The organism is Maribacter sp. C-4077 (genome assembly GCF_055378385.1).
Map to the genome: position 1 here is coordinate 1,627,230 of NZ_AP038807.1, position 57,671 is coordinate 1,684,900.

The 57,671-nt window shown below is 42.8% G+C and carries 38 protein-coding genes and 1 tRNA gene (2 of these 39 cut by a window edge); 20 read left to right on the plus strand and 19 right to left on the minus strand.

The features are described 5' to 3' along the window. Both ACZ41C_RS07060 and ACZ41C_RS07065 read left to right on the plus strand, forming a co-directional pair. Nucleotides 1–387, plus strand: the 3' portion of a protein-coding gene (locus ACZ41C_RS07060; RefSeq protein WP_464565139.1) for an acyl-CoA synthetase. Its footprint begins 1,092 nt before the window's first position; the window shows 387 of its 1,479 coding nt (coding positions 1,093–1,479); its start codon lies beyond the left edge, outside the window; the stop codon is at nt 385–387. A gap of 135 nt (nt 388–522) precedes the next feature. Then, on the plus strand, nt 523–2,058 hold the full coding sequence (locus ACZ41C_RS07065; RefSeq protein ID WP_464565141.1) for a sodium:solute symporter family protein: 1,536 nt from the start codon (nt 523–525) through the stop codon (nt 2,056–2,058). Nucleotides 2,059–2,078: 20 nt separating this feature from the next. Here ACZ41C_RS07065 and ACZ41C_RS07070 read toward each other — a convergent pair whose 3' ends face one another. Together ACZ41C_RS07070 and ACZ41C_RS07075 are read right to left on the minus strand one after the other, a co-directional pair. Next, complete coding sequence (locus ACZ41C_RS07070; protein ID WP_464565143.1) at nt 2,079–3,617, minus strand: sulfatase family protein; 1,539 nt, start codon at nt 3,615–3,617, stop codon at nt 2,079–2,081. A gap of 156 nt (nt 3,618–3,773) precedes the next feature. Beyond that, the gene (locus ACZ41C_RS07075; RefSeq protein WP_464565145.1) at nt 3,774–4,925 is read right to left on the minus strand and encodes a C40 family peptidase; all 1,152 of its coding nucleotides are present in this window, start codon (nt 4,923–4,925) and stop codon (nt 3,774–3,776) included. Between the two features lie 176 nt (nt 4,926–5,101). Between ACZ41C_RS07075 and dcm the strand changes: the two genes are divergently transcribed. Genes dcm through ACZ41C_RS07090 form a run of 3 tightly spaced genes read left to right on the plus strand, consistent with a single transcriptional unit; the run spans nt 5,102 to nt 7,390 of the window. After that, a complete protein-coding gene (gene dcm / locus ACZ41C_RS07080) occupies nt 5,102–6,328 on the plus strand; it encodes a DNA (cytosine-5-)-methyltransferase (RefSeq protein WP_464565147.1) in 1,227 nt (408 codons plus the stop codon). A 9-nt stretch (nt 6,329–6,337) separates the two neighbouring features. After that, entirely contained in the window at nt 6,338–6,955 is a 618-nt protein-coding gene (locus tag ACZ41C_RS07085; protein WP_464565149.1) for a hypothetical protein, read from the plus strand. Between the two features lie 60 nt (nt 6,956–7,015). Continuing rightward, on the plus strand, nt 7,016–7,390 hold the full coding sequence (locus ACZ41C_RS07090) for a hypothetical protein (RefSeq protein ID WP_464565151.1): 375 nt from the start codon (nt 7,016–7,018) through the stop codon (nt 7,388–7,390). Between the two features lie 48 nt (nt 7,391–7,438). Here ACZ41C_RS07090 and ACZ41C_RS07095 read toward each other — a convergent pair whose 3' ends face one another. The 4 genes from ACZ41C_RS07095 to rpiB all read right to left on the minus strand — a co-directional run bounded on the left by ACZ41C_RS07095 (nt 7,439) and on the right by rpiB (nt 9,806). After that, nucleotides 7,439–7,879: a GNAT family N-acetyltransferase gene (locus ACZ41C_RS07095; protein WP_138256672.1), complete on the minus strand. Its 441-nt coding sequence runs from the start codon at nt 7,877–7,879 to the stop codon at nt 7,439–7,441. Next, nucleotides 7,876–8,301, minus strand: a complete 426-nt coding sequence (locus ACZ41C_RS07100; protein ID WP_464565154.1) for a PH domain-containing protein — start codon at nt 8,299–8,301, stop codon at nt 7,876–7,878. Before ACZ41C_RS07100 ends, ACZ41C_RS07095 begins: the two co-directional genes overlap by 4 nt. A gap of 140 nt (nt 8,302–8,441) precedes the next feature. Continuing rightward, nucleotides 8,442–9,362 carry a cation diffusion facilitator family transporter gene (locus tag ACZ41C_RS07105; protein WP_464565156.1) on the minus strand — a complete coding sequence of 307 codons (921 nt, stop codon included), beginning with the start codon at nt 9,360–9,362 and terminating at the stop codon, nt 8,442–8,444. Between the two features lie 12 nt (nt 9,363–9,374). Further along, complete coding sequence (gene rpiB, locus ACZ41C_RS07110; protein ID WP_154917744.1) at nt 9,375–9,806, minus strand: ribose 5-phosphate isomerase B; 432 nt, start codon at nt 9,804–9,806, stop codon at nt 9,375–9,377. Nucleotides 9,807–10,516: 710 nt separating this feature from the next. On the opposite strand from rpiB, the gene rnr reads away from it, so the two are divergent. The 3 genes from rnr to ACZ41C_RS07125 all read left to right on the plus strand — a co-directional run bounded on the left by rnr (nt 10,517) and on the right by ACZ41C_RS07125 (nt 14,133). Continuing rightward, nucleotides 10,517–12,706 carry a ribonuclease R gene (gene rnr, locus ACZ41C_RS07115; protein ID WP_464565158.1) on the plus strand — a complete coding sequence of 730 codons (2,190 nt, stop codon included), beginning with the start codon at nt 10,517–10,519 and terminating at the stop codon, nt 12,704–12,706. Between the two features lie 73 nt (nt 12,707–12,779). Continuing rightward, on the plus strand, nt 12,780–13,457 hold the full coding sequence (locus tag ACZ41C_RS07120; RefSeq protein ID WP_272635906.1) for a head GIN domain-containing protein: 678 nt from the start codon (nt 12,780–12,782) through the stop codon (nt 13,455–13,457). 7 nt (nt 13,458–13,464) lie between these two features. Then, nucleotides 13,465–14,133: a LysE family translocator gene (locus tag ACZ41C_RS07125; RefSeq protein ID WP_138256666.1), complete on the plus strand. Its 669-nt coding sequence runs from the start codon at nt 13,465–13,467 to the stop codon at nt 14,131–14,133. A 44-nt stretch (nt 14,134–14,177) separates the two neighbouring features. Here ACZ41C_RS07125 and ACZ41C_RS07130 read toward each other — a convergent pair whose 3' ends face one another. From ACZ41C_RS07130 to ACZ41C_RS07150, 5 genes are all read right to left on the minus strand, one after another. After that, nucleotides 14,178–14,684, minus strand: coding sequence for an OmpH/Skp family outer membrane protein (locus ACZ41C_RS07130; protein WP_138256665.1), 507 nt, complete (start codon nt 14,682–14,684; stop codon nt 14,178–14,180). A gap of 202 nt (nt 14,685–14,886) precedes the next feature. Continuing rightward, nucleotides 14,887–15,717 (minus strand): class I SAM-dependent methyltransferase, encoded by an 831-nt coding sequence (locus ACZ41C_RS07135; RefSeq protein ID WP_464565162.1) that lies wholly within the window; start codon nt 15,715–15,717, stop codon nt 14,887–14,889. Between the two features lie 48 nt (nt 15,718–15,765). Next, nucleotides 15,766–17,634: a tRNA uridine-5-carboxymethylaminomethyl(34) synthesis enzyme MnmG gene (mnmG, locus tag ACZ41C_RS07140; protein WP_464565164.1), complete on the minus strand. Its 1,869-nt coding sequence runs from the start codon at nt 17,632–17,634 to the stop codon at nt 15,766–15,768. Between the two features lie 5 nt (nt 17,635–17,639). Next, nucleotides 17,640–18,059 carry an rRNA maturation RNase YbeY gene (ybeY, locus tag ACZ41C_RS07145; RefSeq protein WP_464565166.1) on the minus strand — a complete coding sequence of 140 codons (420 nt, stop codon included), beginning with the start codon at nt 18,057–18,059 and terminating at the stop codon, nt 17,640–17,642. Further along, nucleotides 18,052–21,546, minus strand: coding sequence for a hypothetical protein (locus tag ACZ41C_RS07150; RefSeq protein WP_464565168.1), 3,495 nt, complete (start codon nt 21,544–21,546; stop codon nt 18,052–18,054). Before ACZ41C_RS07150 ends, ybeY begins: the two co-directional genes overlap by 8 nt. Before the next feature lie 182 nt (nt 21,547–21,728). On the opposite strand from ACZ41C_RS07150, the gene gltX reads away from it, so the two are divergent. Next, nucleotides 21,729–23,252 (plus strand): glutamate--tRNA ligase, encoded by a 1,524-nt coding sequence (gltX, locus tag ACZ41C_RS07155; RefSeq protein WP_464565170.1) that lies wholly within the window; start codon nt 21,729–21,731, stop codon nt 23,250–23,252. A gap of 12 nt (nt 23,253–23,264) precedes the next feature. On the opposite strand, the gene ACZ41C_RS07160 is transcribed toward gltX, so the two are convergent. The 4 genes from ACZ41C_RS07160 to ACZ41C_RS07175 all read right to left on the minus strand — a co-directional run bounded on the left by ACZ41C_RS07160 (nt 23,265) and on the right by ACZ41C_RS07175 (nt 26,674). Then, the gene (locus tag ACZ41C_RS07160; RefSeq protein WP_464565172.1) at nt 23,265–24,542 is read right to left on the minus strand and encodes an alkaline phosphatase family protein; all 1,278 of its coding nucleotides are present in this window, start codon (nt 24,540–24,542) and stop codon (nt 23,265–23,267) included. Between the two features lie 84 nt (nt 24,543–24,626). Next, entirely contained in the window at nt 24,627–25,340 is a 714-nt protein-coding gene (locus ACZ41C_RS07165; RefSeq protein ID WP_464565174.1) for a sulfite exporter TauE/SafE family protein, read from the minus strand. 106 nt (nt 25,341–25,446) lie between these two features. Next, nucleotides 25,447–26,082, minus strand: a complete 636-nt coding sequence (locus ACZ41C_RS07170) for a YdeI/OmpD-associated family protein (protein WP_464565176.1) — start codon at nt 26,080–26,082, stop codon at nt 25,447–25,449. Nucleotides 26,083–26,158: 76 nt separating this feature from the next. Beyond that, nucleotides 26,159–26,674, minus strand: coding sequence for a Cif family virulence factor (locus tag ACZ41C_RS07175; RefSeq protein WP_138256656.1), 516 nt, complete (start codon nt 26,672–26,674; stop codon nt 26,159–26,161). A 262-nt stretch (nt 26,675–26,936) separates the two neighbouring features. Between ACZ41C_RS07175 and ACZ41C_RS07180 the strand changes: the two genes are divergently transcribed. Next, on the plus strand, nt 26,937–27,509 hold the full coding sequence (locus ACZ41C_RS07180) for an REP-associated tyrosine transposase (protein WP_464565179.1): 573 nt from the start codon (nt 26,937–26,939) through the stop codon (nt 27,507–27,509). A gap of 197 nt (nt 27,510–27,706) precedes the next feature. Further along, entirely contained in the window at nt 27,707–28,654 is a 948-nt protein-coding gene (locus ACZ41C_RS07185) for an SPFH domain-containing protein (protein WP_138256655.1), read from the plus strand. 153 nt (nt 28,655–28,807) lie between these two features. On the opposite strand, the gene ACZ41C_RS07190 is transcribed toward ACZ41C_RS07185, so the two are convergent. Beyond that, nucleotides 28,808–30,496: a glutamine--tRNA ligase/YqeY domain fusion protein gene (locus ACZ41C_RS07190; RefSeq protein WP_464565181.1), complete on the minus strand. Its 1,689-nt coding sequence runs from the start codon at nt 30,494–30,496 to the stop codon at nt 28,808–28,810. Between the two features lie 222 nt (nt 30,497–30,718). On the opposite strand from ACZ41C_RS07190, the gene ACZ41C_RS07195 reads away from it, so the two are divergent. From ACZ41C_RS07195 to ACZ41C_RS07220, 6 genes are all read left to right on the plus strand, one after another. Next, nucleotides 30,719–32,965, plus strand: coding sequence for a T9SS type B sorting domain-containing protein (locus ACZ41C_RS07195; RefSeq protein WP_464565183.1), 2,247 nt, complete (start codon nt 30,719–30,721; stop codon nt 32,963–32,965). An 8-nt stretch (nt 32,966–32,973) separates the two neighbouring features. Continuing rightward, entirely contained in the window at nt 32,974–35,196 is a 2,223-nt protein-coding gene (locus tag ACZ41C_RS07200) for a PorP/SprF family type IX secretion system membrane protein (protein ID WP_464565185.1), read from the plus strand. A 402-nt stretch (nt 35,197–35,598) separates the two neighbouring features. Then, entirely contained in the window at nt 35,599–50,151 is a 14,553-nt protein-coding gene (locus tag ACZ41C_RS07205) for a T9SS type B sorting domain-containing protein (protein WP_464565187.1), read from the plus strand. Nucleotides 50,152–50,168: 17 nt separating this feature from the next. Further along, nucleotides 50,169–51,125 (plus strand): PorP/SprF family type IX secretion system membrane protein, encoded by a 957-nt coding sequence (locus ACZ41C_RS07210; protein ID WP_464565189.1) that lies wholly within the window; start codon nt 50,169–50,171, stop codon nt 51,123–51,125. Between the two features lie 47 nt (nt 51,126–51,172). Beyond that, the gene (gene folB, locus ACZ41C_RS07215; protein ID WP_464565191.1) at nt 51,173–51,535 is read left to right on the plus strand and encodes a dihydroneopterin aldolase; all 363 of its coding nucleotides are present in this window, start codon (nt 51,173–51,175) and stop codon (nt 51,533–51,535) included. Nucleotides 51,536–51,737: 202 nt separating this feature from the next. Next, a tRNA-Cys gene (locus ACZ41C_RS07220) sits at nt 51,738–51,811 on the plus strand. 26 nt (nt 51,812–51,837) lie between these two features. Here ACZ41C_RS07220 and ACZ41C_RS07225 read toward each other — a convergent pair. Then, nucleotides 51,838–52,236, minus strand: a complete 399-nt coding sequence (locus ACZ41C_RS07225; RefSeq protein WP_138256648.1) for a DoxX family protein — start codon at nt 52,234–52,236, stop codon at nt 51,838–51,840. Continuing rightward, nucleotides 52,236–53,399 carry a DNA polymerase III subunit gene (locus tag ACZ41C_RS07230; protein WP_138256647.1) on the minus strand — a complete coding sequence of 388 codons (1,164 nt, stop codon included), beginning with the start codon at nt 53,397–53,399 and terminating at the stop codon, nt 52,236–52,238. The genes ACZ41C_RS07225 and ACZ41C_RS07230 overlap by 1 nt, the downstream gene beginning before the upstream one ends. Nucleotides 53,400–53,513: 114 nt before the next feature. Here ACZ41C_RS07230 and ACZ41C_RS07235 point away from each other — a divergent pair, with 114 nt between their 5' ends. From ACZ41C_RS07235 to ACZ41C_RS07245, 3 genes are all read left to right on the plus strand, one after another. Beyond that, on the plus strand, nt 53,514–54,704 hold the full coding sequence (locus ACZ41C_RS07235; RefSeq protein ID WP_464565194.1) for a phosphoglycerate kinase: 1,191 nt from the start codon (nt 53,514–53,516) through the stop codon (nt 54,702–54,704). A gap of 118 nt (nt 54,705–54,822) precedes the next feature. Next, complete coding sequence (locus tag ACZ41C_RS07240; RefSeq protein ID WP_464565196.1) at nt 54,823–56,454, plus strand: LysM peptidoglycan-binding domain-containing protein; 1,632 nt, start codon at nt 54,823–54,825, stop codon at nt 56,452–56,454. 14 nt (nt 56,455–56,468) lie between these two features. Then, nucleotides 56,469–57,455: a DUF4837 family protein gene (locus ACZ41C_RS07245; protein ID WP_138256645.1), complete on the plus strand. Its 987-nt coding sequence runs from the start codon at nt 56,469–56,471 to the stop codon at nt 57,453–57,455. 71 nt (nt 57,456–57,526) lie between these two features. On the opposite strand, the gene ACZ41C_RS07250 is transcribed toward ACZ41C_RS07245, so the two are convergent. After that, nucleotides 57,527–57,671: the 3' portion of a DUF6747 family protein gene (locus ACZ41C_RS07250; protein WP_464565199.1), read on the minus strand. Its footprint extends 38 nt past the window's final position; 145 of the gene's 183 nt are visible here — the last part of the coding sequence; its start codon lies beyond the right edge, outside the window — the gene reads right to left on this strand; the stop codon is at nt 57,527–57,529.

Sequence of the window (57,671 nt, forward strand, 5' to 3'; positions counted from 1 at the left end):
AAAGCCTTTACTAAAGACGGTTGGTTCATTACGGGCGATATCGGTATGCTGAACGACGGACTTTACAAAATCCTTGGCAGGGACAGTGTGGATATAATCAAGTCTGGCGGATATAAGATATCTGCCTTGGAAATTGAGGATATACTAAGAAAGCATGAGGAAATTGCCGATTGTGCCGTAGTTGGCCTGCCCGATGAAGAGTGGGGCGAGGTCATTGCAGCGTGCCTGGTTCCGTCCGGCGAAGCCATAAAAACGGACGTGTTGAATACTTGGCTAAAGACCCAAATGCCCGGATATAAAATTCCGAGGAAATACATAATGCAACGGGAGCTGCCCAGAAACGTCCTGGGCAAGGTCACCAAAAATGAGGTAAAAAAACTGTTTTAAACCAAATAACCAAACCATGGATTTTTTAACCTGGATTCCATATATCGGCATCTTAATTCTAGTCATCATCAACGCAGCGTTGGTCCTTAATAGGGATATTCACGTAGAGGAAAACGACCATAATCCGGAGCACTGATGGACTACTTCTACGAGCACTACGTAACCCTTATTTTAACGGCCCTTTATGTGGGCGGTTGTCTTTACATCGGGTGGTTTTTTAAAAAGAAAGCATCGGAAGGCGTTGAAGGTTTTTATGTTGCCAAAAGGGAAATCCCGGGATGGGTGATTTCCTTGGCCTTCTTTTCCACATCGGCCAGTACGAACACCTATATCGGTCAGGCAGGGAAGTCTTTTGAGCTGGGTCTTTCCTGGGCTTGGATGGGTTTTATTTGGACCTTTTTTTGTGTCGTCTCCTGGCAATTACTGGGGCCCAAAATGCGGTTTCAGACTGCACGGTTAAAGTCGTTCACCATCCCAGATTATTTTCATCTGCGGTATAAGAGTTCCTTGGCACAGACGATCAGGGTGCTTTCCGCCGTTATCATCCTCTTTGCAACACTTTGGTATATGGTAGGCATCGCCAAAGGATGCGCCCACGTGCTTACGTCCGTGTTGGATATTCCCTATAAATATGGATCTTTTGCCATTATTGCCGTAACCTGCGCCTATACCATTTGGGGCGGTATGTACAGCGTGCTTTGGACCGATGCCATACAGGGTATCATCATGTTCGGGGTGGCCATTTTGATGTTGGCCATTCCTTTTATGTACGTGGGTGGCGTGGACAATCTTTTCGAGGTGGTATCAAACACGGACCACTTGTCCAAAGCGGGCGCCCCAATAAATTCTGGATTGGTGACTTTTGGGGAGTTGGTTTCGTTTCTGTATATCTTGGGTATCGGGCTCTCCGTGGGTATGAAACAGATTTCGGAACCCAAAAACCTCATCCGTTTTTACTCGGTCAACAACACTAAAAGCATGCGGTTCGCCATGATATGGACACCTGTTTTCCTAGGAATTTCCTTGGTGTGTGTCATGGGTCTGGGCGCTTTGGTACACGGTATGGCAACCCCGGAAGAGGCCAATTATCTCATAAATCATACGGATGAAGTTATAGGATTTATGTTGGATAAGTTTGATAATAAACTGGTAAGCGGTATTTGTGTGGCAGGTCTGTTTGCCGCGGGAATGTCCTCCTTGGCTTCTGTTATCATCATCATAGGAACGGCCTTCGTCAAGGATATTTGGCATGTGGCCAAGCCGATGCAAGAATCCAAGATAATTCCCAGGACCAAATGGTTCATGGCGATTTACTGTATGTTCGTTTTCTTGTTGACGCTCTACCCAATTGCAGGAATTGTGGAGCTAACCGCCTTTGCAGGTGCCGTATTTGCGGCAAGCTTTTTTCCGGCCATTTTTGGGGGACTCTATTTAAAATGGGGGACGGATATGGGCGCTTTAAGCTCTATGGTCGTGGGAATGTTAACGAATATTGTTTGGCGCTTTGTATTCCGATTTAATTACGAGGACTTAATAGACGTTCACGAAATCATTCCGGCCTTCTTGTTGTCCATGCTGACCTATGTGGTTGTAAGTCTTATGACCAAAAATCGCAAACCGGATGAGGCCCATTTAGACCTTGTTTTTAATAAATCAAGCCGAAATGTTTAACGGCTCAAAAAATCAAGCAATTATTCTAAGCAGCCTACTTCCTTAAAAACGCCACCGTCTCGTACAAGTTGCCTGTACGCTTGGATTTCTGTGGATATTTCCCTGTTTTCCATTTGATAGTTTGGGGTATATAAAACCTCGTCCCAATAATTGGTCCGGGGTTCCCTGGCGCGCAGGTCACCCGTGTTTTCCATCCAGCATGTCAAATGTTTTCGCAGGAGGTTCAGTGCCGAGGCATACTTTGGATTATTGGCTTCGTTCCTTAGATTGTAGGGGTCGTTTTCAAGAATGTAGAGCTCTTCTTCTGGTCGTTTCCCAAAAGCCAATTCAAAATAAGCTTCCTTTTCTGGGTTCCCTTTGCCTTGCATGATCAGATATTTGGTGATGGAATTGTCAACGTCGCCATACTGCCCTACGGATTGATGCACCGTTGGGTCCCCGGCCGGCCATCGGTCCGGTTCAAAATTACGGATATATAGATATTCATGGGTACGCACGGCTCTCGACGGATAACTTAGGTTCCCCTTGCGCACATTGGCGTGGCGCTCCCGTTCCAAGAAAACCATGTCTTGGCCAGCCTTCGTAGCTTCCGTATCAAATAGCGGCAACAGTGAATTCCCGCTAAATTCGGTTTGCCGGGGCAACCCGGCGGCTTCTACAAAGGTGGGCGCAAAATCTACGAAGTTGACAAACTCCTTAATGCGCAACCCGCCCTCTATGTGCCCTTTCCAGTACATGGCCAAAGGCATACGGGTGCCATAATCGTACAGGTTGGCCTTGGCCCTGGGAAACGGCATGCCGTTATCGCTGGTCATGAAAATAAGGGTGTTTTCCAGTAGCCCCTCTCGTTGAAGTTTGGCAAGTATATTGCCACACTCCCTATCAAAACGCTCCACTTCGTAGTAATAGTCCAATAAATCGTTCCGGACACAGGAAACATCCGGTAAAAATTCGGGGACGGACACCCTATTTACGTCCATCCCTGTTTTTGCCCCTGCATTGGTTTCATAGTCCCGGTGCGGGTCTTGGCTCCCAAACCAATAGGCAAAGGGCCGATCCTTACCTCTAGCTTCCAAAAACACATCAAAATCTTCATAATCCTTTCCCGCCGGGTTATTGCTGTAACCCCCTGCCTCAAAGTCTCCGGGGCCCCACCCTTTTCTGCTTTTCCCAGTATGATACCCATAATCTTCCAACAAACGCATCCAGTTGGTGAACTTGGACGGTATCACCGACCAGAGATTTCCGGCACTTTCCAGTTGGTGCGGATATTTTCCCAACAAAATGCTTGCCCGCGATGGGGAGCAGGAAGGTGCGGCGCAATAGGCATTTTCAAAAACGGCCCCGTTTTTTGCCAAACCATCAAAGGTGGGGGTGCGCACCACGGCATCCCCATAAGCCCCAGCATGGGGATAGGACCAATCATCGGCAATCATAAAGACAATATTGGGCGGTTTGGCCTCTTGGGGTTTTTGGGAATATCCCAAAAAAAGCGTAAAAAACAAGATTGGGGTCAGAAAGGGAAAATACCTTTTGGGTGTTGTATGTAAATGGTTCATCGGCGGAAGGTTTTCAATGGTTATCGGTTTACCAAACAACCTGGAATAAGATCCAAAAATTATGCTCTTTGGCGGTTCCAATAAATATACAAAAACCAAGGGCCTATTTGAAAATCATGTCTTTTTGGGAAAAAATCAAAACGATGCTTTGAAATTTCAATCCTTGAACACGGGCGTTTGGGCCAAATCTATCAATAGGGCGTCCTGTTCCTTAAAAACACGTTTCGTTCGTAGATACCTGTTTAGGTTGTATTCATCATAGTTTTCTGCGTCCTTGTCCATACTGCTGATGCGTACTCGGTCCGATGCATGGATAAATTCATTATTGCCAATCCACATACCTACATGTACCACTTTTTCAGCGGTGGAATCCGTTGCTTTCCGTCCAAAAAACAACAAATCACCTTTTTGAAGCTGGTCAAAGCTTTTTGTAGAATCAATAGGAATCCCCGCATTTACTTGCTGAGAGGCATCCCTTGGGATAATCATCCCGTTTAAAAAATAGATGGTTTTGGTAAAGCCGCTGCAATCCATGCCCTTGGTAGATGTGCCTCCCCAAAGATAGGGTACGCCCATGAGGGTTTTGGAAGTCGCCACAAGGGATTCCTGGCTCCGGTCCAGAGTGCCCAACCAAGTGTCATATAGTGATGCCTCTTCCTTTTTTACGAATCCTTCCCGGCCATCAGCGAAACGAACCGAATAAAAATCCATACCTTCCCCGGTTGTTTCTAAAATACTGCCAGCCACCAAATCGGATACCCGTGTTTGAGCATCGATGCCCGAAAAAACATGCCCATAGGTATTCGTATAAATAATCTTTTTCAGGTTTGTCCAAGCCTCCAATTCGGCATCGGTCATTACCGAGATTTCGCCGGAATTTACCCAAGCCAAGTATTTATCAGGAGTTTGAATATAGTACCATCCTCCTTCCTTTTTCCAAACTTTTACCGGGGTTCCCAAAGTGGCCTGTGTGGAAAGCTCGGCCGAGTGTTTGGGCTCGCTTCGTAAATTGGCGACGGAATTCGTCACCAAGGCAACGTGTTTGCCTTCCAAACTTGGGTCCGGTAGGATTCTAATGCTATCGGTATATGCCACACTCGCTTCGTTCAATTTCTCTTTGAGGGCACTAACAGCATCGGGAAGGTTGGTTTCACCAACAAGGGTCCAACCATCTGCAGAATGCTTGCTTTCTATGTTGAACAACGCAACCCTTTTATCGGGTGCGTGTTCCTTTTGTATTGCTTCAATATAAGCCTCTAAATTTTCGTTTACGCCCTCTTCGGTGTTGCACCCTAGGACTAATAGCAAAAGAATAATTAAGATCTTGGTGAAATAATGCATGTGGTTTTTTTGTAAAAGTAAAGAATCCCGTCCTTTTTAGTTGAAATAGTACTTGGATCTCATTGTATAATTTGGTTACATTAGCCCCAAAGAAGCCCTGAAAGAAGATTTTTAAATATAATTGTTGGGCTAAATTTAAAGGTGTGAACAAATTACGTGTAATAGAACTTTTTGCCGGAGTAGGCGGCTTTCGTCTGGGATTGGAGCACACCGGGAATTTTGAAGTGGTTTGGAGCAATCAGTGGGAACCCAGCACCAAGACCCAGCATGCATCCTTGGTGTACGAAGCCCGGTTTGGAACTGAAAACCACGTGAATTCCGATATTTCCGAAGTGGCAACGGGTACAATTCCAGATGCCGATGTATTGGTGGGCGGATTCCCATGTCAGGATTATTCCGTAGCGACCACTCTGCAAAACTCCAAGGGATTGATCGGAAAAAAAGGGGTGTTGTGGTGGAGCATCCATCGGATTTTATCCGAAAAAAAACGCCCGCCCAAATACCTGTTTTTGGAAAATGTGGACCGCTTGCTAAAATCTCCCTCCAACCAACGAGGGCGGGATTTTGCCATCATGCTCAAGAGTTTGGAGGAACTTGGCTATGCCGTGGAATGGCGCGTTATCAATGCGGCGGATTATGGGATGCCCCAGCGGCGAAGGCGCATTTTTTTTCTGGGCTATCATAAAAGCACGGAAATGTATAAAAAACTGAAAAAGTCGGGTGCCGAAACATGGATGCTACAGGAGGGTGTTTTGGCCGATGCCTTTCCCGCCCACGTGGACTCGGCCAAGTCCCAAGAGTTTTTGATTGAAGGTGATTTGGTCTCGCTGTCCGAAAACTTTAACAAGGGCCAAAAACTGTCGCCTTTTGAAAATACAGGGGTCTTTGTGGAAGGAAAAGTCACCACCTTAAAGACCAAGGCCGATTATGATGATGTAAAAATGGTCCTTGGGGATGTGCTTCAAAAAGACGCTGTTCCAAGGGAATATTTCATTGATGAACAAGATGTGGCAAAATGGGAGTATTTAAAAGGGGCTAAAAAGGAGGTGCGCACCGCTAAAAACGGATTCAATTACAATTATAGTGAGGGTGCCATGGTGTTCCCCGATGCCTTGGACAATGCCTCGAGAACGATCATTACCGGGGAGGGCGGAAAAAGTCCGTCGCGATTTAAGCATGTGGTTCAAACCTCCAAAGGCCTGCGCCGTTTGACGCCCATGGAATTGGAACGCTTGAACATGTTCCCGGACAATCATACCCAATTGAAGGGCATTAGCGATACCAAAAGGGCCTTCTTTATGGGGAACGCCTTGGTAGTTGGTATCATCTCAAAAATAGGAGAAGTCCTTTTCAAAAAAATCAATCCGTAATTCCCTGTTTTGAAGAGTACTTTTACATCGGACCTTGGAAAGGAAAAAAGACTCTCGGAATTGTTGGACGCCTATTATTCAAAATGGTTGAGGCATTACGATTTTGAACGGGTCCAAAGTCTACAGGAACAATTGCGGGGCGTTGATGTGATCTATAAACATAGAACAACGAAAGAAACCTTTCTGGTAGATGAAAAGGCCCAATTGGATTATATCAACGAGGACCTGCCCACCTTTGCCTTTGAACTCCATTATCTGAAAAACGGTGTGCTTAAGGAGGGGTGGCTTTTTGATTCGGCCAAAAAAACCGATTTCTATGCTTTGGTAACCGCCATCTACGAAGACGAACCCGCCAAGTATACCTCATGCAAGGTCACTTTTGTGAACCGAAGCAAATTGGTGGCCTTTTTGGAGGCAATGGGTGTGACAAGAAATTCATTGTTCGATTATTATCAAAAGGGTATGGTCCCTCATGGAAAGATGGAGATACAGGAATTAAACCCAAAAACGGCCGGTTATTTGTACCATTCCAAAAACAATAAATCTGAGCAACCCTTCAACCTGGTTCTAAAATTGGATTACCTACTTTCCAACGGAATTGCCAAAAGTTTAGCTCCATTAGGTTAAAAACCTGTTAATCAGTACTTAATTCTTGGATTTCTCCTATTTTTTGTTATCTTAACGAGTATGGTAAAATTAGATAAGTCAGAAAACACGGAATTTTTAGAGAAGTCCATACATCATTTGGAAGCCACGGGCTTTGAAAATATCAAGGCAGATTTGGAAGGCTACGAAAAGCCCAAATCCTATAGTAGGAAAGGTGCCGACGAAAAAATTACGCCGGACATCGTTGCCGTTAAAAACGGGCGAAAGTACTTTTTTGATATCAGCCTAAAATCCGAAAAGCCCCGTCTGTTAAAAACCAAATGGTTGTTCCTGGATACCTTGAGCAGGATGAAGTCCAACCGATTTAGAATCATTACTACCCGTGGACATTATAAGTTTACGGACACCATGTTGGAAGATATCAACCTAAGTAATAAGGAACCGATCAAGATTTAATTATCAAAATACGGTACTTAGAAAATATCGGCACGTGTTTGCGTGCCTTTAATTTTTAACCATAGAAACATGCGGAATGCCATCTTCCAAATACTCGGGTCCTTCCGCTTTAAAGCCCAATGAATTGTAAAATTTCAACAAGTAGGTCTGTGCAGAAATTCGAATGGTTTTTGTGCCCAATTCTTCCTCTACAGCCTTTATGGACGCTTCCATGATAAGCTTGCCATACCCATATTTTCGTTGATCCTGTTTGACCACTACCCTACCAATGCTTGCCTCGGCAAAGTAATCGCCCGGTGCGAATACACGGGTATAGGCAACGATTTCACCATCCTTTTTTCCTATCACGTGAATGGCCTTTGCATCCTTCCCATCCAAATCTTGGTACACGCAGTCCTGTTCCACGACAAACACCTCACTACGCAGCTGTAATATTGCATAGAGTTCAGACGTATCCAATTCGTTGAATCTTTTTATGGATGTGTTCATGGGTTTACGTAGTCTTTTATAGTTGGATTTATTACCACCAAATCTTTTACGAAATTTTCCTTTTCCTTGGGAGATAGCACTAAAACTCCAAATTTATCATAGGTAAGTTGTATTCTATCCAAGGATGCCGCAGGGGCGGAAAAAATGTTTTTTGTCTTTTTTACAGATGTTATTCTTGAAATATCTAGGTGCTTTCTATACACGAAACCGCTTTTTACATACAATATATCGGCATCAATGGCATATTCCGTATGCAGCAGCAGATACGAAATAAACAGGTATACAGCGAGAAAGATACCGGAAGTCGTCAGTATGCCGGACGTATCTTCGCCCTTCACGATCATGGATACTATAATACCTAGAAAAAGGAGCATCGGAACAGCTAAAAGCCCCCAGCTAATTTTGGATTTATAGATTTTCATTAAAAAGAAAGTTTATAGTAAACCATTGTACAAACCTATAAAAATCAGAAAATTACTCTTTAAATTCTTAAAAATAGCTGATTTAAGTAAGTCAAGGATAATTAAACACATTGACAATGCCAATATCCCAAATTATCGAGTCAATCCTGAACGATTACATGTTTGGAATCGCATTTACCAAATTCTGGTTGGATGTTAATATGGTTGATGCCGTGGGTATGGTAGAGTTCTTCCTCTATCTCCTCAAGAATCGTGTCGAACTCCGATAATTTTATATCCTCCAAAAAATCGATATGGGCTTCCAAATGCACTTCATCTTCGTTCAACTGCCAAATATGCACGTGGTGCACATTTTTTACAGGTTTAATTTTCAATATGGTATCAACAATATGCTGTACCTGTATGGTGTTGGGCGTGAACAGCATCAATACCCGGGTAGAATCCTTTAAAAGGTCAAAGCCCATAAATATGAGATACACAGCGATGATAAATGTCAACAATGGGTCCACCCAATAGATTTCGTAGAACTTCATCAACAGACCACCGATTAGCACCGCTACGGAAGCCAACATATCCGTAAGCAAATGCAAATAGGCGGATTTCATGTTCATATTTTTATCCGAATCCTTTTTTATGAGCAGCACACTGAAACCATTGGCGGCGATACCCAACAAAGACAGCCAAATGACCAGACTGGATTCCACTTCTTCCGGATTTATAAATCGCTCGATAGCTTCCTTTATCAACAGAACCGCAACAACGATCAATGTGGCGGAATTTACAAAAGCGGCAATGATTTCGGCCCTTTTATAGCCAAATGTCTTCGTGGTCGATGCTTTTTTTTTGGAAAGAACGTTCGCTATATAACTAACGATGAGCGATAATACATCACTAAAGTTGTGTAGCGCATCGGATAATAGAGCAAGACTTCCCGATACGATTCCCCCTACCACTTGTGAAGCGGTAATGAGAATATTCAGTAAAATTGAAATTATAAGGTTCCTGCCTTCCACCTTTGGATGGGAATGTCCGTGTGCGTGATGATGGTGACCGTGGCCCATAAAAGTAAGCTACTAAATACAAGGAATCTTTTCGATCCTTCGTTCGTGACGACCACCAGCGAAGGGCGTTTTTAGAAAAACTTCCACCATTTCCAACGCTTGTTGCAAGGCTATATACCGTGCCGGTAGGCTTAGGATGTTCGCATTATTGTGTTCCCTTGCCAATTCCACAATTTCCTTGTTCCAGCACAACGCGGCCCGGACCTTTTGATGTTTGTTCGCGGTCATGGAAGCCCCGTTGCCACTACCGCAGATAATAATTCCATAATCCACGTTGCCATCTTCCACCTCTTGGGCGACCGGATGTACGAAATCTGGATAATCTACGCTATCGGAACCATCTGTTCCAAAATTGACGACTTCAATATCCATCGAACGCAGTAGACCTATGACGGCAAGTTTATAATCGGTACCTGCATGGTCGTTTCCTATAGCTATTTTCATGTGTTTATAATTAGGTTAATAGCTTGATTTTTAAAAATTTACCTTGGAAGAGGTATTTAACTTACCATAAAAAATCCCTAGATAAGGGTTTCGCGTGTAAGTCTTATATGTTTTTAAGCGTTGGGGGAACGTTAAAACGCTTCTAAAGGTACAACTTCCACATGGTGACCACAAAAAATGATCCGTTTACAACATAGATTTTCAAAAATTGTCAGAAGGGTGTTCATTCGTATGTATATTTCACAATTTAGACACTCATAAGTTGTTGAAAAAAAAGCAAATTAAAATTTGTATGGAATTTTAATAATGCACAATACAATCATTCCTAAGAAAACGCGAAAAAAACTATTAGAAAGTATTCCCCGTTTTTCAAAACTATCCGTCTTGTAATTAACATTAAATTTACATTAACTTATCAAAAAATGAATGTTGAAATGGGTTATAAACTCATTTTAATAACTTTTTTAATAGCCTGATTTTTAGATTTCTTGAGTACTCATTATATGTCAATAACTATTCGTATCTAATAAAGCCAAGTATTTTTAAAAATAGTTTTACCCCTTATTAACACCCTATCATAATCATCATTTTATTTTTAAAAGATTAAAGAAAAAGATAATTATATACTTAATGTTGATAACAACTATGATTGTGATATAACACGTGCTAGTGGATTATAATTCGTAATTTTCCAACAAACAGAAACTTTAATGTCGAAAAAAAATAAGAAGAGTAGAAATCACAGGAAGAACGAAATTACCAAAGGGATTTTTACTGTTTTGGAGAAGGAACCAAGCAAAAGTTTCAACTACAAACAAATTGCCGCAAAAATAGGAATTACCGATGCCCATGATAGGAATACATTGATTCAGAGATTAGCCCAATTAAAGGAAAAAAAACGCATTCGGGAAGTTGCTAGGGGTGGTTATCAAGTATTGGAAGATGTTAAGACCTATCATACAGGTACCGTGGATGTAACCGGACGAAGGAACGCGTATATCATAGTGGAAGGAATGGACGATGATGTTTTTGTTCCTTTTAACAAATTGAACAAGGCCTTTCATAAAGATGTCGTGGAAGTATATATCTATCCAAGGAAAAAGAGCAAAAAACTTGAAGGTGAGATCGTTCGTGTTTTGGAGCGTCATAAAAGTACCTTTGTTGGTGTAGTTGATATGCAAAAAACCTTTGCTTTTGTGCGTCCCTCTGATTTTAGGATGTATACCGATATCTTCATTACCAAAGAAAATCTAAATGGAGCCAAGGATGGGGAGAAGGTAATTGTGGAACTTTTGGATTGGCCTGATGGTGTGGATTCTCCCTATGGAAAGATTACCGAAGTTTTAGGGATCCCCGGTGAACACAATACGGAGATACATTCGATTTTGGCCGAATATGGGCTACCCTATGAATTTCCTGTCGAGGTACAACGTTTTGCCGATGGTCTTGATACAACAATCAAAAAAGAGGAGATAGCCAAACGACGGGATATGCGAGACGTATTGACCTTTACGATAGACCCTAGGGATGCCAAAGATTTTGATGACGCACTTTCTTTTACCGTTTTGGAGAATGGGAACTATGAAATTGGGATTCATATAGCCGATGTTTCTCATTACCTAGAAGTGGATACCATTCTTGATGATGAGGCATACGATAGGGCGACTTCGGTCTACTTGGTGGATCGCGTGGTGCCTATGTTGCCTGAGGTGCTTTCCAATAATGCCTGTTCGTTGCGTCCCAATGAGGAAAAATATACATTTTCTGCAATTTTTGAATTGGATAATAATGCAGTGATCAAAAATCAATGGTTTGGCCGTACCGTAATCAATTCGAACGAACGTTTTGCGTACGAGGAAGCCCAACATATTATTGAAAGCGGTTCAGGACACATTCCAGAACATGTGTCAATTCGTGGTAAGGCCTATCAGGTTGGTGAGGATGTGGTTGAGGCTACGTTGACCATGGACAAACTGGCAAAGATCATGCGAAAGAAGCGCATGAAACAAGGGGCCATTTCTTTTGATAAGGTAGAGGTTCGCTTTAATTTGAATGAAAATAATGAACCTATTGGGGTATATTTTAAGGAAGCCAAGGATGCCAATAAACTCATTGAGGAATTTATGTTATTGGCAAATAGAAAGGTAGCGGAGTTCATTGGAAAACAGAAACCCAAGAAAACATTTGTGTATCGGGTACATGATGACCCGGATGAGGACAAGCTGATCGCTTTGAACGGTATTATCTCCAGGTTTGGTCATAAGCTTAATTTTAAGGATAAGAAATCCATTAGTGCTTCGTTGAACCAATTATTGGAAGATGTAAAAGGTCAAAAGGAGCAGAATTTAGTCGATACACTTGCTATTCGTAGCATGAGTAAAGCGGTTTATACGGTTGATAATATAGGACATTACGGATTGGCCTTTGATTATTATACCCATTTTACCTCACCTATCAGAAGATATCCGGATGTTATGGTGCACCGCTTATTGCAGCATTATTTGGATGGAGGGAATACGGTTAAGGCTGATATATATGAGCAGAAGTGTAGACATTCTTCCGATATGGAGGCACTGGCGGCCAATGCAGAAAGGGATTCCATAAAGTACATGCAGATCAAGTTCATGGAAGACCATAATGACCAAGAATTTTTAGGTGTCATCAGTGGTGTGACGGAGTGGGGAATTTATGTGGAGATTATCGAGAACAAATGTGAAGGTATGGTGCGCATCAGGGACATAAAAGGAGATTATTATATCTTTGATGAGAAGCAATATGCCATAATTGGAGAACGGACCAAGAAAATGTATCAATTGGGAGACGAGGTCGTGGTTATGGTAAAGAGTACCGATTTGATTAAGAGACACTTGGATTTTTCTTTATTAGTGAAGAATGGATAGCTTTTTGGAATGAATTTTGTTTCATGGAATTGCTTAAAATCAATTTCCGTTTATCGGGTATGAAACCTTAAAAATGAAGCAGTTAGTTTTAATCTTAAGTATTTTTCTGGGTAACGCCTTAGGGGCACAGGATAGCAAGGTATCTGTTGGCCTGGGTAAGTTCGCCGAGGTGAAGGGTTTTGACGGGATTTCTATTAAGCTTATTCGGTCTTCTGAAAACAAGGCCGTTATTTCAGGTGAGAATACGGATAAAGTAGCTATTGTAAATAATGATGGTATTCTTAAAATCCGCATGCAGATTACCAAGTTCTTTAGTGGTTATAAGACTTTTGTCGATTTATACTACACAGAAGATATTATGGTCATCGATGTCAACGAGGATGCTAGGATTATTTCAGAGGGTACGATTGTTCAGGATGTTTTGGAATTGAAGTCCCAAGAAGGAGGAGAGGTGAATGTTTCAACAGAGGTGGAGCAACTTTTGATAAAATCGGTTTCAGGAGGTATTGTCAAAGCAACAGGTGTTGCAAATTTGCAGGATGTTCAAATTAACACAGGAGGCGTTTACGAAGGTAAAGCTCTTAAGACCAAATTCTCTACTGTCAATGTGAATGCAGGTTCCAGAGCAGAAATTTATGCGAGCGATTATGTTAAGGCTGCTGTGAAGGCTGGCGGCGAAGTACTCGTATATGGGAATCCACCTAAATTAGAAGAGAAAACTGTTTTTGGTGGAAGTATAAAAAGGATGTAATATTTATATGTGGGAAGATATACAGGCAGCTATTCCATTGGGCTTTATTTTAAGCTTTATGATTGGACCTGTATTCTTTGTACTGCTTGAGACAAGTGCCATCAAGGGCTTTCGTGCTGCTCTGGTATTCGATTTGGGAGTAATAGTAGCGGACATTCTTTTCATCACCATAGCCTATTTCAGTAGTTACCAATTGCTTGAGAATCTAAGCAATCAACCAGGTCTTTACGTTTTTGGCGGTGTTATCCTTTTGGTATATGGGATAACTATTTTTTTTAAACACGGTTCAAGGAATAGTTCGAAAATTCCGATTAAATCTAAGCGAAGTGACTATCTAGGTCTCATTGTGAAAGGCTTTCTTTTAAATTTTATAAATATTGGTGTACTTGTATTTTGGTTGGGAGTTATAATAATTGTGGGACCAAGCTTGGATAATGAACCTTCCCGAATTAGAGTCTTTTTTACCACAATGATACTTTCCTATTTTATTACGGATTTATTTAAAATTTTGTTGGCCAAGCAGTTAAAAAGGAAATTAACGGGTACTCGTATTCGCTTGATCAAGAAAGGTATTGGAATTATACTTATTGTTTGCGGAATCGTATTGATAATAAAGGGTTTCCTTCCAAACGATAGATTTAATATAGAATCAAGGATAGAAAACATAAGTTATTAAAAAAGGCCACAATTTGTGGCCTTTTAGATTGATTCTTTAATATGTTATTTTTTATACTTGTTATTTAGGATGGTTATGATTTCAGTCGTGATGTCATGGGTTTCTTTTCCATAGAGAACACTACCCCCTTCTCCACCTCCTAGTATATAGCTGTAACCATTTGCTTTACCATAAGCCTGTATTTCCTTTTTTACTTTGGAAACAATGCTATCCATTTCTGTTTGTCCCTGTATTTGTAATTGTTGGTCTTCCATTTGGAGTTGTTGTCCCATTTGTTGACCTCTTTGTTGAAATTGGGCATATTCTTGTTGTGCAGCGTTTTGTGTCATGCTTTGGGCTCTTGTTTGAAATTCCGTAGCTTCTGCTTGAAATTTTTGGGATATACTATCACGCTTTTTACCAAGAGCTTCTGCTTTTTCTTTGTATTTTGTTTCTATATCAATTTTTTCTTGATATTCATTCATAAGTTTTACGTTGTCTACAAACGCAATTTTTTCTTGTGTACAGGAAAGGATGGTAAGGAGTGTTATTCCAAGGATTAATTTTTTCATTTTTGTTTTTATTAATTTGTGGCAAAAGTAAGAAAGCTTTGTTAATATATTGAGTATAGTTATTTCTTATGAAAATCTTACTTTTTATTGTTTTATATTATTGTATACACCACATTTTAAGCTATTTTAAGACCTTTTTTAATATAGGGTATGGTATAATCCTTATTTACTTTTATTTCTCCTTGTGCGAATCGCTAATTAGTTATTTAGCATTTTTAAGAATATATATATGGGAAGAATATTCTTTACTTAGTAAACCTTTGATGTTTGATACCAATCCTATTAAAAAAGCCATTAAATAATTATTATTACCGCTTTTGTACTTTTCGGAAAGTAGGGATACATAAAAGGAATCGAAAAGCATTGGTTTCGTTTGAACTAGTTCCAGTTTGTATGGTTTAAAAAGTCTTTTTATTGATTCCTTGGAGAAGTGCCATAAATGTCTTGGAGTGTCGTAAGCTGCCCAGAATTGTTTGTAGTGTTTGGCGTCATAGGATTTGTAGTTTGGTACCGCTATAACTAAGTATCCGTTCAGCTTTAGTTTTTTTTGAATATTTTTTATTTCGCTTTCGAAATCCGGAATGTGTTCAAGTACATGCCATAATGTGATAACATTAAATGTTTCCTCTGGTATATCCGCTAGTGATTCCCTTAGGGTTATCTCTTTTGTGAGTGCTTTTAGTCTTGCTTGCTGGTTTGGTTCTACCCCGTGGATTTTCCAACCATCTTTTTGGGCGAATTTTAAAAAATCACCTGTACCTGCTCCAATATCTAGGATTGTTTTTTCAGTAGTTCTTAGTTTTTTGATTAGTCGAACTTTCTTATTTAAACTATAAGTTTTTATTAGTTGATAGATTTTATCTATAAATGTTTTCTTTTGATCTGTATGTGAAATATAGTCTGGGTGATTGTAATATGTTTCTAGATTTTTGGGTACTGGATACGTTTTCAGCATATCTAGTTCGGTTATGTATTCTAGATGAAATTCCTCCTGGGTATTAAAGTAATCCTTTGTGGTGAGATATCTTGACATATATTTATTAAGGATTTGTTAGATCGTTCCACGTGGAACAATGTGACTTTACCTACCAAGGTATACTAGTAGAACACTAATATCACTCGGTGTAACACCACTGATTCTGGATGCTTGAGATATAGTGACTGGCTTTATTGCTGACAGTTTTTCGCGCGCTTCAAAGGATAAGGATTTCAATTTCTTATAATCAAAATTATCAGGAATTTTTACAGATTCAAGTCGGTTTAGTTTATTGGCATTTACTTTTTCCTTTTCAATATAACCCGAGTATTTAACTTGAATTTCTGCCTGTTCGAGTACTTCATTATCCAAGCTATTAGAACTAACAAATTCTGACACAGATTCCAGTGTAAGCATATGTTCCATGGTTACTTTTGGTCGTGAGAACAATTTGAACATTTTATCTGATTGTTTTATTGGGGCCGATTGCACCTCCTCAAGAATGGGATTCATTTGATCTGGTAGTACACTGGTATTTTTAAAAAAACTAACAAAGGCTTCCGATTTCTCTAGTTTTTCTTCCATTCTTTTTAACCTATCTTCTTTTGCCAACCCTAATTCATATCCTTTAGGGGTCAGTCTTAAATCGGCATTATCTTGTCTTAATAAGGTCCTGTATTCTGCTCGGGAAGTGAACATTCTATAAGGCTCTTCCGTTCCCTTGGTGATAAGATCGTCTATCAATACCCCTATGTACGCTTCATCGCGTTGTAGTGTAAAAGCTTCTTTTTCATTTATTTTTAAATGTGCGTTTATTCCGGCCATTAACCCTTGTGAAGCCGCTTCCTCATACCCTGTGGTGCCATTGATTTGACCTGCAAAATAAAGGTTCTCTATCAATTTTGTTTCCAAGGTGTGCTTTAATTGCGTGGGTGGAAAATAATCATATTCTATGGCATAACCTGGACGGAAAAATTTGACATTTTCAAATCCTTTTACGGATCGCAATGCTTTGAATTGTACATCTTCCGGCAATGAAGTTGAAAACCCATTTACATATATTTCAACGGTTTCCCATCCTTCAGGCTCTATGAACATTTGATGCGAATCCTTATCCGCGAATCGATTTATCTTATCTTCTATGGACGGACAGTATCTTGGGCCAATACTTTTTATCCTACCATTGAACATGGGAGATCTATCAAAACCTTCACGGAGTAGATCGTGAACTAGGGCACTGGTATGGGTCATGTGACAGTCCCTTTGTTTTTTTAATACAGGTGTGTTTAAATAGGAGAATTTTTCGGGTTTGGCGTCACCTGGTTGGGGAATCATTTTTGAATAGTCCAAGGACCTTCCATCCACTCTAGGAGGCGTACCGGTCTTCATGCGTCCGCTGTCAAAACCTAAATCGACCAATTGTTCGGTAATTCCTGTTGCAGCCTTTTCTCCGGCCCTTCCACCTCCAAACTGTTTTTCCCCAATATGGATTAATCCGTTTAAAAACGTTCCGTTCGTAAGTATGACGGATTTCCCCCTTATTTCAATACCTAGGGATGTTTTTACGCCCACCACTTTGTTTTTTTCCAAAAGAAGTCCTGTAACCATTTCTTGGTAAAAGTCTACATTTGATGTTCTCTCTAGTGCTAGGCGCCATTCCTCTGCAAACCGCATCCTGTCGCTTTGGGCCCGAGGACTCCACATGGCCGGACCTTTGGATTTGTTCAACATTTTAAATTGAATGGCAGATTTATCCGTTATAATTCCAGAATAACCTCCCAAAGCATCTATTTCTCGAACGATTTGGCCTTTGGCAATTCCGCCCATGGCAGGGTTGCAGGACATTTGTCCAATTGTTTGTAGGTTCATGGTAACTAGGAGTGTCTTTGAACCCATATTCGCCGCCGCGGCAGTTGCTTCTGCCCCTGCATGACCCCCTCCTACTACAATAACATCGTAAATTTCTCCAAACATAATTTCTACTGTTCCACGTGGAACATTTTTATTTTTTCCTCTTCTTTTAAGCGCATTTCTTTTTTGTGCTCCTCTTTCTTGTCCTTGTATCCGGCTAAATGAAGTATACCATGGGACATCACACGTAAAAGTTCGTTTTCAAAAGTTACTTGGTAGCTTACAGCATTTTCCTGTACACGTTCTGTGGATATGTATATATCTGCCGACATAGTTTTTCCCAGCGTATAATCAAATGTTATAATATCGGTAAGGGTGTCGTGCCGTAAATATTTTTGATTGATTTCCAACAAATAGCTGTCGTCGCAAAAAATGTAATTAAGGTCGCCTATCGAATACCCTTCAGTCGTAACAATCTTTGAAACCCAGTTCCTGTATTTTTCTGTATTGGAAATTTTAACCTCCGTCTCAAAATAAAATTCAATCATTGCCTTTGAAGTACTCTTTTACCTTGTTTTGAAAATTTTGGCGCAAAGGTAAGGCTTGTCTATTTAAAATTTCTATCTCGTTACGATAATTATCTAGTAATGAGGGTTTGGTGGTTATGGGATTGGTGAAGTCCTTTTTGTTGCTGTTACTTTCCCGCTCTGTTTTTTTTCCTTGTTTTAAAGAAGCGTTTTCTAGTTTCAACAATTCGTATTGTATGGTGTTGGCCTTGCTTAATGTCCGACGCGTAATACCATTTTCAAGGAGGTCGTTCTGAAAATCTTCCATTTGGCGAATAAGCTTTTCCCCCAATTTGCGATCACCTTCATTGATGAGGTTTTCCAACTGGCGTTCCAATTCTTGTTTGATGCGTTGTTGTTCCTGATAAATTTCATAGATTTCTTGCAGCTCGCTTTCGCTCAAACCATCGCTGCCTTGAGAATTTCCGGATCCTTGGTTTTGCCTATTGGTACCGTTTTCACCCTCCCCGGATTGACCACCTTCGCCTTGCCCACTTCCCTCGTTTCCATTATTCCCTTGTTCTCCTTGTTCTCCTTGTTCTCCATTTCGTCCCTGATTGCCCTGTTCTCCTCCTTGGTTTCCTTCCTTACCTTGATTACCCTGTTGGTTCCCTTCCTGTCCTGATTGACCCTGGCTACCAGACTCCCCCATTTTTTCCCCAAGGGACTGTTGTTGTTTAATGATGTCAGGAAGCTGAAACCCTCCTTGGCTTTGACCGCTTCCCTGGCCCATTTGCATGCTTTGCTGCATGTTTTCAAGCACATGTGCCAAAAAATCGGCGAGACTGTTAGATGCTGTAAGCACATATTTCTGATAGGATACTCCTTGGTACATTTGTCCTTCTGCGACGCTTTCCAAGGACTTGTCAATGTTGTAATAGACCTCTGTAATTTGCTCGTTCACAAATTCCGAAAGCTCTGCTTGGCGCAACGAAAGCGCAAACAAACTATCATCCACATGTTCAAAAAGACTGCGTAGCTCGTTTTGGCTACGAACAGTTTCGGAATAATGGGAAATATCTTCCCTGTCCTGTTCGCTCAGTTTATCATAGAGACTTTCCTGTTTGAACGAGAAAATGATGAGGTTGTCCAAAATCTGACGCAGCATTTCAGCATCCTCTGCCACGGAATCACTGCCGGAAGACCCACTCATGGATGACTGTCGGAGCTCTTTACTCATTTCCTTCATTTTTTGTGCGGCCGATTTTTGATTTTGCTTGGTTTTATTGGCACTTTGTTCCATGCCTTCGTTATCCGACTTTTCTTTCGACTCTTGGTGGTTTTGAATTTCCTCCAACGCGTTATCTTGGTTTTCTTGGATTCCCGCTTGCTTGGCCTTGTCGATACTTAGGTCCATAGGTTTTTTTAGATCCGCATTGTCTTTTTTCAGTTCATCCAATTCTTTTGCGATTCTATCATATTCCCCCTTCAATTTTTCCTGTTCTTGTTTTGAGGATTCCGCGGCAATTTCTTCTTCGGCAAGCGCTTGCTGTTTTTCTGAAAGTTTTACCAAATCGCTTGCCAACTGTGCGGCCTTTTCGGTCACGTAATACCGTTTGGTCAGCTCCACCAATTGTTCAAGGCTACGCTCGGAGTTTTGCTGTTTTTTGCCCAGTTCCTCCAAACGTTGTGTCAATTCCTCTTTGTTGATTTTATCAGCAATCTTATTGAGTTCTTCCAAAAGTTTTTGGTTCTTCTTGGCCTCCATTTCCTGCCGCTCCAAACGCTCTTGCAATAACTGGTTCAATTTGTCGTCCTTCGCCCCTTTTTCCAGATTTTCCTTTAGTTCCCGGCTGAATTTCTCCATCAATTGCTCCTGTCGCTCCTGTTTTTCCAAAAAATCGGATACCTGACGTTGATCATTAAAATCCAATCGGTTTTTTTCTTTCTGTAAAGTGTTGATTTCCTTAAGGTTATCACGTTGCTCGGCAGCCTTTTCCAAGGATTTGTCCAAGTTGTTAATCAGCAACTGTTGAGACTCCAACTCTTTGTTATTCAATTGGTTATCGTCTAAAATTTCTTGGGAGAACACGGTGCTTTTAACCGATTTTCCGCCATGGATGGCATCATTGTCCGTAACCTTAAAATAGAAGGCATATTTCTTGCCCTCCTCCAAATTCAGCCCAGAGGGGAACGTATAGTAGAATGGATGAAAATTGGATTGTGGTCCGCTCAGCTCAAGAATGTTCTCATCTTGCTCGCTTCCTTGTTCATAGTAGACCAATTCAATCTTTTTAAGTCCATAATCATCCGTGGCCTCCCCGGAATAATAGGAAATATTCGGTTCAAGGGAGTCCAAGACCTGCTCCACTTTCACCGTTGGATACGCATCCTTGATTACCTGAAACGAATAATTTAGGGTCTCGTATTCCTGTACGTTGGTATTTGAGGTGGCCAATTGATAGTCCCAATTCGCGTAGATTCTTTTGGAAAGGCTGAAATCGTCCCCATTATTGTTAAACAGTAAAGACGTATCCTTTGCAACCAATTTAATTTCCTCGGTGTCCTGGCCTTTTATCTCCCAGGTTATTTTGGTTCCTTCGGGTATTATGGCGTTTCCGGTACTTTTTATGACCTCTGGAAGTTTATTGATGTATGCAGGATACTCCAATCGCATGTTAAAATCCGATATGGCGGGCGCCTTCAAGGCCACCAGCTCGTATTCCCTGGACTGTATCCCACTACCTTTGAACATGAATCGCCCCGATGTGATGGGCGGTGACAAGGTATACTGAAATACTCCATTTTCCTCTTGTAGCAAGATTTCCTTATCCTGAAAAACAACGTACACATTATCCGGTTTTAGCGAACCTTCCGTTGCCACTTGGAAGGTGAAGGGCTTACTTTCTATTACCTGTAATTGTGTATTCAACAATTCGAACCTAAAAGGCGCGGGAGGTTCATAGGCCATATTGTAATTGACTACACGGGAATAACTTCCAAAAAAGGAACTCCAATTGCCGGAAGTCCACAACAGCCCAATAATCATCAAGGGCAACAAGGCAAACTTCACATATTTTAAAGGTTCCTTGGTGTTAATGGCCCTTTGAAAGGGAATCGTTTTCAGATGTTCAGAGCGCTGTTCGATACTTGCCAGCAACAGTTCGGATTTTTCCGTATTATCGGCCAAATCCAAAAGGTTGTACAATTTGTCGCCAACTTCCGGGAAATGTTTTCCGATCATGAGGGAGGCGTCCTTTGGCGCGATGCCCTTTTTTAGTTTGAAAAGATAGAACAGGGGAATTCCAATATATCGGTATAAAAGGAAAAGCTCTACGGCCAAAAAGATAAGAAACAAGGCGAGCCGCCAGGTCGAATTCAACCACAGGGCAAACTCAACACCTACTACCGCTAAAAAAAACAGCAGCCCAAAAGCAAAAAAGAGGATAACCCCCTTGATCAATTTTTGGGTATAATGGGCTTTAATGAAATCGTTTAATTTTCCTAATATGAGATCGTAAAACTGCAATGGCAAAGGATTTTTATACCAAGATATACCCTTTTGGTTTTTAAGGACAGAAAAAATTTGTTAAAAGGCACTTAATCCGAGACTTAACGATACTAAATCGAGAACGGGAAGCCTCCATAAAATTATTTCCACCATCAAAATGAGCCCTTTCCCTTCAGCATCCCTTTTTATACCTTTGTCAAATGACACAGAAAGTTAGAGTACGATTTGCGCCAAGTCCCACGGGACCTTTGCATATAGGCGGGGTTAGGACCGCTTTGTTCAATTACCTGTTTGCCAAAAAACACAAAGGCGATTTTATCCTCCGTATTGAGGACACGGACCAGAACAGGTTCGTAGAAGGTGCGGAGCAATATATTGTAGATTCGCTGAACTGGTGCGGCATTCCTTTTGACGAGGGACCGTCTTCCCCAACCGCCAAGGGCAATACCTTTGGGAAATATGGTCCATACAGGCAGAGCGAACGTAAACATTTATACAAAAAATTCGCCCAGGACCTCATTGAAAAGGGCATGGCCTATTATGCCTTTGATACGGCCGAGAAGTTGGATTTTCACCGAAAGGACCATGAGGAAAAAGGCAAGACCTTCATCTACAATTGGCATAACCGACTCAAATTGGACAATTCCCTCTCCATGATGCCCGAAGACGTACAAAGAAGAATAGATGCCGGGGAAGACTACGTCATACGCTTTTTGACCCCGCCCGATGAGAAACTACATTTGACGGACATCATCCGTGGTGATATAGAAATCGACACAAACACCCTTGACGATAAGGTGCTTTTTAAAAGCGATGGGATGCCTACCTACCATTTGGCCAATATTGTGGACGACCATCTCATGGAAATCAGCCATGTGATACGGGGCGAGGAATGGTTACCCTCTTTGGCGCTGCACCAACAATTGTACGATGCTTTTGGTTGGAAGGCACCTCAATTTGCGCATTTGCCTCTCATCATGAAACCTGTTGGAAAGGGCAAATTGAGCAAGCGGGATGGTGAGAAGGGAGGTTTTCCCGTTTTTCCGCTGTCTTGGAACGAATCTGTGGGATACAGGGAGGCAGGCTATTTTCCGGAAGCCGTGGTGAATTTTTTGGCCTTACTGGGCTGGAACCCAGGAACGGAACAGGAGTTGTTTACGTTGGAAGAATTGGTGGATTCCTTCTCCTTGGAAAGGGTGAACAAATCGGGAGCACGGTTCGACCCGGACAAAACCAAATGGTATAATCAGCAGTATATGCATCAAAAAGACGATGCAACAATGGCCGAAGCCTTTCTGTTACATTTAAAAGAAAAGGGAATCACATCAACATCCAATGATTATGTCCAGAAAGTAGTTTCCCTGATCAAGGATCGCGCCACGTTTGTTTCGGATTTCTGGGAATTGGGCGATTACTTTTTCGTTGCGCCTACCAACTACGATGAAAAGGCGGTTAAAAAGCAATGGAAGAACGACACCCAAGAAATCATGCAAAACTTGGCAAGTTTTATGAATGGCATAGCCGATTTTTCTTCAGAGAATGTGGAATTGGAGGTGAAAAAATGGATTTCTGAAAAGGAACTATCCTTTGGAAAGGTGATGCCTCCGTTACGCCTGGTTTTGGTTGGGGACATGAAAGGCCCGCATATTTTCGACATCATGGCGTTGATCGGCAAAGAAGAAAGCATGGAGCGGATAAACAAGGCGATTTCGGCACTCGCCTAGCCTATTTTTAAGCTATTTCAGAACCTCCTGAACTGCAGTTAGGTTTCCGTCTATATCTTTAGGAACGGGCAAACCAAGGATTTTGCATACCAAAGGGTATATGTGAATGTTCTTAAAAGAAGCGATTTCCAATCCGCTTTTAAAACTAGGGCCTTGCGCATAGAATATCCCGTGCATTTCCTTATGTGCTGGGTCGTAGCCATGTACTCCAAAGGACGTTTTGGATTTGGAAATGACGTTGTCTATTTTTTCCCGTTTCGCAAAATAATAGCCAAAATTGGGCACAACCTGAATTTCTCCCCAATCGGGATTTTTGGGAACATATTCAAACCCCGGGGTTTCCGTTGTTTTGTATACCTTAAAATGGTTTTCTTTCTGGCGCAGATCCGCTAGTATATTTTCAAGATTGTTGGGGTCTTTCAGATGAAGATTGACAATGGCCCCGTTATCCACCACCGTGTATAGGGAATCGTTTACAATTGGCTCTATTGGAATGTATCGCTCTTTGGTCACTTCCGCCATACCATGGTCGGACACAATGATCAGGTCCACGGGCAGACCCGTTGCTTGAATGCCTTCATAAAGCTTTCGTAGGTTTAAATCCAAGGCCATCAAGACAGGTTCCAGTTCATCATCGGCATTGGGTCCAAACGAATGGCCCACATCGTCCATATCGGAAAAATACATCGTGATCAAATGGGGCCGTTGGGCATCGGGCAAGGAGAGCCAATCAAGCACTTGGGATACCCGCTCCTCGTTTTTTATGGACGCATCGTGCTTTTTGTAGTAGGTAGGCCAGATACCTTGTATATTGGCTTCCGAACCCACAAAAAAATAGCTGGCGGAAACCATTCCTGATTTTGCCGCCAGTACCCAAAGTGGTGTGCCGTTATAAAACGACCCGTCTTCCACAAATTCTCGTTTACCAATTCGGTACGTTTTGTCCTTTTTATGACTGTAGAAGGAATTTCCAAGCAGTCCGTGCTTATCGGGGTACATCCCTGTGGCTATGGTATAATGGTTTGGAAAGGTCTTTGTAGGAAATGAGGGAATCAACGAAGAGGCCTTGACGCCATTTTCTATGAATTTATGTAAGAACGGAGGGTGAAATCGTTCCACATAGTCCCACCGAAAACCATCCAGGGAAACCAGGACCACATAGGGCCGTTCCACGGATGAACTGGAATTTTCCGTTGGTGCCGATATAGTTTTTGAACCGCTTTTACAATCGGACAGCAATAAAAGACCAAGGCAAAGAAGGATGCTTAGAATCCGTTTTATTTGGGACATACGCGCAAGATTAAAGATATGCTTGCCCTAAAGTAGTCCATCCGCAAAGCGGCACAAAAAGAAAAGTGTTTTTGTTTTTAAGGATTAGTTCGTTTTGACCAAAACGTTCACCAAGGTAACCACACCTATCAACAAGACAAGGAGCAAGGAAATCGTCTTGAACTTATCCTGTTCTATAAAATGAAGAATGCGTTTTCCCAAATACGTGCCCGATATCCCAATGACCAACAAGAAAGGCAGGTATATGAGATGTTCCTTTTGAATGTACCCATTGTTGAAGTAGACAAAGGTTCTTGTGAAATCGATAAAAAAATCAATAAATGCAGAGGTCGCTATAAAGACGCTTTTTTCCAGATTGAAAGCCGCCATGGTAAGCCCTCTGATGGCGCCCCCGGTTCCCAATAGCCCGGCCGAAAACCCGGACAGAACACCGCCGGTAATGGCATTTTTCCTGTTCGGATTGATTACCAAATCCTTTTTGACCAGAAACAAAAGGCTCAAACCAACCAAGAACAGGGCGAGTACAATTTCCAAGATGAAACTATCCACTATTTTGGTCATGTAGCCACCAATAATGACAAAGATTACAGATGGAACCCCTATGTTTATCAGAAGTTTTTTGTCCAGACCCTTTTTGAAGAGCACGATTTTACTAACGTTACTGAACAAATGGAACAAGGCCGTGAGACCCAGCACAAAATGAAAGTCGAAAAAGAAATTGCCAATAGGCACAAAAAAGACGGAAGACCCAAAGCCACCAATGGTGCCCACAATTTCAGCGACTAGGGCGAGGAGCAAAAAGAGATAGTTTAATTTATTCACGACTAAAACTGAGGGTTCCTACAAAAGCCTACAATTTAATGGATTATGTAGAATATCTAATAAGAAGTGAAACAACTTTTTCTCAAAGATACTTGTGTGACCCATCACAGGAAGGCATTTTTTTGGAATGGCCGCAAACACAATCGTGCAGGCCTTTTCCGTCAAAGATGCGCGAACGGTATTTTTCGATTCTGGAAGTTCTGGTGGCCGATTGCTTTGCGCCTGAAAAGAACAACATATATCCCTTTTGCCTACCGGGTGTGAGGCTTTGAAAGGCATTTTGGAATTCGGCATCCTGTTGAAAGGCGACTTCCAATTCGTCGGGAAGCTCCAGTTCGTCGGGGGTGTTGAATTCGACCTTCTGTCCCGACTTTTCAACTTCGATCGCCTCAAAAACATAGGCTTTTATAACGGGTTTTAACCGATGGATTTCGGCCGTATCTGTAAATGGGACTATTCTTCCGGATTGCGTGTTTTCGCCTTGTTGTTTCAAAATACCTTCGGAATCTTTGAGGAGCACACCCTTGAAAAAACTCAAACAACAAAAGTCCTTGAACGCACCCAGAATAACTACATTTTTGCCCTTAATGGTATAGCAGGGTGCACGCCACTTAAAGGTTTCTTCAAGACCACAGGAAAGCACGATTTCCCGTAATAATTGAAGTTCATGGGACCATTTTTCTTGTTTTGAAATAAATTCAGAAACGTTGTTATCCAAAATATTAATGGCTTAAAGGCATGTACAAATAGTTCTGGTTTCCGTTGCAAACCGTATTGAAAGTACAAAATTTAGATTACTCTACCTGCGAAGACGCCAATTCCCGGTACAATTTCCATTCTCCGTTAACCTTTTTCAGAAGTACCAGAAAGGTATCGCCCATTTCATGAACGGTACCGGTTTCATCCGTGTAAAAAGTTCGGCTAACCCCAAAATCATAGGCCATGGTATCGGATAGGATGACGGTTTCCTTTGGGCTCATGATGATACTGTCATAACGGAACTTGTTACCGTGTTGTTCCCTAAGTTTTCTATAGGCGTTCCAATCTTCACTCCCCGGCCCTATGGAAATAAGGTCCTTGGTCACGAAACTTCCTAGATCGCCATAGCGCTTTTCTCGTACGGTCTTTTGAAAGGAATCCCGCATATCCTCGATCTTATCAAGCTCGGCTTGTACATCGATTTTAGGAACGGCTTGATCCGTTTCCGCAATAGCTGAAGTACTGTCCTTACAAGACCCTAAGAGAATAAAAACGGTGGTTAACAGAAGAAGGAACGCAGCGAGTGGGGCTTGGAACGGGCAATTTTTCATTTTGTCGGTTTTTAGATACTTAATAAGATAAGAAAACAAGAAGGATATGAATAGAATACTTTACAAACCAGTAGGATTTCTGTGTAACCGGTCCAGAAACAAAACGCACCACAATTATGTAACGAAAGGTTTATTTTAAGGTTGGCCCCCGCTAGCGCGAGCGTCACGCTCGTGCCGTCAAGAATAAATGAAAAGGATATACATTGGAAATAAAGAAAGAACCACAATATGGATGTTGTGGTTTTTGTATTTTTAGAATTCAATGAGCAGAAAATATAAGTTTCAAAACCCTACGGCCGCCTACTTTGTAAGTTTTGCAACAGTCTATTGGTTGGATGTTTTTACAAGACAGGAATATTTTTCAACTTTAGAAGAGGCGGTAAACTACTGTAGAGCTGAAAAAGGGATGGAGGTCTTTGCATACTGTTTTATGCCTAGCCATGTGCATTTCGTTTTCAGGTCAGGCAAGGAAGACCCTTCCGGTCTATTAAGGGATTTTAAAGGTTTTACTGCTAAAAAATTGATAAAGGCAATTGAAGACAACCCACAAGAAAGCAGAAAAGAATGGTTGCTTTGGATGATGGAAAGGGCGGGGAAGCGTAAAAGTAACGTGGGTAAAAGACAATTCTGGCAACAACATAATAAACCAATAGAATTATGGAGTGGTAAAGTAATAAAACAAAAAATAGATTATATACATAACAATCCTGTTGAACAGGGCTTTGTTACCAATCCTATAGACTGGAAATATAGCAGTGCTAGAAACTATGCAGAAGATGAAACGGTATTGAAAATTGATAATGAAGGTATGCACCTGGGCATGATGGAACAATGAATGAAACTAAGCAATGTCTTGGGTTGGACACGAGCAAGATGCTCGCGCCAGCAGGTGAACTGGTCTATAAAGCGATTAAAGCAAGGCTGCGCAAAAAAGTACTGCCGAATGAAATTTGTAACAAAACGAACACTAAGGGTACTCATAAAAAGATACGATTTCGTACATTCATCCAAATTAACTTTAAACAGGTTATCATGGGAAACTTTATTTTAATACCGATTGTAATAATTATTGGGCTGGTACTATTTTCTCTAGCTTTTATCGTAAAACAACAAACGGCCGCAGTTATTGAAACCTTTGGAAGGTTTAGCAGCATCAGGCATTCTGGGTTACAATTTAAAATACCCTTCGTGCAGCGCATTGCCGGAAGATTGAGCTTAAAAATCCAGCAATTGGACGTTATCATAGAAACGAAAACCTTGGACGACGTTTTTGTACGGCTAAAGGTTTCCGTGCAATACATGGTCATCAAGGACAAGGTCTATGACGCGTTCTACAAATTGGATTACCCGCATGAACAGATAACTTCCTATGTTTTTGATGTGGTACGTGCCGAAGTGCCCAAAATGAAACTGGACGATGTCTTTGTAAAAAAGGACGATATAGCACTTGCGGTAAAGGCAGAACTGAACGATGCCATGCTGGAATACGGCTTTGACATCATAAAGACTTTGGTAACGGATATTGACCCAGACCCACAGGTGAAAGCTGCCATGAACCGAATCAATGCCTCCGAAAGGGAAAAAATCGCAGCCCAATTTGAGGGTGATGCCGCCCGAATCCTTATCGTTGAAAAGGCCAAGGCAGAAGCGGAGAGCAAGCGATTACAAGGGCAGGGTATTGCAGACCAGCGACGTGAAATTGCACGGGGTCTAGAGGAATCTGTGGAGGTGTTGAACAAGGTGGGCATCAACTCCCAAGAAGCCTCCGCTTTGATTGTGGTGACTCAACATTACGACACATTGCAAAGCATCGGGGAAGAAACGAATACCAATTTGATATTATTGCCCAATTCGCCTCAAGCCGGTAGCGATATGTTGAACAACATGGTCGCTTCCTTTACGGCCAGTAATATGATCGGGGAGCAGATGAAAAAAAGTAAGGACACCAAGACTATTGATAAGGGCAGAGCAAAAGAGTAAATCTAAAAAGGCGCGGTAGATTAATCACCGCGCCTTTTAATTTAAATATACCACTTGATTTAATCTTATTCATACACGCTTTGGACCAGTATTGGAATTATTGGTGCACTGGATTTGGAATTTTTAATTCTTACGTGTTTGTGTGTGGTTGATTTACTCCGCTTTCTGCTGGATCTTGGCCCAAGAATCCCTAAGCCCAACAGTCCTATTAAACACAAGTTCTTCTTCAGTAGAATCTTTGTCCACACAAAAATAACCCATACGCTGAAACTGAAAGCGATCACCAATCTTCGCCTCTTTCAAACTTGGCTCCACAAATCCCGTAATGACCTCTAGGGAATTTGGATTTATAAAATCCATAAAATCCTTGTCCTTTTGGGTATCTGGACTTTCATGCGTAAACAAGCGGTCATACAATCGTATTTCAGATGGAACGGCATGCGGTATGGACACCCAATGCAAGGTTCCCTTGACCTTTCTTAGGCTTTCTGGGTTGGCGCTTCCACTTTTGCTTTTGGGGTCATACGTACATTGCACCTCAACAATATTCCCATCGGTATCTTTGGTGCAACTTTCGGCCTTTATAATATAGGCGTTTTTCAAGCGCACTTCGCCGCCCAACTTCAAGCGGAAAAACTTTTTGTTGGCCTCCTCCTTAAAGTCGTCCTTCTCAATATATAATTCCCTTGAAAAAGGAACTTGCCTAAAGCCTAACGATTCGTCCTCCGGACTGTTTTCTGCCTCCAGCCATTCTTCGGGGCCCTCTGGATAATTGGTGATGACCACCTTTAAGGGGTCTAGAACACCCATGACCCTGGGGGTCGTTCTGTTTAGGTCTTCGCGTACATGGAATTCCAAGAGGGAAACATCGATTAGATTGTCCCTTTTTCCGATTCCTATGGTATCGGCAAAATTACGGATGGACTCAGGCGTATACCCCCTTCTTCGCATCCCGGAGATGGTAGGCATTCTGGGGTCGTCCCATCCTGTGACTACTTTTTCGGCGACCAATTGTGCTAGCTTTCGCTTACTTACTACAGTATGGCTTAGGTTTCTTCTGGCGAATTCACGCTGTTTTGGTCGTAACATTTTGGGATCGTACACTTGGTCCAAAAACCAATCATATAGCTCTCTATGGGGCAAAAATTCCAAGGTGCAAAGGGAATGGGAAACTTGCTCTATGTAGTCGCTTTCACCATGCGTCCAGTCATACATGGGATAAATACACCAATCGGTATTCGTTCTGTGGTGCGCTCTGTGCAGGATTCTGTACATGATTGGATCCCGCATAAGCATATTGGTATGGGCCATATCGATTTTCGCCCTCAGCACATGCGAACCTTCCTTGTGTGCCCCGCTTTTCATCTCTTCAAACAGGGATAGGTTTTCGGCAACGCTTCTGTTTCGAAAGGGACTATTTGTTCCGGGTTGTGTTGGGGTGCCCTTTTGCACCGCCATTTCTTCGGAAGTCTGACTGTCCACATAGGCCTTGCCATCCTTGATGAGCTGAACCGCCCAATCATACAACTGCTGGAAATAATCGGAAGCATACCGTTCGGTATCCCATTCAAAACCAAGCCAGGAAACATCCTTTTTGATGGCGTCTACGAACTCTTGCTCCTCCTTGGCCGGATTGGTATCGTCAAACCTAAGGTTTACAGGGGATTGATACCGAAGGCCTAAACCAAAATTTAGACAAATGGAACTCGCGTGGCCTATGTGTAGGTAGCCATTGGGTTCGGGAGGAAACCGAAAGCGTAAATCGCTCTTGGAGTAACCATTTTCCAGATCTTCCTCTATGATCTGTTCAATAAAATTCAAAGACTTGGATGTCTCGCTCATGTTGTATTTTTTCAAGCTACAAAAGTAGCAAAATTGCCGCAAAACCTAAGATTAAAAAAGGTTCACCTTGTACAAAATGCGTTTCACAACAAAAATGAATCGGCCTACAACAATAAATACCCTACGCGCGTTATTTGTGTCATATTTGTTTTGAGTACCAAAGGTTTAAAGTGTTTGACCTACAACATCACTATCATTTGGGGCACAAAACCACACATCACTATGAAACAAAATTACAAATCTTACTACTTGACCACCCTCCTTGTGTTCTTGGGTTTCCTACAGCTTTCTGCCCAGGCCATTATCATCAATGCACCTGAACCTGCGGACAATCCCAATCTTGCCGGTAATTCCGTTTGGGGGTATATCTGCGCAGGTAATGGGGGCTTTAACGAATACTTTGTGAACGTTACTTGGGCAGGCACGGCCAATGCCGGCAACGAGTTCATCTTGGAACTATCAGATGCCAGCGGCAGCTTTTCAGCACCTACTGAATTGGTTACGGTAACGGATAAAAATACCGTGAACGACTTTGATGTAAGTTTTTCCATTCCTACGGACACTCGAGGTCTTAACTATAAAATGCGGGTTCGAAGTACCGATCCGGTAAAGATTGGAACAGAATCCCCTGCTTACAACATGTTCTACATGGACATCACCAACAACCTGAACATTAGCGAACTTGGGGACGGTGTACCCCCGGGAAGTGTTTGTGCTACAGGGCCAATTACACTTCAGGTAGATAATATTCCGAATCCTGAAACCTACCAGTATATTTGGTATAGAAGCGGAACCTTACTTACAGGAGAAACTGGCCATACCTTGACCGTTTCCCAAAGTGGTATGTACAACGCCTATGTGGATTATGGCCCCAATTGTACGGGTTCCGGAAATACGGATTCCAACATTGTGGATGTTACCATTGGTGGTACAGGTTCTGGTATTGCAATTAATTCACCAAGCAAAACGGTACTCTGTCCAACGGATTCTGAAACTTTGTCCATTGACCAAACCGATGCGGCTTGGAGCTATCAGTGGTACAAGAACGATGTTGCCATTATGGGCGCCATCGGAACTACCTATACCGTTAATGGAGGTGTTGCGGGATTTGAAGGGGATTATGCGGTTGAGATTTCAGGGACAGGTATCTGTACCGAGCGTTCTGCTCCAGTTACAATGAGCAATCCGGGCTCATATTCAATTACTAGGATCAACCCGGAAAACGTGGTCTTGCTTCCAACGATACCTCAGACCTTATCCGTCGCTACCGATGCAAGTTCCCCAACCTACAAATGGTTTAAAAACGGTGGGGAAATCGCGGGTGAAACTACCAGCACATTGAACGTTACCGAGGCAGGCAACTACTATGCCCAGGTTACCGAAACAGGGGGAAGTTGCGGCAGCACTAGCAAAAACTCGGAAACTACGGTTGTGGTTACACCGGCGTCTTTTGAATTGGTATTGGATTATGCAGGAAATTATACTTCCTGTGTTTCTACAAGTATAGTGCTGGAGGTCGCGACGATTAATGCGGTTGCTTCGGATGGAACAAAAACAGACGTCACGGAAGATCTTAGGAATGCCTTTGCCTATCAGTGGCAAAAGGACGGGTCTACCATATCCGGTCAGACAGGGAATTCCATCAGCATCGCCTCCAATTTGGAAAATGGAAGTTATACAGTGAACGCAACTATCGATACATACAACGAAACATCAAATGCCTTAGCCGTGCAATTATTGACCGGTGATACAGTTACTATTAGTAGTACAGGCACGGTCTATTGTAGCGCTAGTGATTTGATAACCTTGAGTGCTTCCTTGGATTTGGCCACTGAATCGTTTGAATGGCAATTGGACGGGAGTATGATAAGCACTACGGATACGAACCTAAATGTTAGCGCAACGGGAACATACCGTTTGGTTTTGAATCGTGACGGATGTGAATTGATTTCTAATGAAGTTACGATATCTCCTTTGGACGAAAACCTAATCAGTTTGGAGCCGGCCGGTAACATGGTCATTCCAGATGGAACTACCAGGACGATTACTGCTTCCGGCGGAACAGCCTATAGATGGATGGATCCCAACAACACGGAAATTAGTACTTCGGACAGGGCTGCCATTACCGAACCAGGAACGTACACGCTGATTGCAAGTATTGGGAATTGTGATATTGTGAGGCAGTTTGAAGTGTCCATATTGGATACGTTCAAAGTACCCAATGTCATTACCGTAAACGGTGACGGAATCAATGACCAATGGGTAATACCCAATTCCTACTCCAATAGGCCCGATGTAAACGTAATCATATACAATGGCCAAGGAGAAGAGGTGTTAAATGAGTTTGACTATAAAAATAATTGGCCCCAGACCTCAACGGCATTTACCAAGCAGAACATGGTGTTTTATTATAAGATTCGAAATGCCAACGAGGTGCTGAAACAGGGCACAATCACTGTAATACGCTAAAACCAAACATGCTACCTAAAACACGTATACTACTATTATTTGTACTTCTTGCCCTTGGGTTTTCTAAGGCCCAAGCGCAGGAAGACAATCTTTATTTTGGGTACGAGGTACCTTCCCAAAACCTGTTGAAATACAATCGGTTTTTGATAAACCCAACATTTTCTACGGTACGGGAAGACAAATCGTACATCAATTTATTGCACAGGAACCAATCGGTACAATTTGACGATAACAACCAAAACTATTTCTTGAGTTATAGTGGTAGGATCAGCGACCGTACCGGTTTAGGATTGAGTTTGTATACCCAGCGTTTGGGGGCATTGAGTAACTATGGTGTTTTGGCAAACTACGCCTACGGAGTAAAACTGAGCGATAAAAGCAATTTTACCTTTGGGGCCAATCTTTCCTATTACAATAGTGGTTTTGACGAAGGCCGTGCAACAACGGTAGAGGAAGATCCATTTTTGGCGGGATTCCAGGACCAGAACCTTTTATCCTTTCAACCGGGATTTAACCTATCCTACGGAAATTTTGATATTGGTGCCTTTGCAGAAAACCTATTCGATTATAATTTAAAAACAAGTGAATCCCTTACGGATTTTAGTGAGAAAACCTATTCCGGACACCTGCAATATACCCATCAGTTTAAAAATAGTTCTGGAATTCTGGAAGCGGGGCGTTTGATGCCGTTGGCAAGGGTTCGAATGGATGGAGAAGAGGATAACATCACCTTAGGGGGAAGCTTAATTTTGGACCTTCCAAAAATAGGTTGGATCCAAGGTGGTTATGATAGTTTTTATGGAGCTGCGGCCGGGGTAGGGTTTAATCTGAACCAACGGATTTCTTTGGGGTATACCATGGAAAAAGGCTTGTCCAACAACTTTGACAATTTTGGACTTACCCATGAAATTTCCTTTGCCTATTCCTTCACACCGAACCTTACGGAGGATAGGGTCATGTTGGAAGATGATTTTGAAGACGAATTGGTTAAAAATGATTTAGAACCGGAGAACATTGCTACGAATGATGAGATTGAGGAGCTGAAAAGGAAATTGGCCGAAAACGATGCCATTATTGAAGAGTTGATGTTTCGGCAGGATTCCTTGGAGGCCAATAGACAGGCAGACCTGGAACGAAGGTTCAATATGGTTATGAAAATGGTTAGGAACGAAACCAATGGCGAACGTCCCGATTTGGAACGCAGGGCCGAAGAAATCTTCAGGGGTGACGAATCCGATGTAAAATTGGCATCGGCACAAAATACTCGGGAGCGAGAAATAAAACCAGCAGAAAATACCAATCGGAATACATCGGCCCAAGACGCCTTGGCCACCAATGTAAATGCCGCTTCAAAAGCCATGGATGATGTGACAAAAAGCAACAATTCGTTAGAAGAGAAAAGTACATCCAATGCCATAGCGAATACCGAGGTGTCCAGAACGAACCGACCAAAGCAGGAAATCAGTCGGGAAGAAACCAAAAAAGACGTGCTGGCATATACCCCTCCACAGAAAAATAGGGTAAACCAGGAACAGGAAAAAACAGTGGTTCTGGAACGGGTGAAAAGCAGAAAGTTCAATGACCTGCCCAATGTAACCGATGGTTACTATGTGGTGGCAAATGTTTACAAGGGTGGTCAGTATCTGGACAAATTCTTGAATAGTTTGGATGCCAAAGGAATAAAGGCGGATTATATTGACAACCCCAACAATGGATTGAAATACGTGTATTTACAGCGCTATGACACTTTTGAGGAAGCAGTTGCCGCCCACGATTCAAATTTCAACGGAGCCTATGACGGCAAGACTTGGATCATGAACGTTGAGAACAGGTACACCAACGAAGCCTATGTGAACAATGTAAACAAGTTAAAGGAGAAATCTTCCAAATACGATACGGACGTACTTCGTAAAAATGTAGTACAACAGGATAGATTGGCTGCCAACGGTACGGAACCTGAAAACTACGAAATTGATGGTATCGGGTCCGGTTACTATATCATCGCCAATGTTTTTGCAAACCCAAAAAACGCCAATAGGTTTGTGGCGCTTTTAAATTCCTACGGACTCAGCGCCAGCTATTTTATCAATCCCAAAAATAATTGGAGGTATGTTTACTTAAAAAAACATGACTCCTGGACAAATGCCCTAATATCCTATTATTCTAAATTGAACGATGCCTATGATGAAAAAATGTGGATTATGAGGGTTACCCCCGGGCAAGTGGCATAGTTAAAAGAAAAACACAATTAAATGGACCAAGAAATTTTTCTTGGTCTTTTTTTTGGAACAAAATTTAACGGCGAAAGCCATCTGTTTTCAGTAAAGGAGAATTCTCAATCGGAAGGATTTAAACCATTCCTAAACTAAGAATAGTTTTTTTCTATACCCACCAAAGAAACCTCGTTTAAACCTGATTTTTCTTAAAATTTCTAGATGTTCCATGGGTCATAAATACCATAAAACAGGGAGATCTCATTTCACATACCCTCTGCAAACCACTTTTCACAACATATAGCTTTCAGACCACAACAATAAATTTCAAACCTTCCTAGTATGGACAATCTTTGTTATTGGCATATTCTGTAGTGATTTGTAATTGAATCCCTCGAAGTGCTTTTAGAACATAGTGCTATGACCAAACAAACTACCTTTTTGGAGTTTACCGTTCCAAATATTAATATTAGAATCTCTTTATTGAGGGTTTCATTGTTTCTGATTTTTTTGGTAATCGGAACTTTTTCAACTTTTGCACAGGTAAAGAACAATTTTGAGGTAAGGTATTCCGCGGATATTAGGGGTGAACTAACCTTTGCAGGCAACAATATTGTCAATAGACAAACCCAAGAGGAAACAAGACAGGAGTGGCAATTCATTAATGGAAGATGGAGAAGGGTAACGGTTACGATACCCGCTACTTCCCCAAACGACCCGTATAATTTGACTGGTAGTTCGTCTGAGTACAATGATAACTTAGACATGCAATACATTGACGTGGATAGCGACCCTAGTACATTTAGTTCTAGTAGTGCAATTTTAACGGTTCCAGATCCTACATGTTCCTTAATTCGATATGCAGGTTTATATTGGTCCGCCGTCTATGTAAATCCAGATCGTAGTACTATTGATCAGATTAGGTTTAGGGTACCGGGCGGTGCTTACCAAGACATTACCGCCGATGAAATTTTATTCGACGGGAACGGTGATGCAGATTTTGGTTATTACAGTCCATATGCAGCATACAGGGATGTAACGAGTATACTTACTGCATTACCGGATCCAAACGGAGAATATACGGTGGCAAATGTTAGGGCCAGTTTGGGAGGTGGTATTTCTGGCGGTATTTCTGGTGGTTGGAAATTGGTTGTGGTTTATGAGAATCCAAATCTTCCCGGCAGTAGATATATCACCACTTTTGATGGATACGCAGGAATTGCATCTGGACAAACTGTTGATATACCGGTAAGTGGGTTCACCAGTTTACCGGCTCCTTTTCCTGTAAACGCCAAAATTGGTGTTGCTGCTTTGGAAGGGGATAATAGGATATCAGGCGATGGATTGGCTATCGATGCCTTTGGTGGTGGCGTCTTTACACCTTTATCCAATACATTAAACCCAGCTACAAACTTTTTCAACTCAAATATTACTCGTTACGACGCATTGGTTACAGATAGAACCCCCAATAGTATCAATACCTTGGGTTGGGACATAGATCTTTTTGAGATAAACAATCAATTCAACAATGTCATACCAAACGATGCCACTAGTGCCGTATTGAGGGCAAGTTCCTCTCAGGACAAATATGATATCTTTTTTACGTCGTTCGATATAGAAATTATCGCTCCAAATATTGTTTTGGAAAAACGGGTTAACACTCCTGGCGGTGTGGACATTACCGGTCAGGGAGTTAATTTGGGCCAAGTTTTGGATTATGTACTATCCTTTCAAAATATTGGGAATGATGATGCGGACAATTATACCATTCGAGATGTCCTACCAATAAATGTTTCTCCGCCTGACGGCAGAACAGACTTTATACCATCTGATTTTGCGTTACCTCCAGGGGTAACTTACGTATATACACCTGCTTCAAGAGAAGTTATTTTTTCGATTCCAAATAATCTGGTAGAAGAGGATGGACCTGAATATTCTATTAGAATGCGGGTTCAGGTTGCAGAAAACTGTTTCGATTTTATTGATGCATGTTCGGATTTGATTCAGAATTTGGCCTACTCCTCGTATCAAGGAGTTGAAAATACCGCTATGGTTACAGATGACCCCAGTGTAACGGACTTCAATGCTTGTGGTTTTGTGGTTCCTGGAGCCACAAACTTCCTATTGGATGACCTTTCGGACTGTAATTTTCAACGCACCGTAGAACTATGTGGAAGTTCGGCCATATTGAATGCCGGAGATGGCTTTGACGAATATGTATGGGTAAGGGACGATAACGGAAACAATCAATTTGACGCGACCGATACGGTCATTACCGATGGTGACCCGGATAATGACCCAAGCACCATCGTTGTTACGCAGGTGGGTACTTATATCGTGGACAAGATAGTAGCAGACCCTTGTAAGGGGTTCAAGGAAATCATTACGGTCACTCCCTATGGAGCAGGTTTGATACCCAACCCTATAATTGAGTTGATGAACGCCGTCAATAATGATACGGATCCTTACAACGATATCGCCGGTGAAATTGTTCAATGCAGTGTGGACAATGCCATGTTGCCCAAGTTGTTTCTATGTGGCGCTGCGGACACAAAGGAGTTACAAATTAACATTATTGATGCACAATCCATTGTTTGGGAACAGCTGGACGAAGGAAGCTGCAGCCCTTCTGGGGACGATTGTGCCAATAGGGCCTTGACCTGTACCTGGAACCAAGTGGCAACCGGCAATACCTATACGGCGAATACGGAAGGCCAGTTCAGGCTTTCTGTCACCTATCAAAATGGGTGTACCAGTCGCTTCTACTTCAACGTATTTAGAAACAACTTGGACATCCAGTATACCAAGGAAGACATCATTTGTGCCAATCCCGGAAACATCACGATCACCAATTTGGGGAATGGCTATGGGTACCAATTGGTAAATGACTATACGGATACCGTCGTGGTTCCTTTCAGTGCCAACAATGGGCCTAGTTTTGATTTTAACACGGGTGAAAATGGCAGTTATGTGGTGGAGGTTACCCAGTTGGACCTAAATGGAGATCCTATTGACAATGCCTGTATTTTTAGGACTCCGGTCATTGGAGTTTTGGATAGGGACGTAACTTTTGATGTATCCCATACGGACCCCAATTGTATATCACAGGGAAGTATCAACATTCAAATTAACAATGCCGAGCCCAATTATGAATATGAACTTCGTTTGGACGATGGTTCCAACGGTGGTCTAGGGACCTTGATCGATGATGAAACCGCGCAGATAGACAATGATTTTACCTTTTCCGGCCTGAATGCAGGAAACTATATTGTTATTGCCCGTACCCAAGATGGTTGTACCCATTCGGAGCAGGTAACCCTTGTCGACGGCAATGATTTGGAAATAGAGGCGCGGGTCTCACAACACATCACCTGTAGGGAAGGAAATATTCTCATGAGCTCCACTGGGGGCCAAACACCCCATAGATACGCTATTTGGTCCTATGAGGACGAAACGGGTACTATGGTTACCTCCTACCCAACACCCCAGGATATACCTGCGACCGAATTCCAGTCCAGCCAAATCTTCGATATCTATAATCCCGGTGATTACACCTTCGTGGTGGTAGATCGAAACAATTGTTTTGCATTTTCCAACACGGTTACTATTGAATTTAGACCGGCAGCCGAATTTTCAGGCGCTACCATTGAAGACCAAGCTTGTTTTGGCGATGCTTCGGGGTCCATACAGATGAATCTTTTGGACGATAATGGCTACCAACTTACGTACTATCTATTCGATATTGACATTCCACAAATCGATGTGATCAACGATAATTTTGATATCAACGATGCGATTGCCGCCAATGCTTCTGGTTATTTTGGAAATTTGATGCCAGGCGATTATACCATTGTGGTCAATATGCGTAAAGGAAGCGCTGCCTGTAACTATCCTTATTATCATACGATTAGTGGTCCCGCAAATGCTTTATATGCGGAATCGGCATTGGTACAAGATTATAGCTGTTTACTGGATGGCATTATAGAGGCCCAGAATGTATCCGGAGGAACGGCACCTTACAGCTATAGTATCGATGGAATAAACTTTATTCCCGATTCGACCCCAAACCCACATCGATTTGAAAATTTAACCGCCGGTTCCTATACCGTATCGGTTAGGGATGCTGCGGGATGTGTATATGCCACAACTCCAATAATCATCGACCCAACGGACCCTCCAACGGATATTACGGTTGTTGAATCCCAAATAACCTGTCCAAGTGGTACGGTAGATTTACAGGTTACCTCAATTGGGGGGACCGCTCCTTTGACCATTCAGATTGTTGCCCCTTCAACGATAGCACCGGATGCCACTCTAGGAAATACGGCCGACTTTAACGGTTTGGCCCCGGATACATATACCATTAGGGTAACGGATGCCGATGGTTGTTTTTACGAAGAAAACCATACCATAGCACCTATTGTACCTATTACCATGAGTGGTATCACGGTAACTCCCGTTTCCTGTTTTGGTGCGACCGATGGTACGGTTCAGTTCAACGTTAATTATCAAACCGGACAAAATTTCACCTATACCGTAACCGGACCTTCCGGAACTGTTGCTACGGGAGGGGTTCAGGCCACAATAAGCCTTCCCAACCTGGGCTCGGGCAATTACACCTTGGACATTTTGGATACGGATACCAATTGTACGTACAATACGACCCATACCTTGGAAGGACCTCCATCGGCATTGACGGTAGCTGCACCTATGGTAACGCAACCCACGTGTTTGGACGATGGTAGTGTAATCGTTGCTGCATCGGGTGGATGGGGAAGCTATGAATATACCCTTTATAATCCGGATACCTCGCTATTCGGCACCAATACGAATGGCGTATTTAATGGATTGACCCAAGGAGGCACCTATACGGGCACCGTTACGGATGCCAACAATTGTGCGGTACCCTTTACTTTTGATATAAACCCGGCAACCGCTCCTGTACTGGCAGTAACGCCCAATGATTTCTGTTACGACGATGCGGTTGGATTGACGTTAACAGCCAATGTTACATCAGGAGGCGATGGTAATTTTGAATATAACATCAACGGAGGTGGTTATAGCACATCAAATCTGTTTACAGGCCTTGCTCCTGGAACGTACACCATCAATGTTAGGGATGGAAATAGCTGTACGGATACCCAAACGATAACAATCGATCCAGAACTAAGTGTGATTGCAAGCGCAGGGAATATTGCTGCTTGTGCTACGGACACAGAAATTGATATTACGGCCGCCGGGGGCGACGGAAATTATGTATATGCCGTTGTTGTTGATGGGGTAACCCCAACTGACGGAGATTTCGCAGCTATAAATCCTGTAACAGTAAATGCACCAGGGGATTATGATGTGTATGTTCGAGATAACAACGGAATCACAGGATACTGTGAAGCCAGCTATGATATCAATATTGTTCAGGATGCACCTTTGGCCATTTCAGTGTCCAATACACCAATTCTTTGTAGTGGGGAAAACCAAGCAACCATAACCATTTTGGCAAGTGGTGGGGAAGCTCCTTATCGTTATAGTATAAATAACGGAGCAACCTATCAAACATCCAACACCTTTAATAACCTTGGTACAGGCAATTACAATATCAGGGTAAGGGATGCAAACAATTGTGAAGTAAGCCTACTACACTCCATAACAGAACCGTTCACATTGTCGGCATCCGCTGCGGTTACCCAGCTGATCGAATGTAACCCAAGTACCGGTGCTGAGGTAAGGATTACCAATGTACTAGGAGGAACGGCACCATATTCCTACAGTTTTGACGGAGGATTGTCCTATGGGGCGAATGCCATTGATTATTTATTGGCAGGTACACATACGCTATACGTGCAAGATGCCAACGGTTGTACTTACCCAATGTCCGTAACAATTGATCCGGCACCAACACCTCCCAATGTTACCTTGACCCCAACGGTCGATTATTCCTGTGATGGAACAGGTATCGTAACCATAGGAACGGACGATCCTAGTTTGGATTACACGTATAGCTTGAATGGGACGCCAAATACACCTGCAGATTCGAATATTTTCACCAATGTTCCTGTCGGCACCCATACGATTTCGGTAGATTATATCAGTAATGTGGCTCCTTCTCCGAGTGTTTTATTACGTGAGGATTTTGGTGTTGGTGCGCCAACCAGCATTACGGAAATAGACCCATTATTCTGTTTTGAACCTCAAGACGGAAGCCCAAGTAGTTGTCCTAGCTTTGGTACGGACACCCATATACAGGACGGGGAGTATTCTGTGGCAAATACCATTGTGAACCCTTATACATGGTTGGTACCCAACGAACAATCCGGAAACCCAAATGGTAGATACCTTGCTATAAATATTGGTGGGGTCGCCGGTGTAAATGGTATTGTTTATGCCAAAAGGGGAATCGAAGTGGTTCCAAATAGGGACATTACCATTTCCATTGATGTTTTTAATCTCAAATTTGTTGGTTCTACAGGGGCTGATGCCAATCTGGATGTTCAACTGGTAAACTCATCGGGCACGGTCATAGCAAGCATACCCACAGGTAATATTCCAAAGAGTACGGATCCTGATATCTGGGAAAATTACAACATCACATTAAATCCAGGTGCGGAGACAAATTTGGATATAGTAATAAGGACCATTGGAACTGCAACTGCAGGAAACGATGTTGTTATCGATAATATCGTCGCGACACAACTTCCGGAACAATGCCCACAAACGGTAACCATAGATGTAACTGTTGAACCGGGCAACGCATTTGAGGCCTCCATTGTTTCTGCCATGGATGTTACCTGTAATGGAGATACGGATGGCTCCATTTCTTTTGACGTAGATAATTTTGGTACTGGTGGTTTTGAATATAGTTTGGATAACTTCACTACGATATTGGGAAGCTCCACAACCTCTCCACAGACCATTTCCGGTCTTTCCGCGGGGAATTATACAATTTCTATCAGGGATGTGGACAACCCCATTGCAGGTTGTACGGTTATTTTAAATCAGGCCATCAACGAACCGACCCCTGTGATAGCTTCGGCAACGATCAATAGTCAGGCTACTTGTACGGATGGCGGAGTGATCATTGCATCGGCTACGGGTGGCACCCCCAACTACAGCTATCAACTGGAAGATGGTGTCGGAGGCATTATTGCAGGTTTTGATTTTGCCACCAATGGCAGCAATACCACTTTCAGCGGACTTATCCCGGGCGATTATTTGGTGCGTGTGCGTGATATAAACAATTGCGAGGATGTAATCGATGCCCCGCTCACCATAAACCCAACGGACCCAATCGTGTTTACGGCAGAACCCACAACCTGTTATAGCGGAAACAACGATGGTGAAATTGTTGTGAACGTTACCAGTGGAAATGGCGGATATCAGTTTAGGATAAACGGCGGCCCCTGGTTGGCTCCAACACCAACAACCGCCACTACATATACTTTTGGCAATCTTTCCGCAGGTTCTTTTGATATTGAAGTAAGGGATGCCCTAGGATGTCCTTTGGCACCCAATACCCAAACGGTAACGATAAATCCCCAATTAACTGCCAATGCGGTTCTAACGAGCGATTTAACATGTTTGATGGATGCATCCGTTACGATAAATGCTAATGGAGGTTCAGGAACATACGTATATGAATGGTCCAATGATGGGGGAACCACCTATTCCAATTCGAACTTTGCCGGGAACGTATTTACGACCAACCTATTTGGGAACTTTGTATTTAGGGTCACGGATACCTCTGCGCCCGTAAATTGTGTGGTGGTAACCAATCCTATTACGATTACGGAAGCGCAAACTCCTGTAATTGCCAATGTAGTTCCAACGGATATATTATGTAATGGTGAAAGCACGGGCTCCTTGGATGTTCAAATAGATACTTCCGTGGGCGTACCTCCTTATGTAGTCAATGTAGAGGAAACTTCTGGCCCTACCAATTATGGAACCCAGACCACAGGTTTACCAGCGGGCAATTATGAGGTGACCATTACGGACAGTAAAGGTTGTGTTTCCGCTCCATTTCCGGTAACCATTTCTGAACTTAGCCCTATTGTTTATACTACCTCAGACGTGCCAATTACTTGTGATGCTGGTTTGGGAACCACAAATCCCGGTGAAATTTCCATTTCAGGGGTTTCGGGTGGAACGGCGGAGTATACCTATATTTTAACGGGTAATAATGGGATTCCTACACAAACCCATATCACAACACCGGGTACAAGAGACCATACTTTTACGGTATTGGAATTCGGTATTTATCAAATTGATGTAGTGGATGCCAACGGTTGTGCTTCCTACACGACCGAAATCATAGCCTCACCACCCAATGACCTGGATATTGATGTATCTACGGCCACGGTTGATTGTTTGGTAGGGGGAACGGCCGTAGTATCTGTTGGTGCTGCCGTAGGAAGTGGGAACTACGAATTTGCCATTTTGGAAACGTATTCGGCTCCTTATTCCAGTAGCTATCAGGCTCCGGATGTTCTTGGAGGCTTTACTTCAACGTTTACCGGACTTACACCTGGCATCACGTATACTTTTGTGGTTTTCGATTTGACCACCAATTGTTATTATTTTGAGGAGGCCGCTGCACCCATCAACACGCCATCATCCATGGTGGCTACGCTTGACGCTGTTAATAACGTAAGTTGTACAGGTTCCGCAGATGGTAACATATCCTTTACTTTTTCTGGGTTTGATGTTGCTGCTACCGATGTACAATATGAAGTTTTCAACAGGCAATCCAACATAACAACCGGGTATATGGGTACATCCAGTGTAAACCCACCCAGTTCCGTTACGGTAAGCAATTTTGCGACCTTGCCTCCAGGGGAATACTATTTATTGCTTACGGAAGTGGGCGGACCCAACGACGGTTGTTCCGTAGATGGAGGTACTTTTACGATACGAGAATCCGCCTTTGCGCTGGATTTGGATGTCGCCTCTCCACAAAACGACAATTGTAACCTCAACGCGGGCATCATTACCGCAGCGGGACGAAACGGAACGGCTCCGTATGAATATCAATATTTACTGGATACCGCCCCTGCTCCTTTGGCAACTGATGCGGGATGGATAAATAACACCACAGCAAATGTAGAAGCCGGTGATTATATCGTGTATGTTAAGGATGCTTATGGTTGTATTTTCCAAAGGCCTATCACGGTATTGGAAGATCCAAGTCCAATAATTAGTTTGAGTATTGTTGATGAATGTGCCGATGAGGGAATGTTCCAAGTAAGTGTAACCTTGGATAATCCATTGGTAGCTTCGGCCCCTTTCCAGATAAGGGTGAATGGAAATGCCTTCCAAAACTTTACCTTTGATGTCAGCAACCAATACTTGGTAACAGGCCTTAGCTCTGGTTTGGCACAAACTATAGAGGTTAGGGATGTAAATGGATGTTCAGTAACTGAAACATTTGATATTCAACCACCCTTACAGTTCAATGCTACGTTGACAACCTTATTGGATTGTGAGGTAGTTCCTGCCAACAATGCGGAAATCACAATCAATGTGACCGCGGGATCTGGTTCCTACGATTATGAAATTGATGGCCCCGGAGCAGTGGACCAATCAAGAACAGCAATGGGCGGTTCAAGTATCACATGGACAGGTGCCAGTATTGACGGCAACTATACTGTAACGGTATATGATACAAGTACGGCGATACCCAATTGTTTGGGCAGCATCGTGGTCAATGTTCCGCCAGCGGTACTACCAAACATTAGTGTTTCCAGTTTTACGGATGTTACTTGTAACGGGGCCCATGACGGATCCATAACCGTAACGAGTACGGATGTGGGCACCGGACCTTATTCCTATGAAATAATTTCCGGACCTGGAAGCAGTGCCACATTCCCTATTGCACCAACGACCAGTACGGCCACAAGGGCCACGTTCCAAGGGTTGGAAGGTTTGATTGCTCCAGGAATCACCTACACCATTAGGGTTACTGCAGCCAATGGTTGTTCAATGGACATCACTCAGGCAATTACAGAGCCTGAAATCATCACCAATGTGAATGCATCGGTGGTTGAATTTGCCTGTACGGTTGGAAACAACGAAAACAACGCAACGATTACCATAGATACTTCGGCAATTACAGGTGGTTCAGGAACTTACGTGAGGTATGAATTTATAGAAGAGGACGACCCGAACACGGCACCCATAGAGGCTCCGGTAGTTGTTCAATCTGGAACGAATCCCGTGTACACTGAAACCGATTTTGCTGGTGGAAGCTATACCATTAATGTGTACGATAGCAACGGCTGTTTAGGCTCCACGACTGCCATTGTAAATCCGTTTGACGAATTGATATCCGCTTCGGTCAGCATCACGAATACGGTTACATGTACCCCAGGAAACGATGGTGAGTTGACCATGAGCGTGGTATCTACTTTGGGCGACCCATCTAGATTTGAATATAGCATAGACAACGGTTCAAACTATCAAGCATCCAATGTTTTTGGAGGTTTGGCAGCAGGGCCCTACACCATTTTGGCAAGGCACATCGATACAGGCTGTATCATCTCGGCTTCAGAAACCTTGTTGGAGCCTAACACTTTTACGATTAATGTGACCAATGTAAGCGATGTGGAATGTTATGGAACATCAACAGGTGCGGTCAATTTCGAGCTTGTTGATGCTATCTATCCTGGCGGATTTACCTGGACGATTTATGACACCAACGGAACCTTGGCAAATACCGCCGATGATATTTTAGTAACAACAGGCAATGAGGCCACCAACGGTCCAACGGCCGACATCAATTTACCGGCAGGAAGTTATTATGTATCAATTGCACAGGACAACAACCCATTCTGTGTAAACACCGAAGCGTTCACCATTGCCGGGCCCAGTATGGCCATTAGTGGAGCAATTGCAACAATGGACATTACCTGCGTTCCTGGCAACGATGGTAGTATAGAAATTATCAACGTTCAAGGTGGATGGGGAGGTTATACCTATTATATAGGTGTAGCAGCACCTACCTTGCCTACGGATTATACAGCATCTCCAATGTTAGGGGGACTTTCAGCTGGAACGTATCAGGCTTGGGTAAGGGATGCCCAAGGTTGTGAGCAATTGATAGACAACACTATTGTGTTGGTAGATCCTACCCCAATAACTGCCAGCTTACAGGTAAATCAGGAAAACTGTACCAATTTGGAAGGTGAGATTGAAGTATTGGCATCAGGAGGCCAAGGGTCCAACTTTACCTATCAGTTGGTATTGAACGGCTCTAACTTCCGTGCTTCCCAGAATACGCCTATATTCTCTGGATTGGGCGCCGGCAACTACGAGGTAATGGTTACCGATCAGTGGGGATGTAGCGCGACAACCCCGGCCGTTTTACTGTACGAGGAAATGAATTTGTCAACGACCGTAGACAAGCCAATCGACTGTACCCTTAATCCAGGTGGCGAAATCACAGTTGGTGTAACGGGGGGTTCCACAAACCTAGAGTTTGTTATGACCACACCATCAGGTACAATAGTCACCCAATCAACAGGTATTTTTACAAATCTAACTGAAATTGGAATTTACAATTTTGTAGTTAGGGACTTGGATACTACGAATCCCGTATGTCAGAAAAGTATCTCACAAGCGCTAGTTGCTCCAATAACGCCCGTTTTATTGGATGCTACCATAATCGACGTAAGCTGTGAAGGAGGTAGTGACGGTAGTTTAAGGGCTATTTTAGACCCAACTACCGATGGAAATCCTAACTATCAATATGAATTGATTGGGGTAAGTGCTGGAGCTCCAAATAGACCATTACAAAGCAGCCCTTTGTTTGATAACCTACCGGCAGGAGACTACCAAGTGAGAGTGGTGTCCGGACTAGGTTGTGAAGACATCAAGAACGAAACGATAACGGAACCACAACCTTTGGTCATTAGTGCTTCTGCTACCACATTTGATTGTGCTCCGGATAACAGCATCAATACGGCTGTGGTAACTATTACTGTGGAAGATGGTGCCGCGACCCCTGGGGTTCTTTCGGGAACGGGGCCATACTTATACAGCTTAAATGGTATTACCTATCAATCAGCCAATACATTCAATATCGCTGATAACGGGACGGTGCAAAATATCACGGTCTATGTTAGGGATGCCAATGGATGTATCGCAACGGATTCCGTCATCATTCAGCCTATCAATAGGTTTACGACATCGATCGCTACAGATGTGGACATCACCTGTACAAATGATGAAACGGTTACCATTACGGTTTCAGACAATGGTTTGGCGCATACGTATACGTACGAGTTATTGCCTATTGGCAATACAAATGCAGTACAAACAGGGTCTACGGCCACCACGGCTACTTTTGACCTATTGACAACAGGTTCCTACACGTTTAGGGTAACCGATGTAGATACTGGATGTTATTTTGATACGCCCGCCTACAATGTAGAACCGTATGATTTCATTAGGGCTACAGCCACTGCAGTTACTCCGGTTACGTGTTTTGGTGATTCCAATGGTGAATTGGAAATAAACATCACAGGATATACTGGGAACTATAATTATCAAATATTCGATGCTGCAGGTAACCCTGTAGGCGGAGTGGTGAGTACGGATACCTCCGTTAACCCTAGGGTTGTTGGAGGTCTTTCAGGGGGCAATTATTACGTCACCATTACGGAAACGGATGTGCCTTTCTGTTCCGAAGACACTAACATGGTCACCATAGCTTCTCCGGATATGGCACTAACGGCAACTGCGGACATTCTTTCGCAGCCAACATGTACAAACGATAGGGGCGAAATTCGTGTAGTTCCCCAAGGTGGATTCGGACCTTATACCATTTCCATCACCAATGGAACCGATGCGTTTACTGAAAACAATGTGTATGCAAATGTGTTCAACGGTCTTTCCGCGGGTACCTATGACATTACGGTAACGGACCAAGCAGGTTGTCCTTACACGGACTCTGTGGTACTTGACCCTGCCACACCCATAGTTGCAAATGCCACTCCATTAGTGACCAATTTGGCATGTTATGGCGATATGGGCGCTACGGTTACCGCAAATATAACAGTTGCCGGAGGAAGCGGTTCTTATGAATATATCTTGAACTATATTGATGCGGACGGAACGACGATTCTTTTCTCTACGGCGTCGCAACTAAGCCCCAATTTCAACGATTTGGGAGCAGGCATCTATAGTATAACGGTTACTGATGGCTGGGAATGTGACGTGACTACCAACACGGTAGAAATCATAGAACCTACTCCGGTAAGAGCTCAATTGATACGGACCGATCCATTGACCTGTGCTACCGGTGCGGAGTTTGAACTTACCGCTACAGGAGGAAGTGGAAGCTACGAGTACAGTGCGGACGGTATCACATTTATGCCTATGACAAGCAATCCAATGGGATTACCTGCAACTGGAACACTAGGAGCGGGCACCTACCAGTACTTTGTAAGGGATGCTATCAACGGTTGTGATGCAGTTCAATCGAATGCAATTACGGAAGACATGATCGACCCATTGGTGCTGTTGGTGGACCAATCTGCTGCCTATATCAATTGTACGGGCGAAAGTACAGCCATTATCTATGCCGATGCTTTTGGAGGGCTTGGCAACTATCAGTTCGAGTTGTTTACCGATGCTTCCTTAAGCGTTGCCTCAAGAATTGCCGGTCCAACATCCATTGGCGAATTTAGAAATCTGCCTGCAGGCACGTATTATGTCTCTGTGACAAGTGAGGATTGTACCACGTTGCCAGAGGAGGTTATCATTACGGAACCTGTTCCATTGACCTATGTTGATGAGGTAATCAATGTAACTTGTGAAGGGGAAGGAAATGGTAGTATAACGGTAACGCTTTCCGGGGGTGCTGGAGGATATCAATACGCGATTTCCCCCAACTTGAACCAGTTCGACACCGTGAATACGTTTACAGATTTGGAACCGGGAGATTACATCATAATCGCCCAAGATCAGAATGGATGTTTCGAGTATTTGGAGTATACGATTACCGAACCATCTATGTTAATGGTGAATGCTACCACTACTCCTGAAATTTGCGTGGACAGTCAGGATGGAACGATTTCATTGAACATCACGGGAGGTACAGCTCCATATAGCACGGCGTTGAATTCCAACGATGATGCGGATTTTGTTCAGGGCAGGACCTCTTTTGTTGATATGGCCGCCGGCAACTATTTGATATTCGTTAGGGATGCCAATGGCTGTGAGACCAATGTGGTCGTGGATATAGAACCAGGTGTAAACCTTAACGCCACGGTTGAGCCTATTTATGTGTGTACGGGAGACCTTCCGGACAATTACGTGAACATCACCTTGGAGGATGAAAGCCTCATTGGGGATGTGATGTACGCATTGGATAGTACGGATGCTTCTGCGCTGCAACTCAACCCAGACTTTAGGAACATTGCTCCAGGAAACCACTATATCACCATTGCGCATTCAAATGGCTGTTTGGTTACGGTAGACTTCACCATTGAAAGTTTTGAACCTTTGACCCTGCTACTTGAACAACGAAGCCTAAACGAGATAACGGCAATTGCCGAGGGAGGTAGTCCAGAATACACCTATTATTTTGATGGTGTTGACAATGGAAACGACAATACGTTCTACATTATGAGGACGGATACCTACGAGGTTAGGGTAGTGGACCAAAACGGATGTGAGATGATTGCCAGCATCTTCATGGAATTCATTGACGTCGATATTCCTAACTTCTTTACTCCAGATGGTGATGGTGAAAACGACTTCTGGATTCCAAAAAATATTCAGCAATTCCCAGATATACTAATAAAGATTTATGACCGTTATGGTAGAGTAGTTTCAAGACAGGCCCATGATGCAAAGGGATGGGATGGAAGATATGAAGGCAAGGAATTGCCAACCGGAGATTACTGGTACGTCATTCAATTGAACGGGGAGGAAGATAGTAGGGAATTTGTTGGCCATTTCACTTTATATAGATAAAACTTAACCTAAATACTATGTTTAAGAGATTATTGACCTTAGCACTTATCACAAGCGCCTTCTTCGTAAGAGGTCAAGAACTTAATTCCCCACAACTCTCCCAGTATCTGGCGGACAACCCGTTTGTATTGGCCCCCACCTATGCAGGGATTGGAGACCATGTTAAGATACGGCTCAATGGTTTGGCACAATGGGTAGGCATAAAGGATGCTCCCAGGACGCAATCCTTGGCCGCGGATATGCGGATTGGGGAAAAATCCGGGGTGGGCGTGTTTTTATATAACGATTCAAACGGATATACCAAGCAAAGGGGCGCCAGGGTTTCTTTTGCCCACCACCTTACCTTGGACCGCTATGAGGACGAGTTTCTATCCTTTGGTCTTTCCTATAATTTCAACCAGTTCAATATCGACATTGATCAGTTCAATCTTATCGACTTTCCCGATAATGGAATCGTAAACAACAGGCAAACGACCAACCACAACTTTGATGTGGGGGTTTTGTATCGATATGACAAGTTTTACTTTGCCGCAAATGCTTCCAATATTTTGGACAAAGACCCAAGAGACCTTACGTTTGACATAGACGAGCCCAATGAATTGAGAAACTATTATGTGTATACGGGCTATAGATATACCAAAAGCAGAACAAGCAATTTGGAAATTGAACCCTCTATGTTGTTCAAGATTTTTGAAAGCGATGGACGGTCCGAAACGGATTTGAACGTAAAGTTCAGATGGTACGATTTTGAGGACTACTACTACGCCGGGGTTACCTACAGGTTCTTGAACGACCAGATTGGAAACCCGCTCTATATAGCGCCGATACTAGGGTTAAAGAAAAGCAACTTTTATTTTGGATACTCCTATCAGATAATCTTGAACGAGATTTTGGGCTATAGTACAGGTACCCATGTAGTTACCATTGGTGTGGATCTATTCCAAGGTATCAGCAATTGTAGGTGTACCTATTGATTTACCCATCTTTGTTTTAAGTTTGTGATCGAATCAATAATTGGATCATGGGGATTATTAGGGTAGATAACATTAGGGTATATGCATATCACGGGTGTCTTTCTGAGGAAACAAAAATCGGAAGCGATTATTTGGTAAATGTTGAGGTCAAGGCAGATCTCTCCAAAGCCATCGTATCCGATGCACTGAAGGACACCGTGGATTACGTTCATATAAACCGGATTGTGGTGGAGGAAATGGGCATTCCCTCCAAACTACTAGAACATGTGGCCAAAAGAATAGGGGACCGTATTTTTAAGGAACTCCCAATGGTAAAAAAATCGAGAATTTCAGTTGCCAAGGTAAACCCGCCCATAAACGGCGATGTACAAAAGGTGCTGGTAGAATTATCTCTTAAGAGAGGAAAATAGGATTGTCGCATTAGGGCCGAACTGGAAGGCGAAACTTTTATAAGGGTTTTATACTGGTTCTAATCCACTCGATGAGTCAAAAGCAGAATAAATTCTGATAGATCCATGATAGAGCGGCAATGGGTCTATTATTTCAAACAAACTTCGTTTCCTTTAAAACAAAAGGATTATTTTTTACTAAATTTGCAATCATTTTAAAAAGGGCATCGTGGCCGAGTGGCTAGGCAGAGCTCTGCAAAAGCTTGTACAGCGGTTCGAATCCGCTCGATGCCTCCAAAACCTCCTATTCTTGGGAGGTTTTTTTAGTTCTGGAGCAGAAACAACAGAAAAACGGTGGGCATGAGATATATCACTATCGTCCTGGCACCGTCATAGTCCTTTGCCACCCGTTGCCCTAACAGCAGCATCAAAAGGGTGATACAGCCCAAAAGAGCCCCCCAAAAAGCCATGGATGTATTTTGGGAACTTAGGATTCCATAAATGCCCATTAATGAGGCAATCCCCGTAATTAGTTCCAGCGCTAGGATAAACCCCACTAGTAAAGGAACGGAATTCCTGAACGGCGTTTTTAAAAAGTGACCTTTTAACCATCCTATATTGCCCTTCCAATCGAATATTTTATCGGCCCCGCTTTGTAAAAAGGTCAAGGCCAAAAAAAGAAGCAAAATGAGCTCAGAAGCGTATTCCTGTATCGTTTCCATCAAGAAGGTATTTTAGTCGGTTTTTTATGAAGTAGCCTTGTAAGGCGAATGGATAGGTCCGTAAATATAATCTTCGCATTGCCATTTCTTTCCACGTGAAATATGGCATCTTCCAGTTCTTTGGTTATTTCCAGGATATTGTTTTCATGCACAAAGGGCGCGAATTTTTCCAACTGGAAGCCATCGGCATGAATCTTCATATAGGCCAGTTCGTGCACCCCGTAATTCAATAGCAGCGCCTGGCGCATTACCATAATGCAATAGTGTAGGAACTTTTTTTGGGTCTCCCTTCCGGTTTTCGCCAATTCATCGCTCCATAATAGTAATTCGTGTATTGCGGCTTTGTTTCCTTTCGCTTTAAAGGCACTGCGCACCCATTGCACGAACCACTTTTCGAACACCAGATCTTCCGAGTCCTTGTTCAAAAGGTCAAGTGCCTTGTTGAAGTTTCCATTGGCTTCGTGGGCGATTTGCATCGCCTCTTGTTGGGATGCCCCTTTTTTGAGAAGCGCATCGGCGATAACGTCCTCTGCCAAAGGTGGAAAATGCAAAATCTGGCATCTGGAACGTATTGTCTGTAGAATTTGCTCCTCATCCTGGCAAAGTAAAAGAAAGACCGTTTTTTCCGGTGGTTCCTCTACCAACTTCAAAAGTTTGTTCGATGCGGCGGTGTTCAATTTTTCGGCCATCCAAACGATCATGACCTTAAAACCGCCTTCATAGGATTTGAGGGATAGCTTTTTTACGATTTCCTTGGCCTCGTCCACCCCGATCTGGCCCTGCTTTTTTTCAATATCTATCAATCGGTACCAATCAAATAGGTTTCCATAGGGTTGCTCGGCCAAAAACTCCCGCCACTCCTTGCTAAAATTGTCACTTACGGCATGTTTTTTAGCCTGCTCCGTATTGGCAACGGGATAGACGAAATGTACATCTGGGTGGGCAAAGGAACTGAACTTTAGATTGCAGGCGGCGTTGCCGCCCTCATTTTCGCCATTTTGGTTGCCACATATCAAATATTGGGCATAGGCCAAAGCCATGGGCAAGGTGCCGGACCCCTCGGGGCCTACGAACAATTGCGCATGGGGAATCCTTCCGGCATCAGCACTAGATGTGAGATGGTTCTTTATATGGGGGAGCCCTAAAACGTCCTTGAATAGCATGGCTTCAAATATAATTGTTTTTGGAGCAGGAAAGAATAGCCATAATTTCTTGGGGAAGGTTTTAACGATACCTATTAATGGTTACATTTGCCTTTCAATTTAAAGTACCATTCAATGAAAGTATTAGACGACCACAATTTTGAGAATAAAAAGGCTTTGATCAGGGTTGACTTTAATGTACCCTTGAACGAAAAGTTTGAAGTAACGGATGCCAACAGGATCGAAGCGGCCAAACCAACCATCATTAAGGTATTGGAAGATGGAGGCAGCGCGATTCTTATGAGCCATCTTGGTCGGCCCGATGGCAAAAGAAATCCGGACATGTCCTTGAAGCATATTTGTGCCAAGGTTTCCGAAGTAATTGGAGTTTCAGTTAAGTTTGTGGACGACTGTATTGGTGAAAAAGCGGAAAAGGCCGCCCAAGAACTAAAAAGCGGGGAGGTGCTGTTGTTGGAGAACCTCAGGTATTACAGTGAAGAGGAGAAGGGTGACGAGGCTTTTGCGGAAAAACTTTCAAAATTGGGCGATGTCTACATAAACGATGCCTTTGGTACTGCCCATAGGGCACACGCCTCAACAACGATTGTTGCCAAGTTCTTTCCAGGGGCAAAATGTTTTGGGTACTTATTGGCCAAGGAAATCGACGCCATCGAAAAAGTAATGCAGACGGGTGAAAAGCCTGTATTGGCGATTTTGGGAGGGGCCAAGGTTTCGTCCAAAATCACGATCATAGAGAACATATTGGATAAGGTGGATGACCTTATCATAGGCGGGGGTATGACCTATACCTTCGTAAAGGCACAAGGAGGCAGCGTTGGCGATTCCATTTGCGAGGACGATAAAATGGAACTGGCCATGGATATCCTAAAGCAGGCAAAGGAAAAGGGAGTAAACGTGCATTTGCCTTTAGACGTAATCGCTGCGGATGATTTCAGTCCAAACGCGAAAACCAAGGTTCTGGATGTAGACAACATACCCAATGGTTGGCAAGGTTTGGATGCCGGTCCCAAAACGCTGGAAAACTTCAAAAAAGTGATTTTGTGCGCTAAAACGATTCTATGGAACGGTCCCGTAGGTGTTTTTGAAATGGATGCCTTTGCCAAGGGAACCATAGCTGTTGGAAATTTCATTGATGAGGCTACCCAAAATGGTGCATTTTCACTTGTGGGAGGGGGCGATTCCGTTGCCGCAGTCAAGCAATTTGGCTTTGAGGAAAAGGTAAGCTACGTTTCCACGGGAGGAGGGGCCATGTTGGAAAGCCTGGAAGGAAGGACATTGCCAGGAATCGCTGCAATAAACGAGTAGACAGGGCGTTATCGATTAACGGAGTTTAACGGGTTAATCTACATTTTAAGAAAGAAAATTTTATTCTAAAGGAAAAATGTACGATTTTCGTTAGTCCCGCTAAGAAAATTTTCGCTCTATGAACAAGTTGCACATCCGTAGTTTTTTTCTTGTTGGTTTTTTTGCGTTTCCAATGTTTTTATCGGCACAGCAAAAAGATTCCGTAAACCTTCAAAACAAGAAGGCAATTGTCACAAACCAGATTGAAAATGATTCCGCCACGTTACAGGCGGAACAGGTTATAGACCTTTCGGCGGTGGATTCCATCCCGGATAATGACTTTATCTTGGTGAAGTCAGACCAAACCCAGAGGTATGACCTCAAGGACCAATCCCAGGCTGCAAAGTACGATAGTCTTTGGATGAAGGAACTTATTGCCAATGCCCCTCTGTTTGAGGCCATCTATGAGGACGTAACGACTTTGGAGCCGGATTCGACCTATGTGCTGGATTTGAATACGGATACATTAAAACTCAGGTTGGAAAAATTAAACCAAAAAACCCCTTTTAATGTTGCTTACAATCCCTCCCTTGAAAATGTAATCAAATCATTTTTGACAAGAAGAAGAGGGCTTATGCAGCGAATGTTGACCGCGAGCCAGTTTTACTTTCCCTTATTCGAGCAAGAAATGGACAATCACAATATTCCTTTAGAAATGAAGTATTTGTCCATTGTTGAATCTGCCTTGAACCCAAAAGCAAGGTCCAGGGTGGGTGCCACGGGTTTATGGCAATTTATGTACGGAACGGGAAAAATGTACAATTTGGACGTAACAAGTTATGTAGACGAACGCAGTGACCCTATTAAATCTACTAAGGCAGCTTGTCAATATTTGTCCAAACTCTATGAAATTTTTCAGGATTGGGATTTGGCGCTCGCCGCCTATAATTCGGGACCAGGGAATGTCAACAAGGCCATAAGAAGATCTGGCGGATATAAGAATTATTGGAACATTCGAAGCTATTTGCCCAGGGAGACAGCGGGCTATGTACCGGCATTCTTGGCCACCATGTATATTTTTGAATATGCGGAAGAGCATGGTCTAAAGGGGCAAAAGGTGGACAGGCCGTATTTTGAGACCGACACAGTACACGTAAAAAGCCTCATTACGTTCGACCAGATAGCTGAGTTGGTAGGTATTGACAAAGAAGAACTAAAGATTTTAAATCCGTCCTATAAATTGAATGCCATTCCTTATGTGGAAGGAAAGAACTACACCCTTCGTTTGCCCAGAAGCCATATGGGCAAGTTTGTGGCCAATGAGGAGGCTATTTATGCCCATGTGGAAAAGGAGCTTAACAGCAAGGAAAGTCCATTGCAGGAGCTTGTAAAGCAGGCCGAGGAGGGAGAAGTGGTCTATAGGGTACGGAGTGGTGATTATCTTGGTAAGATCGCGGAGCGTTATGGCGTTGGTGTGAGCCAAATAAAAAGATGGAACGGCTTAAGGAGCAATAATCTTAGGATTGGCCAGAGATTGACCATTTTTCCCAAAAAACAGCCCGTTGCCGCTGTAAAACCAAAGAACACCCCTTCAAAAGGTTCAATATCGAGCAACATAAAAGTACACGAAGTTCGCAGTGGGGATTCCCTATGGACGATTTCCAAAAAATATCCTGGAGTTAGTATCGAAAATTTACGAGAATGGAACGGTATTAGTGGTAATAATCTAAAACCGGGCACAAAATTGAAACTGTGCGATTGTTCATCGTAAATTAGATATGTAAAATGAAGAAAATCAGAACACTATTTTTATTGACCATCTTGATCTTTGCTTCCTGCAAGGAGAATAAGCAACAGGATTATTTACCGGAATCCATTGGCGCCTATAATACCCTTACGGTTGTAATCAATAACGATCTTTGGAAAAGTGAGGTAGGGGACAATATCAGAAGACATTTTGCCGCTCCCGCATTGGGCTTATCTTGGGACGAAGCCCAATTCAGCATCACACAAATACCCCATCAGATATTCTCGGGTTCTGTACGGAACACAAGGTCCGTTTTATATGTCATGGAAGACTCCCTGGACCTTGCCCACATGAAGAGTAACATGTATGCCAAACCGCAGTTGATTGGTGTGGTCAAAGGAAGAAACCACCAAGAGATCATTGATAATTTAAATGAAAAGGCCCCCGAATTTATAACCGATTATAAAGCGTTGGAAATAGCGGAAGCACAAAAGAAATTTTTGAAGTCCTTAAGCAAGGAAAAGGCCTTGCAGGAAAAGTTGGGCATCAACTTGAATGTACCCTCCGTTTATAAAGTTGGAAGGGAAGAGGAGAATTTTGTATGGATCGATAGGCAAATTCAAAAAGGGAACATGAACATTATTGCCTACAGCGTTCCCTGGGATACATTTTCAAACGACTCGACCTTTGTCCAGGACATTGTACGCATGCGCGATTCCATTGGAAACCTGTTTATTCCGGGGGAGGATATCCCCGGAAAAAACAATCATATGATTACGGAAAAGGCGTTTTCACCCTATGTTTTTCCCGCGGAAGTCGCCGGAAGGAAAGCCGCAGAGGTTAGGGGAAGGTGGGAAATGTCCGCATATCCTATGGCAGGCCCGTTCCTGACCTATATCATAAACGACAAGCCAAACAACAGAAAACTGGTGTTGGAAGGCTTTACCTTTGCCCCGGCGACCGAAAAACGGGATTATATGTTCGAGCTGGAGGCGATTTTAAAGACCGTAAAATTCAATGAGTAGAATACTTTCTTGATGCATAAAAAAGGGCCCACATTTTGCGGGCCCTTTTTTGCTTAAATATTTATTCTCACTTAAAGATTACTAAACGAAAAACCTGTAGATATTCTAAATATCAATGCATATAACGCCAATGCAATTAGTATAAAACATGCCCAAGAAAACACCTTAAAATAGTGTTCCAGAATATAACTTTTCCAGTTTCTAAAGGCTTCAATA

Bases quoted from the DNA above. Each gene is read 5' to 3' on its own strand.
- ACZ41C_RS07065 (WP_464565141.1), top strand. From the start codon at position 523: ATGGACTACTTCTACGAGCACTACGTAACCCTTATTTTAACGGCCCTT.
- ACZ41C_RS07070 (WP_464565143.1), bottom strand. From the start codon at position 3,617: ATGAACCATTTACATACAACACCCAAAAGGTATTTTCCCTTTCTGACC.
- ACZ41C_RS07090 (WP_464565151.1), top strand. From the start codon at position 7,016: ATGGTAAAATTAGATAAGTCAGAAAACACGGAATTTTTAGAGAAGTCC.
- ACZ41C_RS07095 (WP_138256672.1), bottom strand. From the start codon at position 7,879: ATGAACACATCCATAAAAAGATTCAACGAATTGGATACGTCTGAACTC.
- ACZ41C_RS07100 (WP_464565154.1), bottom strand. From the start codon at position 8,301: ATGAAAATCTATAAATCCAAAATTAGCTGGGGGCTTTTAGCTGTTCCG.
- ACZ41C_RS07105 (WP_464565156.1), bottom strand. From the start codon at position 9,362: ATGGGCCACGGTCACCATCATCACGCACACGGACATTCCCATCCAAAG.
- rpiB (WP_154917744.1), bottom strand. From the start codon at position 9,806: ATGAAAATAGCTATAGGAAACGACCATGCAGGTACCGATTATAAACTT.
- rnr (WP_464565158.1), top strand. From the start codon at position 10,517: ATGTCGAAAAAAAATAAGAAGAGTAGAAATCACAGGAAGAACGAAATT.
- ACZ41C_RS07120 (WP_272635906.1), top strand. From the start codon at position 12,780: ATGAAGCAGTTAGTTTTAATCTTAAGTATTTTTCTGGGTAACGCCTTA.
- ACZ41C_RS07125 (WP_138256666.1), top strand. From the start codon at position 13,465: ATGTGGGAAGATATACAGGCAGCTATTCCATTGGGCTTTATTTTAAGC.
- ACZ41C_RS07130 (WP_138256665.1), bottom strand. From the start codon at position 14,684: ATGAAAAAATTAATCCTTGGAATAACACTCCTTACCATCCTTTCCTGT.
- ACZ41C_RS07135 (WP_464565162.1), bottom strand. From the start codon at position 15,717: ATGTCAAGATATCTCACCACAAAGGATTACTTTAATACCCAGGAGGAA.
- mnmG (WP_464565164.1), bottom strand. From the start codon at position 17,634: ATGTTTGGAGAAATTTACGATGTTATTGTAGTAGGAGGGGGTCATGCA.
- ybeY (WP_464565166.1), bottom strand. From the start codon at position 18,059: ATGATTGAATTTTATTTTGAGACGGAGGTTAAAATTTCCAATACAGAA.
- gltX (WP_464565170.1), top strand. From the start codon at position 21,729: ATGACACAGAAAGTTAGAGTACGATTTGCGCCAAGTCCCACGGGACCT.
- ACZ41C_RS07160 (WP_464565172.1), bottom strand. From the start codon at position 24,542: ATGTCCCAAATAAAACGGATTCTAAGCATCCTTCTTTGCCTTGGTCTT.
- ACZ41C_RS07175 (WP_138256656.1), bottom strand. From the start codon at position 26,674: ATGAAAAATTGCCCGTTCCAAGCCCCACTCGCTGCGTTCCTTCTTCTG.
- ACZ41C_RS07180 (WP_464565179.1), top strand. From the start codon at position 26,937: ATGAGCAGAAAATATAAGTTTCAAAACCCTACGGCCGCCTACTTTGTA.
- ACZ41C_RS07185 (WP_138256655.1), top strand. From the start codon at position 27,707: ATGGGAAACTTTATTTTAATACCGATTGTAATAATTATTGGGCTGGTA.
- ACZ41C_RS07190 (WP_464565181.1), bottom strand. From the start codon at position 30,496: ATGAGCGAGACATCCAAGTCTTTGAATTTTATTGAACAGATCATAGAG.
- ACZ41C_RS07195 (WP_464565183.1), top strand. From the start codon at position 30,719: ATGAAACAAAATTACAAATCTTACTACTTGACCACCCTCCTTGTGTTC.
- ACZ41C_RS07200 (WP_464565185.1), top strand. From the start codon at position 32,974: ATGCTACCTAAAACACGTATACTACTATTATTTGTACTTCTTGCCCTT.
- ACZ41C_RS07205 (WP_464565187.1), top strand. From the start codon at position 35,599: ATGACCAAACAAACTACCTTTTTGGAGTTTACCGTTCCAAATATTAAT.
- ACZ41C_RS07210 (WP_464565189.1), top strand. From the start codon at position 50,169: ATGTTTAAGAGATTATTGACCTTAGCACTTATCACAAGCGCCTTCTTC.
- folB (WP_464565191.1), top strand. From the start codon at position 51,173: ATGGGGATTATTAGGGTAGATAACATTAGGGTATATGCATATCACGGG.
- ACZ41C_RS07225 (WP_138256648.1), bottom strand. From the start codon at position 52,236: ATGGAAACGATACAGGAATACGCTTCTGAGCTCATTTTGCTTCTTTTT.
- ACZ41C_RS07230 (WP_138256647.1), bottom strand. From the start codon at position 53,399: ATGCTATTCAAGGACGTTTTAGGGCTCCCCCATATAAAGAACCATCTC.
- ACZ41C_RS07235 (WP_464565194.1), top strand. From the start codon at position 53,514: ATGAAAGTATTAGACGACCACAATTTTGAGAATAAAAAGGCTTTGATC.
- ACZ41C_RS07240 (WP_464565196.1), top strand. From the start codon at position 54,823: ATGAACAAGTTGCACATCCGTAGTTTTTTTCTTGTTGGTTTTTTTGCG.
- ACZ41C_RS07245 (WP_138256645.1), top strand. From the start codon at position 56,469: ATGAAGAAAATCAGAACACTATTTTTATTGACCATCTTGATCTTTGCT.